Here is a 57243-nt window from a genome sequence, read left to right as displayed (position 1 = left end):
GGTATCCGGTGGTGATGCGCCAGCAGATCAAACGCATGCTCAAAGAGCTGGAGGCGACCAGCATCCGCCGTATCCTGCAAATCGAGCTGGCGGTGAAGCCCGACAGCGATCAACGCGGGATGACGGCTTCAGGCATGATCGTGATTAACCCACCTTGGAAGCTGGAACAGCAGATGAACACCGTGCTGCCGTGGCTACACAAGGTACTGGTGCCGTCCGGTATCGGTCACCACCTGGTGAACTGGGTCGTACCAGAATAAGATCGATGATGGTCGCCTGCCTGGGCGGCCATCCGCTTTTCCCTTCGCTATCCCACCCTGCTTGCTCCTTATTTTACCTCGATCTTTTGCCGATCCTCATCACAACCGCAAAATAACTGTTTGCTTATTTTAACTTTCGATTAGATGATAACCATCGAAAGATAACGTAACCAAAGAAAACAGGAGGCAGGCGGTGTACATCATTTCGACCAACAATATGCTGCAGAAGGCACAACAACAGGGCTATGCCGTACCAGCCTTCAACATTCATAACCTGGAAACCATGCAGGTGGTGGCTGAAACCGCCGCACACATGCGCTCACCGGTGATCCTGGCCGGTACGCCCGGCACCTATCTCTATGCGGGAACGGCTAACGTGGTCGCCATTGTCAAACAGTTGGCCGCCGAATACCGCATCCCGCTGGCGGTGCATCTGGATCACCATGAGGCCCTGCAAGATATTCAAACCAAAGTACATGCAGGGATCCGCTCGGCCATGATTGATGGCTCGCACCTGCCCTTCGCGGAAAATATCGCGCTGGTGCGGCAGGTGACCGAGTTTTGCCATCGTTATGATGTCAGCGTTGAGGCAGAGCTGGGGCGGCTTGGCGGCGTTGAGGATGGCATCAGCGTCGATGCCAAGGATGCCCGCTATACCTCGCCGCAGCAGGCCGAGGAGTTTGTGCGTTCCACCGGCATCGATTCACTGGCGGTGGCGATTGGTACGGCGCATGGACTTTACCAGGGCAAGCCAGAGCTGGATTTCATCCGCCTTGGGCAGATCCGCGACAGGGTCAGCGTGCCATTGGTGCTGCATGGTGCGTCGGGTTTGCCAGACGCTGATATTCAGCAGGCGATTCGGCTGGGGGTCTGCAAGGTGAACGTGGCGACGGAGCTTAAGATCGCCTTTTCCGATGCGCTGAAACAGCATCTGGCGGAGCATCCGCAGGCCAACGACCCGCGCCACTATATGCAGCCCGCCAAGCTGGCCATGCAGCAGGTGGTGCAAAAGGTGATTCAGGTTTGTGGCTGTGAAGGCAGGCTGTGACCTGCGCCAACACAGTGATTGCCCCTCACCCTCTCCCACAGGGGGAGGGGACCGATCGAGTTTAATGAGATGACCTCTTTACTTCCAAAAGAGCACGGGCTAACAGCCCCCTCTCACTAAAGGAGAAGGTTGGGGTGAGGGGCATCCTCTCGTCACAATAACCGCTTTCACTTTATTGCGTATGCCGATCCCTTTTCTTACCAGATATTTATAATTAACTGATTTTAAATAACTAAATCCCCCCTATCCGTTAACTTACTCCCTCACACTGAAAGCACCAGCACGGAAAAATAGCGGTAAAGTTTTCGATCTTGATCACGAATAATAGAAAAGTGCATTGCTAACCTTTCGAAACATTACGATTATATTCGTAAGAAAACGGAGGGTAGGATGAAAAATATAATCGCACGACATAAAGCAGGGGAGCCGATCGGGATCTGCTCTGTCTGTTCGGCACACCCATTAGTCATTGAAGCCGCATTACGCCTGGATCTGCACAGCGATCGCCAGGTGCTGATCGAGGCCACATCCAACCAGGTTAATCAGTTTGGCGGTTACACCGGCATGAAACCGGCGGATTTCCGGCAGTTTGTCTGCGATATTGCGGCAACCGTCGGCTTTCCGCTCTCCCGGCTGCTGTTAGGGGGCGACCATCTAGGCCCGAACTGTTGGCAAAATGAACCCGCCGCCAGCGCAATGGCGAAAGCGGAAGTGTTGATCGCCGACTACGTCACCGCCGGATTCAGCAAGATCCATCTGGATGCGTCCATGTCCTGCGCCGACGATCCGATCCCGTTAGATCCCCACGTGGTGGCAGAACGCGCCGCCCGCCTGTGTCAGGTCGCCGAACGGGTCGCTACCCCAGAGCAAAAACAGCAGCTGACCTATGTGATTGGGACCGAGGTGCCAGTTCCTGGAGGAGAATCTTCCGCCATTGGCAACGTACATATCACTCACGCGACGGATGCCGCCGCCACGCTGGAAACTCACTATCAGGCGTTCCGCCAGGCCGGGTTGGCAGCGGCGATCCCGAGGATCATCGCCGTGGTAGTGCAGCCAGGGGTGGAGTTCGACCATTCACAGGTGATCGCTTACCAACCACAGCTAGCCCGCGAGCTCTCCCAGTTTATTACCACCACGCCGCTGGTTTATGAGGCGCACTCTACCGATTACCAAACGCGTGAAGCCTATCAGCAGCTGGTGCGCGATCACTTCGCCATTCTCAAAGTTGGCCCGGCCCTGACGTTCGCCCTGCGCGAAGCGGTGTTTGCTCTGGCCAATATCGAACAGGCCCTGATTGCCCCGGAAAAACGTAGCCAGATCCTGGCGGTGATTGACGCCGTCATGCTCGACGAACCGGATTACTGGAAAAAGTATTATCACCCGACGTTCAGCCGCTCGCTGATCGACCTGCATTTCAGCCTGTCGGACCGTATCCGCTACTACTGGCCCCACCCGCGTATCGCCCAAAGTATGACGACGCTGCTCAATAACCTCGACCAGCAAGAGATCCCCGCAGGCCTACTGAGCCAATACTTCCCGCTGCAGTATCAGCGAGTGATGGAACGCAAGCTGGCGAAACAGCCCCACGCACTGATGATCGACAAAATTCAGGATGTGCTGCGCGCTTATCGCTTCGGCTGTGCCCCCGCAGAGCAAGCCAAAAATGCCGAGGAGATAGCCCATGTATAACAGCCAACTGTTCGTTCGCACTGGCATCAGCTTTGCCGACGCACAGCAGGCGCTGGAGCACATTGGCGTCACCATGCTCAACGCCGGGGTCGTTCACAACAGCTACCCGCAGGCATTGCTGGTACGTGAGAGCGCTTATCCCACTGGCATCGCCCTTGAGCAGCACGCGGTCGCCATCCCCCATTGTGAAGCGGAGCATGCACGTGCCCCGGCTATTTATCTGATCCGCCCTGACCAGGCCGTACCCTTCGCTCAGGCGGATGATGACGGCACGATCGACGTTGCCCTGATTATCGCGCTGATCGTCACCGACCCGGCGGCGCAGTTGGTTTTACTGCGCACGCTGTTTGGCCAGTTGCAGCACCCCGAGTTTATCGCTGCACTTCTGACCGCCCCCGAGGACCAATTGGGCGAAATTTTTGCCCAGCGGGTTTTCACTTCGCCCTCCCGACCACAACAAAAAACAGAATATGAAGGAGCCACACTGTGAAACGTAAAATTATTGTTGCCTGCGGCGGTGCCGTTGCCACCTCGACCATGGCCGCAGAAGAGATCAAAGAGCTTTGCGCGGAGCACAACATCGAGCTGGACTTGGTGCAGTGCCGCGTGACCGAGATTGAAACCTATATGGACGATGCCGATCTGATCTGTACCACCGCCCGCGTCGACCGGCAGTTTGGCGATATACCGTTGGTGCACGGCATGCCGTTTATTTCCGGTGTCGGCATCGATGCGCTGAAACAAAAAATACTGACCATTCTGACGGAGTAGCCCATGTTTACCGACATCATGCGTTATATCCTCGATCTCGGCCCTACGGTGATGCTGCCTATCGTGATCATCATCTTCTCGCTGATTTTAGGGATGAAATTAGGGGATTCATTTAAATCCGGCATTCATATCGGCATCGGCTTTGTCGGTATCGGGCTGGTTATCGGCCTGATGCTGGACTCGATCGGCCCAGCGGCAAAATCGATGGCCGAGCAGTTCCAGATCAACCTGCACGTGGTGGATATCGGTTGGCCAGGCTCATCACCGATGACCTGGGCCTCGCAGATTGCCCTGATCGCCATCCCGGTAGCGATTGCGGTCAACATCGTGATGTTGCTGACGCGTATGACCCGAGTGGTTAACGTGGATATCTGGAACATCTGGCACATGACCTTTACCGGGGCCATGGTGCATCTGGCCACCGGTTCATACTGGCTGGGTATGCTGGGCGTGGTGGTGCATGCCGCCTTCGTTTACAAGCTGGGGGACTGGTTCGCCAAAGACACCCGCGACTTCTTCGGGCTGGAAGGGATTGCCATTCCGCACGGCACCTCCGCCTATATGGGGCCGATTGCCGTGCTGGTGGACACCATTATCGAGAAGATCCCCGGCCTGAACCGTATTCACTTCAGCGCAGACGACGTACAGAAACGCTTTGGCCCGTTCGGCGAGCCGGTGACCGTCGGCTTTGTGATGGGGCTGATTATCGGTGCGCTGGCCGGTTATGACCTGAAGGGCATTCTACAACTGGCGGTGAAAACCGCTGCCGTGATGCTGCTGATGCCACGGGTGATCAAACCGATCATGGATGGCCTGACGCCCATCGCCAAGCATGCCCGTAAACGCCTGCAAGCACGCTTTGGTGGCCAGGAGTTCCTTATCGGCCTCGACCCGGCGCTGCTGCTGGGCCATACCGCCGTGGTCTCCGCCAGCCTGATCTTTATCCCGCTGACCATTCTGATCGCCGTGATCGTCCCAGGTAACCAGGTGCTGCCGTTTGGCGATCTGGCAACCATCGGCTTCTTTGTGGCCCTCGCCGTGGCGGTGCATCAGGGCAACCTGTTCCGCACGCTGATCTCGGGTTTTATCATCATGAGCATCACGCTGTGGATCGCCACCCAAACCATCGGGCTGCATACCCAATTGGCTGCCAATGCTGGTGCGCTGAAAGCGGGCGGCGTGGTGGCCTCGATGGACCAAGGCGGCTCACCGATCACCTACCTGCTGATCCAACTGCTCACCTGGCAAAACGTGGTGGGTCTGGTCGTTATCGGCGTCATTTACGCCATTGGGGTGTTCCTCACCTGGCGCCGTGCCCGTCAATTTGCCCAGGCTGAAGCCACCGCCAAGCAACAGGCCAGCCAAAGCCTCAACGCCATGTCCTAATCCTTCGGGGGAGCCCGCCTCCCCCAATCTATTCTCTACGGAGTTCAAGCTATGCAATCAGTCGTGATCCACACGGAGGGAGAAGTGCGCGTTGAAGAACGCCCCGCTCCTGCTATTGAGGCCGCCGATGAGGTGTTGGTTCGGGTGGCGTATTCCGGGCTATGCGGTTCGGATATCCCCCGCATCTTCGCCAAAGGCGCGCATTTCTACCCGATTACCCTGGGGCATGAGTTCAGTGGCCGGGTCGTGGCCTGTGGCGAGCGGGTTACCGATCTGCAACAGCATGATGCCGTGGCCTGCGTCCCTTTGTTACCGTGCTTTAACTGCCCGGAATGCCAGCGCCATTACTATTCGCTGTGCAAGCATTACCAGTTCGTCGGTTCACGCAGCCACGGTGGCAACGCCGAGTTTATCGTAGTCAAACGCGCCAATCTGGTGAAATTGCCTGCCAACGTCAGTTTATTGCAGGGGGCATTTATTGAGCCCATCACCGTCGGCCTGCATGCCATTCAGTTGGCTGGGGGCTGCCAAGGCAAAGAGGTGATCATCATTGGTGCCGGCACCATCGGCCAACTGGCGATCCAATGTGCCCGCGCGATGGGCGCACGCAGCGTCACGGCGATCGATATCAATGACGACCGGCTCAAGCTGGCACGGCAGATCGGTGCAGAAAACGCGTTTAACAGCGCGGAGCTTAGCCCCTCCGAGATAGCCGAACGCTTACAGGAAAGGCGCTTTGATCAGTTGATTCTGGAAACCGCTGGCACGCCACAAACGGTCGGACTGGCGCTGGATATCGCCGGGCCACGGGCACAAATCGCGCTGGTGGGGACGCTCCATAAGGACCTGCACCTGTCTTACAGCACCTTCAGCCAGATCCTGCGCAAGGAACTGACGCTGCTGGGCAGTTGGATGAACTATTCGGCCCCGTGGCCAGGGGAAGAATGGCAACAGGCCATGAAGCTGTTCCAATCGGCGGATCTGGCTCTGGAGCCGTTGATTGCCAGCATCGATCGCCCGCAGCAATACGCCGCCAGCGTTGCAGCCCTGGCCGGTAAGCCGATGCAGGGGAAAATCATGCTCAAGCTTGGCGAAGGGTGATATTTAGCCAATGGCTGCACGGGTGCAGCCATTATTTTGCCTCAAATCCCATCACCTTGATCTTTATGCTCCCCTTTCATATCCCTTTCGCATAAAATAAAAGCAAAACATTTCGATAGGTCAGGATGATGAACTCTTTTGAAAGACGAAATAAAATTGTCGACCTGGTTCAGCAGAACGGCAGCATCTTGGTTAGCGATCTTTCGAATTCCTTCGGAATTTCTGAGGTTACCATCCGCGCTGACCTGCGCCTGCTGGAAGAAAAAGGCCTGCTGATCCGCTTCCACGGCGGTGCAGCCAGGCCGGGCAGCCAGTTGGAGCAGGAGGCCGAGGTGCCGAAAACCACCGGTGAGGTCATCCTGGAGGAACGCTACCAGCTGGCTAAAGACCCGAAAAAGCGCATTGCCTTAAAGGCAGCAGCGATGGTCAACCCCGGCGATACGGTGATCCTCGACAGCGGCAGCACCACCATGCTGATCGCCGAAGAGCTGGTGAAGATGGGCAATATCACGGTGATCACCAATAACCTGCCCGCCGCCTTTGCGCTTTCCGACAATAAAGACATCACGCTGGTGCTGTGTGGCGGCACGCTGCGCCACAAAACGCGCTCCATGCACGGCTCCATCGCGGAGCTCTCCCTACAGGGCATTGCCGGTGACGTGATGTTCGTCGGGGCCGACGGGTTGGATGCCACCAACGGCATCACCACCTTTAATGAAGGCTACTCGATCAGCGGCGTGATGGCTCAGGCAGCCAAGCGCGTGGTCGCGGTGGTCGATTCCACCAAGTTCGGCCGCAGGGGTTTCAACCTGGTGCTGTCGATGAGCCAGATTGACATGATCATTACCGATACCGGCATCAGCAGTGCCGATCGCCAAGCGCTCGATCGGGCAAAACCCGAACTGGTTATCGTGTAAAATCAACCGGGCAGAGGATCAAGCCTCTGCCTATTACAGCCATCGACGCAATCTTTGCGACAACCCCCAGTCAGGCGTTAAACTCTTACCCTTCTCGAATCACACAACTCATGGAAAACCCAGATGACGAAACATTACGATTATCTAGCAATTGGCGGCGGTAGCGGCGGTATCGCATCGATCAACCGGGCAGCCATGTATGGCCAGAAATGCGCACTGATTGAAGCCAAAGAACTTGGCGGCACCTGCGTTAACGTGGGTTGTGTCCCGAAAAAAGTCATGTGGCATGCGGCGCAAATCGCCGAGGCCATCCACCAATACGGCCCGGATTACGGCTTCGATACCACCGTCAACGCCTTTGACTGGAAACGCCTGATCGCCAACCGTACTGCCTACATCGATCGTATTCATACTTCCTACGACAACGTGCTGGGCAAAAACAAGGTCGACGTGATCAAAGGTTTTGCCCGTTTTATTGACGCGCATACCGTAGAAGTCAACGGCGAGAAAATCACCGCAGACCATATTCTGATCGCTACCGGTGGCCGCCCGAGCCATCCGTCGATCCCTGGTGCCGAATACGGCATCGACTCCGACGGCTTCTTTGAGCTGGATGCCATGCCAAAACGCGTGGCAGTGGTGGGTGCTGGCTACATCGCGGTAGAAATTGCCGGCGTAATGAACGCGCTGGGAGCGGAAACGCATCTGTTCGTGCGTAAACACGCCCCGCTGCGTACCTTCGATCCGATGATTGTAGAAACCCTGGTTGAGGTGATGAACACCGAAGGGCCAACCCTGCACACCGAATCCATTCCAAAATCCATCGTTAAAAACGCCGACGGCAGCCTGACGCTGGCGTTGGAAAACGGCAAAGAGTTCACCGTGGACAGCCTGGTCTGGGCCATCGGCCGCGAACCAGCGACCGATAATCTGAACCTGGCGGTCACCGGCGTGAAAACCAATGCCAAAGGTTACATCGAGGTCGACAAATTCCAGAACACCAACGTGAAAGGCATCTACGCGGTAGGTGACAACACCGGTGCGGTTGAGCTGACCCCGGTTGCCGTTGCCGCTGGCCGCCGCCTGTCCGAGCGCCTGTTCAACAACAAGCCGGACGAACATCTGGACTACAGCAACATCGCCACCGTGGTGTTCAGCCACCCGCCAATTGGCACCATTGGCCTGACCGAACCGCAGGCGAAAGAGCAGTTTGGCGAGGATAAGGTGAAGGTTTATAAATCCTCCTTCACCGCCATGTACAGCGCCGTGACTCAGCATCGCCAGCCGTGCCGCATGAAGCTGGTATGTGTGGGTGAAGAAGAGAAGATCGTTGGCCTGCACGGGATTGGCTTTGGCATGGATGAAATCCTGCAGGGCTTCGCCGTGGCAATCAAGATGGGCGCGACCAAGAAAGACTTCGACAACACCGTGGCGATCCACCCAACCGCCGCGGAAGAGTTCGTGACTATGCGGTAATGGTGCATTCCTAACTGTAAAACCGACTGTAAAAGGTCGGTTTTTGCTTTTATTCAGCTTATAAATGCTGATTTAGGCAAATGAATATCCCCGCATTAGTGTTTATATCACTGCAAAATTAACGTTCATTAAGATAATTCTTTCGTTTAAATATAACTTCTTAAATATCACCTCAACGAGGTGCCGATTTTCGAGCACTATCGCTCCCTGCACGCCTATAATCACCGCGTAGTTATATGCAGTATCTCGTTTGGCGAGGCTCCTATACAAACACAGGTTACTGATCTGACGACATCGAGAGATGCCCAAGGTTAAGACAGGCTTTATCGGATTAAGGTTCAGCCCAAGGTAACTTCTGAAATTTTTCAGATACGTTGTATAGTGCTAAAACCTGGACGCGGAGATAGGCTTTCTGCACTCCCCTCTTTGGTTTACTCCCCTATGCGATGCACTGTTGAAGTTTAAACAGCAATAGGGTCAATGACTTCCAGACTCCTCAGCAATGACCGCTACCGCGCCAGCAGCACAGGCGGGCCAGCCATTGCTAACTCTTTGAACGCTGACTTTTTCACCGCCGCAGATACCCTGACGGTGAATGAAGCCAGAGACTACGTTGCACACTTACTTTTAACCACAGAGGTCGTTATCGATTACAGTTAACCGAGGATAAAATTATGGGAAATATGATGTTTTTTATGGGATTTTTGTTTTTCATCAGCTCAATGGGACTGATCGCAGCCTATCTGAGCACCAAATGGGATGACTAATGAACGAAAAAGATCCGCCTAGCATCATCCTCCCCGTAGCCTCATCAATCATTGCGGGGAGGATGAATAACCGCAATAAACTGACGGTATTTACCGCGCGTGATAATGATGATGATTTTTATTCTTGGGTTGCTGTACGCTATTTTTATGATCTCGGCAGGTATTAATGAGATTTATCTGCACTCCACCGGTCAAACTGCATTTCTTTCCTGTTTATTGCTGACAGCTACCGCAAGCTTACTGCTCGTCGCTTTTGTCTGGCAATGTTCCGTAAAAACCAAACGCTGATTTTTTTAATTCAACTATGAGCTGTGCTATGCAAAATAAAAAACAGGCCGTCGCCAGAAACTCGATGATTATCAGTGGATTGTTGGCGTTAGGTAAGTTTATCGCAGGTATATTTACCGGCAGTATTGGCCTGATATCCGAAGGTATCCATTCATTTACCGACTTTATTGCCACCAGCATCACCTGGTGGGCGGTGAGAGTCAGCGATAAACCTGCTGATGATGACCATCACTTCGGTCATGGCAAAGTCGAGAATCTGGCTGCACTGTTTGAGGTACTCCTTTTGTTGGCGGCCGGGGGTTGGATCATCTTTGAAGCAGTGCGCAGCTTGATAGGTGAGGCAAACCAGATTGTGGCTGCACCGGTAGTGATTGCGGTACTGCTGGTGTCCATTGTGGTTGACTTCTTCCGTGTCCGGGCCTTAAACCGCGTGGCCAAGGCCACCAACAGCGCGGCTCTGGAAGCCGATGCTCTGCATTTTTTCTCCGATATGCTGTCTTCTGGTGTGGTGCTGTTGGGCATGGTTTTTGTGCTATTTGGTTTTGCCCGTGCGGATGCGCTGGCAGCACTGATCGTCGCCTGCTTTATCCTGACTGCCGCCTTGAAACTAGGGAAACGCTCCTTTGATTCCCTGATTGATACTGCACCGGCTGGTACGCGGGAAGATATCGCTACCCTGCTCAACGATTTCCCAGCGGTGTTGTCTACGGAGAATATTCGCCTGCGCAGTGGCGGAGCCACGCTGTTTATCGAGGTGAGTGTTGGGGTATGCCGCACGCTACCGCTTGAGCGGATCAAGGAGTTGAAGCAGACCGTTACCGCCAAACTTGAACAGCAATATGCCAACTCGGAAGTGAGGGTGATTGCCATCCCTCAAGCCAGAAGTGATGAAGATCTGGCAACCCGTATTCGCATGCTGGCCGCCAACCATGGGGCAGTCGTACAGAGTCTTTCACTACAACAATTGGCAGACCGTGTGGCGATCGGTATGGATCTGTTGGTTCCGGCCAATGCCAGCGTAGAGCAGGCGCATGATATTGCCAGCGAGGTGGAGGAGGCTTTACGCCAGACGTTGGGCGAAAATACGGAGATCGAAACCCACCTGGAGCCCCAGATGCTGGATTGGCTGGCTAGCCAGGATGTGGAACACGGCGAACTGGCGAAGATTGAACAAGCATTGACGGTTTCAGCGAAAAACAGCGGATTGGTGCAAGACATCCATGATATCCGGGCGCGAGAAACGCCACAGGGCGTGATTGTGAATTTTCACTGTCGGGCCCTTCCGGCCTTGTCGATTTCTGCGGTGCACGATGCGGTGGACCATATTGAACGGCAATTGAGAATGCAATTCCCGCTGGTATCGCGGGTGGTTGGGCATGTTGAACCGCTGTGATCCCTCACAGCGGAATGATTTGTCAAAACGCGGAAAGGGCTAATTCAATTAGCCCTTTCTTTGCCTTATAAGAAAACTCACTTAGCCACCAGCTGGTTTTTTACTATCTGGCCGTCTTTCATAATGACAGTCAGGTTTTTGCCAGGATTGGCCAGCAGGCCGATATCAGCTATCGGATCGCCGTTGACCAGTAATAAGTCGGCTAAAGCGCCGACTTCGATAACGCCCAGTTTTCCTGGATAGGGGTTGCGGCGATCTGATAGTGCCAACAATTTTGCATTATCAGCCGTCGCCATTTTGAGCACTTCGGCTGGGGTGTACCACCGCGTCATGGTAGAAAGCTGAGAGCCTTGCCTGGCTGCCAAATTGGCATCAAATAACACGTCCGTGCCAAATGCGACTTTCACACCGTATTTTTTTGCCAAGCGATAGGCATTATCCGTTCCGGCAAACACTTGTGCTGCCCTGGCTTGTCCGGCTGCATCGGGCAGTTGATTGGCGTTTTCATCAGCCAAAAAAGGTTGCAGACTCCACCATGTTCCCGTATCTGCCATCAGCTTTGCCGTTGCATCATCGACTAGTTGACCATGTTCAATCACTTTTGCACCAGCCTGAATGGCATTACGAATGGCTTCGGGGGTATATGCATGGACTGTCACATAGGTCCCCCAATTCGCCGCTGCCTCAACTGCGGCGTGAATTTCATCGACGCTAAGCTGTACCGTATCTATCGGGCCATAGGGAGAAGATACGCCCCCGCCCCCGGTCAGCTTTATCTGGCTGGCTCCTTGCAATAATTGCTCTCTGGTACGCTTGCGAACCTCATCGGGTGAATCCGCTATCGCTGATATGCCAACTCGCTCTGGATAGCTCAATTGATCAGGGGTAGACGGTATCTCTGAAAGCATACGAAAATCACCATGCCCCCCCGTTTGTGAAATCATTGCCCCCGATGGCCAGATGCGTGGTCCTTTGATGACGCCATTATCAATAGCGAGTTTTAAGCCAAACGCTGGACCACCCAAATCGCGAACGCTGGTAAATCCACGCATAAGTGTTGACTCTGCTTCAGCACCGGCCAGCAAAGTAATAAAAGTTAACGGAGCCATTGATGCCTGTGCCATGGTAGGGCGCACCATAAAGGTATGCCAGTGAGCATCGATAAGGCCAGGCATCAATGTTTGACCATTACCAGCGATATGCACTGCATCAGTGGGTGAACTAATCGCTTGAGAAGAAATTTGAGTAATTTTATTGCCTTCAACGGCCACATTCATCTTGGCAGTTAAACTTGTGCCGTCAAAGATCCGCACATCCTCGAAGATGGTCATTGTCGATTGAGCAACGGATAATGAGGGTTGGAGCAGGAGGCCGGTCAAACATGTGGCCAAGAATGTTCTTTTGATTGAATCTAACATCAGTAATGCCCTCTCGGATCCCTGTACCAGATAGTGTTTATTATTCATAACCGATAGATTCTTCCTCTGAGATCCAAAAAGAGCACGGGAAGACTTTAGTCTCGATAGAGTTTAGAACTTTTTTATCTGATGAGTGAAAAACCCCCCATTAAAATGCAATGTATTAATTCTTTTCAGACAAAACTAATCGCTTTCTAGGGAGAGGAAAATAGCTGGCAGCGATAGAATACTGGAAGTGATAATCAGAGCCGAGAAGGTTGTTGCAACCGCTCCACCCAGCTCACAGACAACACTCACCATTTTCTATACTCTCAGCTATCCGACTCCAGACCAGACGTTGAGATGCCTTGGTGAACAGTTTTGACCTGTCATTGTTGAAATATATTCAGGAACACAGCCCGGTGTTAATCGAGGATGTCACCTCCAGGTTTGGTAAAACCACGTCGACGCTGAAGCGCTCCATGAAGGAGATCAACGAGTTCCTGGAACCAGATTGCCACCTGCATATCGATGGGCAGTGGATTGTCACGGCAATCGGCTACCGGGAATATATCGCCTTTCTGGAACAGATCCCGTTTAACCGCTACATCACCACCGCCGATGAACGCATTAAAGATCTCAGCGTGGCGCTCTGCCTACAGGACGTAGTAAACAAAAGCGAGTATTACCGCAAGTTTAACGTCAGCCCAACCACGCTCAAAAACGATAACCAGGCGCTGTCGGCATTTTTACAGGCCAATCATCTCTCCATCACCGCCATTCCCAAACAGGGTTCGCGGATGGATGGTGACGAGATCCTGCTACGCATCGCTATTTGCCTGACGATCCTGAAAACCATTGAGATCGGCGAAGATCACCTGCTGGTGCCGCACAAAGCCAACGAGCCGATTAACCGCTCCATTGCCACGCAGTTCTTAAAGGTGTGCCAACAGGAAATCAGCGCCGCCGCCGAACTGTACCAACGGCGGCTGAGCCAGCGGATCACGCTGGGCTATAACAGCAAAAAATACTTTCTGGTGTATATGAGCATTGCGCTACATCGCATGCGGCGCGGGCATTTCATCACCCACAGCGATAACCTGAGCTTTATTCAATCCTCTGACTTTGGGTTGCTGGATGGCGAGCACGAAAACCGCTTTCTTGATCTGCTGATTTCATCGCTGACCTACACCTGGCGGCCATTCGATATCTATGATCCCACGCTGATTACGCTCGTTGGCCACCTTTGTGAAACCCTGACCCCGTTGCTGCGGGCAGAAATCCACAACCGTTCGCCCTTCTTCGCCGAGATCTACCAGTTCGTCTATTCGACCATCGTACAAAACAAGTTCAATCTCTATTTTGACGATAAAAAGCTGCATCAGGTGCAGACCCGGCACGCCCTGCTCTATCAGGGCGTCACCCAGGCTACCGCGCCCATCGCGCAACACTATCAAACCACCTTTTCGCCGGTGCATCTGTCCACGCTGGTGTTGATCCTGAAGAAATACGAGCTGCAAAACCGAGTCCACAGCGAGGAGAAAAAACGCGTCATTATCGTGACCAACTCTTCGGAAAGTAAGGTGGGCTATTTCAAGGAGGTGTTGAAGTCGCACTTCCATATTGAGATTGTCGGCTACATGAATATCAATGAGTTGCACACGCTCGAACGGATCCCGTTTGATTTGCTGATCACCTTTACCAATAAAATCTCGAGCTATCTGAGGTATTATCAGTTGGATTACATCAAGGTGAATTTCTATCTCAGCCGCGATGATATCTCGCTGCTCAGCCAGCACGGGCTTTCCCGGGCGAAGAAGAAGATCCCGGCACAGGGGTTTATTCAGGAGATTGAGGGATTGGATCGTCAACAGCTGCGTGCCTTGTTGGAACGGCAATATCCAGATTATTTCATCTGATAAGGTGGCAATAAATGGGCGCAGTATGCAGCGCCCATCGTGCCTAAGCGTTTAGCTGGGTTTGACGCAGTCCTCGGCAGTAGACTTCTACCAACTCCAGCCCTTCATTCAGCACCAGAATATCGGCATCTTTCCCCGGGCAAAGTGACCCTTTCCGGCTCTGCGCACCCGCCAGAAACGCCGGGTTTTCGCAAGCAATACTGGCGACGGACACCAGGCCATTATCCAGACGATCGATGATATTCTTCACCGAGTCGAGAAAGTTCATCTCCAGTCGCTGCACCGCATCATAGTCGCAAGGGCAAACGTGGCGCGTATCGCCACCGTCTGAGGTAATCTCTAACTGCCCCTGTTTGATACGGAAGGTCTCTTTGCGCAGGTAATGGTGAAACTCATAGCCTTCCGGGAAATCGACATAGCCCATACAGTCACTCATCAGCACCATGCGCCGATCGCGTTTCAGGCGATAAAGCAGGTCAAATGCCTCCGGCTTGATGGTGATGCCGCTCTGTTTCGCAACTTCCGCATAGGTATCCTGATAGTACATCAGCGCACCAACCACCCCGAGCTCACGGTGATGGAAGCCACGCATCCCGCTATAAGCGTGGGTGAAGTGATTTAATCCCGCCTCTATCGCTGCCGTAACCTCAGCAAAGGTGGCATCGGTATGCCCTGCCGACGCGGTGATCCCCTGCGCCCGCAGATGGCGAATCAAATCCAACGCCCCTTCCAGCTCTGGCGCTAACGTCATCAGGCGGATGTTACGGCCCGCCAGATGGTTAAAACGCTCGAATCCCTCAACGTTTGGCCGTTGCAGGCAGTCGGCTCGCTGCATACCGAGATGTTTTTCACTGATGTAAGGGCCTTCCATATGGATACCGATGGCTTCGGCTCCGTTCGCTGGCGTTGCCGTGGCAATATAGTTGGCTGCCTCCATTAACGACGTCTCAAGGAAATCATTTGGCATCGTGCCGGAGGTGGGCAGGTAAGAAGTGACACCAGCCTTGATCAAATCGTGGCTCATCCACTTCAGCGACGCCTTATTGCCCTTGTAGCCGAACGAACCCCGCCCCCAACCGTGCACATGGATATCGACAAAGCCGGGCATGATGATCCGCTCGCTATGGTCGATGCAGCTACCGGAAAAGTGGCTGACAAACCCGCTGATTTGCCCTTGCTGCACCAATAGATAACCGGCCTTGATACCGTCGGGGAACACGATCCGGTTGGATTTGATAACTCCGGAGCGCTGGTCATCCATGGCTTCTCTCCAAGACCCTGTCTGCCAGTTCATCGGCCAAGACGGCGCAAAGGCCAGTATAAGCACCGGGATCCAGCAGCTCCGCAATCTCCTGCGCCGTGAAGTTTTCGGCCATGACCGGATCCTGGCTTAGTATTTCACCGTATTCGAGGTGTTCATGGGTGCTACGCATCGCCATGGTGTAAACCAGCTCATGGGCCGGATCCTTACCCAGCTTATCCACCAGCTTCATCATGATTTTCTCGCTGTTGATCAGCCCGTGCGTCAGCATCACGTTTTCATGCATCCGCTCAGGGTTAATCACCAGCGTGCGCGTCAGCTCCTCCGCACGCAGGATAATCTCGGCCATCAGCTCAATGCTTTCCTGTAGGCTGGCATCAAAGATAAAATAAGCCGAGCTGTCCGCCTCAAACGGCCTTGGACAGACGTAGAGCACCGCCGTCATCACCGAATACAGCTTCTGGGCGTTGGCAATGATACCCTTTGCCAGCTTGGGATTAACCTTCTGCGGCATGGTGCTGCTACCCACGGTGCCTTTGGTGAACGCCTCGGAGACTTCGCCAAACTCCTCGCTGGACGTCTGATAGACCTCTTCAGCAATTTTATGCAGGGTGGTTGCCAGCAAACACAGGTTGCTGATGTACTCGGCGCGGAACACTCTGGCATTACGCGAAGGCACCAGCATCGAATGCATCCCGAGCTGTTCGGCGACCAGATCCTGCACCGTTCTGCCCGCTTCCCCCGTGGCGTGAAAGGCTCCCACGGCCCCGCCCATCATCACGGTGAAGACACGCTTTTCCGCCTCCTGCATGCGTTCCACCGCTGCCAGCAGCTCATAAATCCACACGGAAACCTTATAACCATAGGTGATAGGCAAGGCATGTTTGCCGTGGGTGCGCCCCGCCATCAGGGTATTTTTATGTGCCTTTGCCAGGCGAGCCAGATTGACCAACGTGTCATCGACAAACTTCATCAGATGACGGTGGAATTTCTGCACGATCAACAGATGGGCCGTCTGTTGAATGTTTTGGGTCGTCACGCCGTAGTGCACGTACTTGCCGCTTTCTGCATCGCAAGCCTTGACCAACACCTTGATCACCGGCACAAACCCGTGGCCAATCTGGCGCATCAAACGGTCGATCTCCGCCAGATCGATCCGCTCCAACTGGCAGTTGGCGGCGATATTTTCTGCCGCAGCAACAGGGATCATACCGACCTTAGCCTGCGCCATCGCCAGAGCCCCTTCCACATCGAGCCACGACTGTACTCTGGCCTCGTGGGTGAACAGGTCCTTCATGCCCTGATGATCGATGGTTTTACTTTTGGAATCATAAAGTGCGCGCATGCTGTGTTCCTCTTAACGTTGCTGGATGCCAGCAAGATTGTCGTCTACCGCGTTACGGACAAACTCGACGTGTGGCCCGAAGACGACGTGAATATGATTGCTGGAGGGAATAAAGGTCCCCAATGAACCCGCCTCTTTCAGCAACTCCATGTTCATTAGCTTTTGGTCGCCAAGGTCGATACGCAGCCGTGACACACAGTTTTCTACCCGCTTGATATTCTGCCTGCCGCCCAGTCCCTCTACGACCAGCTCTGCTACCTTGTCGTACTCTTTGTTATTAAGCAGCGCGCTGTCCGCCATCTCTTTCTCGCGCCCTGGCGTTTTGATATCAAACTTGCCAATGGCATAGCGGAACACGCCATAGAACACCACAAAGTTAATCGCGCCCAGCAGCAGCAGGTTCGGCCAGTGGGTGTTTTCGTACATCAGGCCGAAGATGCCGAAGTCAAAGATCGTGCCGCGAATATAGCCAATCGAGACGTCCAACATTTGCAGAGGAATGGTTAGCAGGCCGCACAAGATCGCGTAGACAACAAAGAGCTGCGGTGCAATAAACAGGAAGGAGAACTCGAGCGGCTCGGTGATATTGCCGAGGAATGCCGTCAGCACCACGGTCAGGATCATCCCTTTGGCGAATTTCTTGTTTTTGAAATAGGCCATGTGATACATCGCCAAGCCGATCGCCGGAACGCGGAACAACGTGGTCAGCATCTGCGACGACGCCAGGTAACTGGACAGCGTTGGCATGAACTCATTCCATGCCGGATGGTTGGGCCCCAATTCAAACAGGATCTTGTTCATGGCGGGTAAAATGCCAACGTAGGTTTGCCCATCAATCAGATAGGTGCCGCCCGCTTCGGTAAAGCGTACCGTCGAACTCAGGACATGGTGCAAACCAAACGGGATCAGCAAACGGTTCAGGGTCATGTAGATCCCGGCACCGATGTTCGGTGCCATCATCACGGTCGAGATGCTCCGCATCCCATAGGTAAACACATCCCACACGAATGGGATCAGCAGGCCGACCGGGATGGTGAAGGCAATCGATAGAATGGCGACCGATTTCTTCCCGCTGAAGAAGGCAAAGGCCAACGGCAGTTGCAGCCGATAGAACCGGTCTGTCACCTTGGCGGCAAGCAAACCGGCAATGATCCCTCCCAGCGCCTCTATTTTCAACGTATGAATGCCAAGCACCATGCCCTGCCCGACCAGCGCCATATTCTCCGTCACCAATTGGTCCATCACTTTTAAATGCACGTGCATGGAGATCAGTAAGGTTAGATAGGCGATGACCGAAGCGAAGACCGCAATACCCTTTTCCTTCTTCGACATGCCATAAGCGACCCCCATGGCGAACAGCAATGGGATATTCTGGAACACCACGCTGCTGATTAATCCCACAGAAGAGAGGATCGCCTTGCAGTAGGCATTTCCCAGAAACGGCAGTTTATCGATCATATACGCCTGGCCCAGCGCGCTACAGATCCCCATTAACATCCCCACCGGGGCTAACACGGCGATAGGCAATAATAGGGAACGCCCAAACGTCTGTATTTCGTTTTTAAAGTTGGATTTCATTATCTGGCCCCTGGTTTACTTTACCTCTCTATCAAACAATGCCAGCGCTCCCGCCATCAAGGCCAAATACTGGCTGATTCAAGGCTCATTTTTTGCCCGTCAAAAATCAGGGCTAGGGGCCAATTAACCGGTACGGCAAATCGCCGCCCGGTCATTTTCAGACAGGCGGTTAGCAATAAGGCTTAAACTCCAGTCTTTTTAATGCTATTTCGCTTATTCTCACCTGCAAACCGCGGCGTTTTCTGCCATTCTTTTGCCTATTCCTCCTAGCCTTAGCCGCACCTTCGTAGACAGGACAAATAATGGAAGTGTTAACAAAGGATGAAGTGTTATATCACCGGGGAAGTTTGCTGACAGCAGACGGCGTCATGGTCGCATCATGGGATCTTGAGCAGCAGGAGAGTTTTTCCGGTGATTATTTTAGCCTGGCTGGCTACCGCGGTATCCGCAACGCCGCTGCGGCCCCTTTCAGCGTGGATTATTGTAACGAATCTACCGTGCACATCATTAATGGCATGGGCGTAACGCTGGGCGACTCCATTATTGGCCTGACTGCGATAGAGGCGCTGCGCGAGTTTAATCCCAACCTGCGCACGATTATCTATCGGCCAGGGCGCGCGCCCCACTATGTCGATCAGCTTTATCATCTGGCGGCAGGCGTGGTGGCGGATTTACGTTGGCTGCCGTGGAAGGCGGAGCATGTTCCTGAGCAAGAGCTGTGTATCGATGCCGGTAATCAGCTGTTCTGGCCAGCCTTCACCACGTTGCCGATGATTGATTTCTTCCTGCAGGCGCTGGGCGTTGAACCTGCCGCTATTCCTGCCCGGGCGAAAGCTAACCGCTGGATGCAAAAACTGTGTCTGCCGCCATTACCTGAGCGCTGGCAGAATAAGCCCTACGTGCTGTTTTGCCCCACCGCCAGTACGCCGTTACGCAGCATCCCGGCCAGTGCTCATGTGCCACTGGTGAATGCCCTGTGGGAGAAGTTTGCCTGCCCGGTGCTGGGGTTCGGCGCGGTAGATCATCCGCATTATGTGGATATTCAACCGCTTTCCACCGCTACCGCTGATTTCCTGGCCTGGGTGAAGCATGCCCGCTATGTTCTGACATCGGATACCGCTGCGGTGCATATTGCCGCTGGCTACGATGTACCAACTACCGCCTTCTTTACCTCAATCGCTCCCGAATTGCGGGTGCGAGACTATCCTTTATGTCAGCCTGTCTATTTTGCCATCCCCGAGCTGAACAACGTGCAGGCCAGCGCCAGAAAGCATGACCTGGAGCAGGTCGAACTAGCCTTTACGACCCTGATGCTAAACGAATTGCCGTGGGCCTGATCCCCGGTCTGGAGAACTACCGATGCTGTTGACCGCAATAAGAAATACCGCGTTTGCCCTGCTGGCTTTGGTCATTACCCAAACCAGCGCTCTCAGTTTCACCCTGGAAGTCGGCGGCAAGATTAAAAATACCACCGACGCCGAGAACAAAACCTATGTCTTTACCGATAAAGAGCTGTTTGCCATGCCGGTTCACAGCATCACGACCACCACTTCGTGGACGCCCAGAGTGAAATTCGATGGCGTATTGCTGGCAGATATTTTGGCTAAAGTGGGTGCCGAAGGCACCATGATGACGCTCTACGCACTGAACGATTATTATATTGATGTGCCCATCTCGGACGTGGCTAAATACAACATGATCCTGGCCTACAAAATGGGTGGGGAAATGTTAAAGGTGCGCGATTTCGGGCCGCTGTTTCTGATTTATCCCCGCGATGCCGGGGGCGCGGAGCTCAACTCTCCGCTTTATAACTCGCGCTTTATCTGGCAGATCAACAGGATAGTAATTAAATGAAGTTAGTCCGCTTCAAAGACAGCGGCAGGTTGGCTATTCCGGCCATTTTTGCCGCCTTATTCCTGCTCGCCTCGACGGTGACACTGTATTACTACAGTGCCACCCTGTCCAAAAAAGGGCTGTATGCCGTTGCCGGTACTCAGGAAAACTACTCTTGGTCGATCGCCAAGTTCGCCATCAAGCTGGCGGAATTTGAAACCCTGGTGGAACAGCAAAAAAGCACCCATCAGGTGGATATCGATAACCTGAGGCTAAGGTTCGATATTCTCTATTCTCGCTATTCGGTGCTCGCCCGCCCGTCAGAATCGACCCTGCCGCTGTACCACGAACCTGGCTATCCCGAGCTCGTTGAACGGATGCGCGAAGAAATAACTCGGCTGGATCAGTTGGTCAACAGCCCTCAGGTAGATCTGGGGCTGATTTCGCAGGCCATGCAACAGATCAAACCCTCCGCGATTATGATGGCCAACCTGGCCGACCACGCTGAAGTGAAGCAGCGTACCGGGGCTTACGAAGATTTTATCGAGAAACGGCACATCATCTTTTATGGCCTGGTGATCATTATGTTCTCGGTGATCGCGCTGATTGCCATCACGCTGATCGTGATCCGTCAGCAGCGCCAAACCATCAGCCAACAGTCGAAGGCCATTCGCGTAGAGCAAAAGGCTATCCGCACCAAAAACGCCTTCCTCGGGGCCATCGGACATGAACTGCGTACCTCGCTGCAAAGCATCATGTCCGCTATCGATGTGCTGACCCATACCCGCGTATCCTATGAGCACAAAGATACCTTCCACCGGTTGGAAACCGCCGCCGAGCAGATAGAAAGCCAGATGAAGGATCTCACTGATTATGCACGCCTGGACAGCGGTATGATGGAGCTGCGCATTGTTCCCTTTAATGCCCAGCAGGTGATCGACGAAACGACGGATGAAATCGCCATGCTGACCCATAAACCTGGGGTCAAACTGGTACGTGAAGTGGAGTTCACCCATGCGCAGGTCTATTCCGACCCGCAGCGCCTTCGGCAAATCGTGGTTAACCTGCTGACCAACGCCTTTAAATATACTGAAAGCGGTACCATCACGCTGCACAGTTGCCTGCGTAGCCAACCGGCGGGGAGTTCGTTGCTCATTGAGGTTACGGATACTGGCATCGGTATCGACAATGCCCAGCTACCGCAGATTTTTGAGCCCTTTACCCAGCTCGATCAGTCAAATACTCGCCAATACAGCGGGGTTGGTATGGGATTGGCGATCGTCCACGGCCTGGTCGAATTGCTCGACGGCACGATCACGGTGTACAGCGAAGTGGGAGAAGGCAGCACCTTTATCGTCAGCATTCCCGTTGAGATCAGTGAAGAACAGTTGCCAGAGCAAAGCCCACGTCCTGCAGCAACGCTGTTGAAAAAAGAGCAGCAAATCCTGGTGGTAGACGACAATCCTGCCGCAGGCATGGCCTTTATCGCTCTACTCGACAAGTTGGGCTATCAATATGAGCTGTGTGACTCATCGGAACGTGCGCTGCAAAAGCTGTTGCGGCGGCCTTACGATGCCTTGCTGCTCGATCTGCAAATGCCAGGCATCGATGGTGTGGCAGTGGCGCAACGGCTGCGTGACCAGCGTGGCCCGAACCGTAATATCCCGATTATCGGTATCAGCGCCTATACACTGGAGCTGCTCCCTAGCGAGCAACGCGCCATGTTTGACGATTATCTGATGAAACCGGTACGCATGGAGGCGCTATCCACCTCTCTCACGTCGCTGTTTGTCGCTACAGATTAAAGCACCGTTGCAGTGCGGCTTCGATCACATGGAGCCGCACCGGCTTTTCATACGGGCCTAGCACGTCATAATCACGCATTGCTCTGGCAATCTCTGACTCACGCAAATCAGTGCCCAACTGGCCGGTCAGCACCAGGATCGGCGCATCCGCATGATCGGAAGTGCGAATGGTTTCGATGCATCTCTGCGCCGTCTCATGGCCTATCAACCAATCCACCACGTAGCCATCAAACGGGCTTTTGGCCAGCGCCTGGCAGAAACTGCTGACGTCATAGAAAGCCACGGCGTTGAATCCTTGGCTATTGAGATACTTGGTTAGCTCGTCAGCGGCCTGATGTGCATCATCCAATACCGCAATGCTCAGGCGATCGTCTTCGCTATGGCCGGGGCGGATCTCGATCAATTCGACAGCAAAACTCTTGCCCTGTGGGGCTTCGCTGGCTCGATAAACGATCCACTGCCCTTCCTGCTGCAAGCCAACAAACTCGGCCTGCCTGCTGCCCAATAGTTCGCTGCTAATGTGCGCCACACAAGGTAACGCCACCCCGGCCACAGAAAAGATGGCATCCTGTGCCACAGTGGACCCAACAGGCTCGCTTTCGGGGAGAATGTCGACGATGGACGCCGGCATTTCTCCCAGGGCCAGTGCCACGCTGTTGATTTGTTCCAGCGTCCATGGGCTCTGGCCTTTCAGCTTGCGGTGAGCATGGGAAAAACTCAGATCCAAAATGCGGCTGAGCTCCTTGGCATGTTGTCGCTTGCCGATCCCATGCTGCAAAAAGAGTTCCCTGACCTTGCCTGCAATCGACTGCGAATCGAATTTTTGATGATTGTTAAACATTTTATCCTTCGATATATCTCGCTGATTTTTCAGTCGCTTTGACACCCATACGTACAAAAACGTTATCGAAATCTCGCATACTATACAATCTTAGCCTAATAGCTTGCTTGACATACCATCTTTTATGGTCAAACATGGTATCAGAAGTGATGTATTATAAAAACGATAGTAGAACGATAAGTCAGTAATAACCATACCGACACCAGGGAAATTATAAGCCGGCCACAACACCTGTTTAAAGTATCGACAGGGAGTTGCAAGCTGAGCAAGTTTAACCGCAGAGTTAATTGCTTCACCCCTCGTTAAGCCGGGGCCCGCAAGGGTTCCGGTTTTTTATTTGCCCAAAACCCAATGAAAAGGCCGGAGAACACTCCCCGGCCCGTCAGCATGGCCAACCTCGATCGGCAGATTACCCTCCAGCGTTGGCATCTTCTTCAGCCTGGCGAATGATGGCTTTAGCCATCCACTGGGTCACATCCTGAATATCATCGAGCTCTAAACCCCAAATGTCCTTCAGCACCAGGAACACCTCGGAACCATAAATCAGCGAAAAGGCATGGATCACGCGTTGCAGAGCGTCAGCAGGGAGTTTGTTCTGCAAGGGCTCCACCGCCAGCTTCAACAGCCGCTTGCGATTGCCACGCACAAACTTTTCGCCCGGCGTCGCGTTAGCCCATTGCTGGAGCGAAAGCTGTAACGCCGCACGTAGCGCGCCTTCATGCTGCTCCATCTGCGGATAGGCAAACGCCAACAGTTGATGAATGCGCTTGAGCGCATCGTTATCCTGCGGTTGCCATTCAAGGATCGGCCCCAGGCTTTTCGCCACAACAGCGGAGATCAGGGCACTTTGGGTGGGGAAATAGCGATAAGCGGTGGCACGGGAGACCTGCGCATGCGCCGCTAGCTCTGTAATCGAAGGGAAGACACCACCATCGTAGAGCTCCATCGCACAGGCCAGCAGCAAGCTGCGGGTTTTGGCACGAGTATGTGTCAAAGATTCATCCCGCGGAGCGGGAAATGCGGATATTGGCACGTTTTCCTCGAACTTCCTCGTATCTTCCAACCTTGGAGTCAATACGATAGACAGCCTCACCGACAGATCCTGGCCCATCGGCAGCGTAAAAAATCATAGCTAAGATAGCCAAAAACGGGACACAAGTCTCACTTTAAACAAATTAATGCTTGCAAAAATGATACGGCAGTCTCATTATGACCAACAAATAAACGATAGTACCTTATTGTCCGACACCAGGGTTCACAACCTACAATAAAAAATAGCATTAAAATCAATTTGTTCAGACTTTTGTCTGAACCTTTTTCAGGAACAGATGATGAGCAGCACCCCAGGTTTTGTCTATATTGCTACCACAGCAGATACTAAAGGACAAGAACTGGAATATGTCCGTCATCTGATCGCCAATCTCGATTTACCCGTCATCACCCTCGATCTCTCCACTTCCGGTAAGCCTTCTCTGTATCACGCGGACGTTTCTGCACATGAGATCGCGGGTTACCATCCGGAAGGTGAACAAGCCGTTTTTTGTGCTAATCGCGGGCAGGCGATTGCGGCCATGGCTGTCGCGTTTGAGCGCTTCATACTCTCACGTCGTGATGTTGCTGCGCTGCTCGGTTTGGGCGGGTCTGGTGGCACCGCGATCATCACGCCCGCTATGCAACAGTTGCCCATCGGCCTGCCAAAGCTGATGGTATCGAGTATGGCTGCGGGTGATGTCGCTGGCTATGTCGGCTCCAGCGATATTGCCATGCTGTATTCCGTCACCGATATCGCCGGGCTAAATCGCATTTCACGCAAGGTATTGAGCAATGCCGCCAACCAGATAGCCGGGGCCATCCGCTTTCATATCGATGATGATGCCGACAGCAAACCCGCCACCGGCCTGACCATGTTTGGTGTCACTACGCCTTGTATCAAGGCCGTGACCAGCGCCATTGAGCACGACTGGGATTGCCTGGTGTTTCACGCTACCGGCAGTGGTGGCCAGGCAATGGAAAAGCTGATCGACAGCCGCTTGCTCAACGCCGTATTGGATCTGACCACCACCGAGGTGTGCGACTATCTGTTTGATGGCGTGTTGGCCTGCAACGAAGATCGCTTTGGGGCCATCGCCCGCACTGAGATCCCTGGTGTGATGTCATGCGGAGGGCTGGATATGATCAACTTCGGTCACCCGAAAACCATTCCGGCCCGCTACGCCAATCGTCAATTTTATTGCCACAACAGCCAGGTAACGCTGATGCGCACCACGGCGCAGGAGAATACCCAGTTGGGGCGATGGATTGGCAGCAAGCTGAACGCCTGTGCCGGGGAGGTATGCTTTGTAGTACCGCTGGGGGGCTTTTCAACCTTGGATGCGCCAGGGCAGCCCTTCTGGGATCCACAAGCGCTAGCCGCTTTTGTTCACTCTCTGGAACGGACACTGGTACAGACCGCAAAACGCCGGTTGCTCAAAGTGCCGTACCATATCAACGATCCCCTGTTCGCCGCGATTATTATCGAACAATTTAATGCCATTGCTGCTACGTCTAAATAATCCTGACAGAGAATAAAATAAAAAAAGCCGGGCAAATAACCCGGCATTTTTATTTTGACAGCAATGTTAATTATTCAGCGGCAGGGACATGATCGCGCATTTTTTTCATATGCTCCATCATCTTCTGCTCACGTTTCTGATAATTCTCATTGTATTGTTTTTTCTGCTCTGGCGTTAGCAGGTTATACATTTTGTTTTCCGCTTTGGCGCGTTCCAGCATGTGCTCAGATTGCGCTTTACCGATCGCATCGATCTGGGCTTTTGCCTTGGCTTCGTCGAAGCTTTCCGAAGCGATCATGCTGTGCAGTGCCTGGCGCTCGTCTTTAGCACCCGGGCCGCGTTTTTGATGCGACTCTTTCATGATATCGCGCATCTGCTGGCGCTGCTCGTTGGTCAGGTTCAAGCCAGCAAAAGGACTGTCTCTTTTTGCGTCTTTATAGTGCATCATTTTCACCGGGGCGGCGGTTGTGGCCGATGCGGTTGCCGGGGCGGTAGTTGTGTCGGCTGCGAAGGCGGCAGAAGCAGAACCCAGGGCTAACGTTGAAGCGACAAATAAAGCAGTCAGTTTACGCATAATTATTTCCTTAAAAGTTATTCTTCATCAGGAGCGCCGTACGTTAACAGGCTCACTATCTCGTCGTCGAAAATAATAGTATGCGCATGAATATATAGTAATGCGATGGAGTGTAAATTTTTTAAAATCAAAAATGGTAATATTCGTCAATTATGAATAAATTATGGAGAAGGCGTCTGTTATTTGGAAGATTACATTGCCCAAGCGTAATTATTAGTGTGGCTTTTGTCCACCTCCAGCCAGAGATTAATTTAGCATCCCTAGCCACAACCCTGGCTCAACGAAGCCAAAAACTGATTTTCGCACACTGCGCGGTTCTCTTTTACACTCTATACAGACGTCGTTCACGCGATCCCCATCGTCTTTCAGGTTGCAGCGTAGGGTCCGGCGGTCCCTTTTTGAGGAATGAACATGTTCGCAGACCAAGGCCCGATACTCCTTAACACCCATTTTGGCACCAGCAGCCCTTACTGGCATCTGGCGTTTGACAGTAATGCCCTGCAGTTGACGGCAATCAAAGGCAAAACACACCTTGCCGTGGCCCTCGACGAAATGCAGGCAGCGAAAATCCGCCGTCTGAGCGGGGTCACCGCCAGCCTGGATCTGACCATTCTGCTCAGCGGCCAACCCATCCACCTGCATTTGGTCGGCCGCCGGGTCAATAAATTAGAGTGGGCGGGCACCGCCTCTGCCTATACCGATACCGAGGCCGTGGCACGTGATTTGGTGCACGGCCTATCGTTTGCCGAACAGGTGGTGTCAGAGGCTAATTCCGTCATTGTCATCGTTGACCAACACGGCCGCGTCCAGCGCTTTAACCGCCTGAGCGAAGAGTATACCGGCCTGCAGGAACAGGATGTGATCGGCAAAAACGTCTTCAAGATGTTTATGAGCCCCGAAGAAGCCACAGCATCACGGCGCAATATTGCCACCTTCTTTCGCAACGGGGCCTCCTATGAGGTGGAGCGCTGGATCAAAACGGTCAAAGGCGAGCGGTTATTCCTGTTCCGCAACAAGTTCGTCCACAGCGGCAGCGGCAAAAAAGAGGTGTTCCTGATCTGTTCCGGCACGGATATCACCGAAGAACGCCGCGCCCAGGAACGCCTGCGGCTATTGGCCAATACCGATACCATCACCGGCCTGCCAAACCGCAACGCCATTCAGGATGATATTAACCGGGCGATTAGCGAACGCGGTGACAGCCACATTGGGCTGGTCTATCTCGATCTGGATAACTTCAAAAAAGTGAACGACGCCTATGGGCATATGTTTGGCGATCGCTTGCTGATCGAGGTGTCCCACGCCATTCTCAGTTGCCTGGATCATGGAGAAAAACTTGCCCGTCTGGGAGGCGATGAATTTCTGGTGCTGGTCACCCAGGCCGACCGGATCATGCTGCAAGAGCTGGCACAGCGCATTATCGAACGCTTGCAAATGCCCTTCCGCATCGGCCTGATCGAGGTCTACACCGGCTGTTCGATTGGCATTGCCCTGTGCCCGCAACATGGCCACGATCTGGACAGCCTGATCCGCAGCGCCGATACCGCCATGTACGTTGCCAAGGAACACGGCAAACGCACCTTTATCGTCTTCTCGCCGGAAATGAACCGCCGCGTTGCCGAATACATGTGGCTGGATACCAACCTGCGTAAGGGGCTGGAACAGGAGCAACTGGTGGTGTATTACCAACCCAAGGTCGCAACGCTCAACGGCGCCGTGCATAGCGTAGAGGCGCTGGTCCGCTGGGATTCGCCGGAGCGCGGGCTGATCCCACCATTACAGTTTATCTCCTACGCCGAAGAGTCCGGGCTGATTGCCCCACTTGGCCGCTGGGTGCTGCAAACCGCCGCGAAACAGGCAGCCATTTGGCAACAGCAAGGGTTGAATCTGCGCATCGCGGTTAACCTTTCCGCCAGGCAGTTAGTGGATGACAGCGTGGTAAACGATCTGGTTGAGGTACTGCGAGAAAACCAGCTTTCTCCCTGCACGCTGGACTTTGAGCTGACCGAAAGCAGCCTGATAGAAGATGAAAACCGGGCGCGTGAGGTGATCGCCCGGCTACGGGCCTTGGGTGCACAGGTGCATCTGGATGATTTTGGCACCGGCTACTCCTCTCTGGCCCAGTTGGCACGTATCCCGCTGGACGCCATCAAGCTGGATCAAAGCTTTGTTCGCGGCGTCAATCTGGCCCCGGTATCACAATCATTGATACGCGCCATCGTCGCGGTCGCCGCAGCGCTACAGTTCAAGGTGATTGCCGAAGGGGTTGAGACAGACAGTGAAAATCGCTTCCTGGACTGCGTAGGAGTCGATGAAAAACAAGGATTCCTGTTCGCCCGGCCGATGCTGCCCGAGCAATTGGAACAGTGGCTGAAAACCTATAGCCCGCAATCACCAAAGTGATGCGGGCGTGAATTAACGCTTAGCCAGCGTGACGCTGATTAAGCGTGTGCCGATCCTGCAAGATCACCAACCGCTCAATGTACAGGCGATCCTTCTCCTCGATGGTAAAGGCCGAATGCACCCAATCTTCGGTAATATCCATCAGCTCGGAGCGGGATAACTGCAATACCCGCTGACGCGCGCGCAACATGGCACGCATACCGTTCAGCTTGGGCCTGATGGTGTCGATAAAGGTACGAGTCGCCATATAGGCATCCCCCGGTTGAAACAGCTTATCCACCAGCCCATAGCTTTCGAACCATTCGGCAGTATGAGATTCCCCGCTCCAGATCAGTTCTTCTGCCAGGCGCATGCCTGCCTTGCGGGCTACCAGTGAATAACCACCCATACCGGGAAACAGATTGAAGGCGATTTCTGGGAACCCCATCCGCACATTGTTCTGTGCCAAAACAAAATGGTGCGCCAATGCCGCCTCAAAACCGCCTCCTAGCGCGCTGCCCTCCACCATGGCGATGCTAATGGCCCCAGTATCAAAACCTCGTGCTGCGGCATGCACACAGTCGATACAGGCCCGGGCATACGCCATCATCGCCTCACGCTTGCGGTTTTTGATCGCTTCGGCAAAAAAGCTCAGATCCCCGCCGACGTTAAACATGTTTTGCACCAGCGAGCCGGTGACCCAAAAGTCGAACTGCAACGTCGACTCTTTCGCCGCCTGCGCCAGCGTCATGATGTCTTCTATCAGCGCCTGATTGAAGCAAGGGCGCGGCTCTGCACGCATTAGCATCCACATAATGTGGCGATCTTCCTCGTAATAAGCGGAAAGTTGCGACAGGTTGCCCGCTTCGGTAAATGGGCGACAAGTGGGATGATTGAATAATTTCATAAGACCTTCCATTTTATCTATTGGTTCAGGAGATAACCGTTCCAGCCCCTACGGCTGCAGTAGGCGCATGCCAGATGAAAAAGCGCGCGCCATAAGATGAGTAAAAGCCTTCCTGGCGCTGAGATAGATAAAATTGCAGGGATCCGGCAGAAAATCAGACGTGTGGTGAATAGGACAAAATCGAACAATCTCGCTTGCAGCTGTAGGTAGAGGCCATTATCAGAATTAACCCAATCTCGCTCATAACGGCCAAATCGAGGGCATATTTGGCTATAATCAAGCACATGCCCATTGATTTACCTGAAGGATACCGTGACGTAATGCAGAATAAAGCCGCTCCAGAGCAGCCTGAGGCCATTGAGAAACCGACGATCGCCATCAAAACCGGCAACCAAAAACTGGATAAAGGCCTTTCGGGGTTCGCTCGCCTGATAGAGCGCGTTAAAGCCTGGCCCACCATCGCTCACCTACTGCGAGCCACAGAACGCTTCAACGACCGTCTTGGCAGCCAGTTTGGCGCCGCCATTACTTACTTCTCGTTTCTCTCTCTGATCCCGATCCTGATGGTGTCGTTTGCCGCCGTGGGCTTTGTGCTGGCATCTAACCCGGATTTGCTGGCCGAATTGATCAACAAGATCGTCAATAGCATCAGCGATCCCACCCTGGCCAGTACCTTGAAGAACACGGTAAACACCGCCATTCAGCAACGTACTACCGTCGGCCTGACCGGCCTGGCGCTGGCGCTGTACTCCGGCATCAGTTGGATGGGCAACCTGCGTGAGGCGATCCGCGCCCAATCCCGCGACGTCTGGGAACGCAATCCGCAGGATCAGGAGAAAATCTATTTTCGCTACACCCGCGATTTTATTTCATTAACCGGCCTGGTGGTGGCGCTGATCGTCACGCTGTCGTTAACCTCGATTGCGGGTTCTGCCCAAGCAGCCATCGTGCATGCGTTGGGGCTCGATGGCATTGAATGGCTGCGGCCGGCGATGACATTGATCGCACTGTCGATCTCCATCTTTGCCAACTACCTGCTGTTTCTGTGGATCTTCTGGATGCTGCCGCGCCATAAGCCGAAGAAAAAAGCGCTACTGCGCGGCACGTTAATCGCCGCAATTGGCTTTGAGGCGATCAAGTTTGTGATGACCATGACGCTACCGCAGGTCGCCAAATCGCCTTCCGGTGCCGCCTTTGGCTCGGTGATCGGGCTGATGGCGTTCTTCTACTTTTTTGCCCGCCTGACGCTGTTTTGCGCCGCCTGGATTGCCACGGCAGAGTATAAAGAGGACAAAACCCTGCCGCAGGGCAAGTGAATATCCACCATCAGCATTGCATTCATGCCAGTCGCAAGGTTGTGACTGGTTTTTTATTTCGATAATCAAACCAAAAAGCAGTCAATAGCTCTAAAACAAGACTAACCAACCGGCCAAAACCAGCATAACAAACTACCCTATAACTTTTCTTTTCGCCTTTTCCAGTCATTCTCTCTGCTTATAGCCCACTTCACCACGTTAACGACCATAGAATATCAACTCGTTAAAACATTAGTCTTTTTAACAGTTTATTTGCCAGATAGTACAAAATCTCCCCGTTGAAAAGCCATTTTGCTATGACTAAGATGAATTTTTCCCTAGTCAAAATATAAGAAATAACTATGCAAGCCACCATCGCAACCCCCTTGGACGCCGATACCGCGTCCACACCGGTTAACTCCCGGGGAAAAGTCATCGTCGCCTCTCTGGTCGGTACCGCCATCGAGTTCTTTGATTTCTATATTTATGCCACCGCTGCGGTGATCGTGTTCCCGCATATCTTCTTCCCACAGGGCGATCCTGCCGCCGCCACGCTGCAATCGCTGGCCACCTTCGCCATCGCCTTTGTGGCGCGGCCAATCGGTTCTGCCCTGTTCGGCCACTTCGGCGATCGCGTCGGGCGGAAGGTAACTTTGGTGGCTTCACTGCTGACCATGGGGATTTCCACCGTGCTGATCGGCCTGCTGCCAAGCTATGCAACCATTGGCATCTTTGCACCGATCCTGCTGGCGTTGGCACGCTTTGGCCAAGGCCTGGGTCTGGGTGGCGAATGGGGCGGAGCCGCGTTGCTGGCCACCGAGAATGCGCCTGCCAACAAGCGGGCGCTGTACGGCTCGTTCCCACAGTTGGGGGCACCGATAGGCTTCTTCTTCGCCAACGGCACCTTCCTGCTACTCTCCTGGTTGCTGACCGATGAACAGTTCATGACCTGGGGCTGGCGCGTACCATTTATCCTCTCTGCCGCGCTGGTGCTGGTTGGCCTGTATGTGCGTATTTCGCTGCACGAGACTCCGGTTTTTGCCAAGGTGGCCAAAGCAGGCAAACAGGTGAAGGTCCCGCTCGGGACACTGCTGAGCAAGCACAAAAAGGCTACCATCCTGGGTACCTTCATCATGCTGGCGACCTATACGCTGTTCTACCTGATGACCGTTTACTCCATGACCTACGGCACGGCCGCAGAGCCACTGGGGCTGGGCTATTCGCGTAACAGCTTCCTGTGGATGCTGATGGTGGCGGTGATTGGTTTTGGCGTGATGGTGCCTATCGCCGGTTTGCTGGCCGATGCCTTTGGCCGCCGCAAGACCATGATTGTCATCACTCTGTTGATGATCGGCTTTGCCTTCCTGTTCCCGAGCATGCTGGGTTCCGGCAATCAGCTGTTGGTGATGGCTTTCCTGCTGCTTGGGCTGAGCATTATGGGCCTGACCTTTGGCCCGATGGGCGCGCTGCTGCCTGAACTGTTCCCAACCGAAGTGCGCTACACCGGGGCCTCGTTCTCGTATAACGTGGCCTCGATCCTGGGGGCTTCGGTAGCGCCTTATATTGCGACCTGGTTGGCTAACAACTACGGGCTGTTCTACGTTGGTATGTACCTGGCGGCCATGGCTAGCCTGACGCTGATCGCGCTGCTGCTGATGAAAGAAACCCGCCACACATCTCTGTAATCCTCTCCCGGCCCCCTACCTATGGGGGCCTGTTTGTCTGTTGTCACAAATCCCGGCTATGCTATCCCCCCATTTGCTGAGGAAACCCGCCCATGTCGTTGCGCCGTTGGCTCTGTTTGTCTGTTGCGTTGCTGATTATTATCGCCATTGCCGCCTATTTTTGGCTGAAACCGGCCCACCCGGATGCACTGTGGCATATCGTCAGCCAGCAATGCCTGCCAAATCAGCAGCAAAACCATAATCCGGCCCCCTGCGCACAGGTAGATGAGCAGGCCGGGTTCGTGGTGCTGAAAGACCGCAATGGGCCTTTGCAATACCTGTTGATGCCAACGGCCAAAATCACCGGCATTGAAAGCCCGCAGGTATTACAGTCCGACACCGCCAACTTCTTCGCCTTAGCCTGGCAGGCCCGGCATTTTATGGCGGATAAACTCGGTAAACCGATCGACGATGCCGTCATCTCACTGGCGATCAACTCTGAATATGGCCGTACGCAAAATCAGCTGCATATTCATATTTCCTGCCTGCAACCGGCGGTAAAAACCCGGCTGGCGCAGCTGCAAGGGGATTTCAGCGAAAGCTGGCAGCCGCTACCCGGTGGATTGCTGGGGCATGATTATTTGGCTCGCCGCGCCAGCGCTGCTGAACTCAAGCAGCTTGGGGCATTCCGTTTGCTGGCTCAGGGCGTTGAGGGCTCTAGTGATAATATGGGGAGCTATGGCATGGCGATGACGGCCTTACCGGGAGGGGATTTCCTCCTGCTGGCTGTGAAACGTAATTTGTGGCAGCTGAATCTGGCCTCAGCCGAAGAGATCCAGGATCACAGCTGCCAGGTACTACAGTAATCTTGGATCACTTCTTGTTCTTCATCTGCTGCAGGATCTTGCCACACTGGTTTTCTTCGCCACCGTCACTCGGTGAAACCAGGGCCAGCAATGCCGCTGCCGGAGCAACGACAACGCCCAACGCCACAGCAGCCACCCCGCGGGCAATCAATGGCCCGGCCTTCACGCCCGCGTCCGGTTTTTTGAACGTTCCTTTAACATACAGCGGCGAACGCAGGGTCAGCACCCGCATCCCTTTGCTTTCTGGGTCGATGGACAGATCCAGCCGCTCGGTGGCGAAATTGATATTGCCGCTGATGTTGATGATGGCGTTTTCCGTATCAAACACGAACAGCCGTGGCGTCGCCAACCCGCTGCGAATGCCGACATCCGCCGCCGCACAGTTGATCCCCACCTCGTCATCGCCAAACAGTTGAGCTACCAGGTAGTTGCCTACGTTCAGGCCCAGAATTTCCATCAGGCTGCGGCTGATCACGCCGTCATTGATCAGCAGGCGCAGGTCGCCGCTGCTGGTTGCCAGCAAGTCGGCTACCGAGTTGCCGCTGCCTGTCAATTTGGCATCGCCGTTCAATTCTCCCAGGCTGCGCTTCATCGACTCCACGTTCGGCAGCAGCTGTTTCAGCTGGAACTTACGCGCATGCATATCCACCCGGCCCTGCATCGGGCTCTTGCTACCATCAAGACGGACGGTGGCATTCAGGTTCCCCCCGGCCACGCCGAAGCGCAGCGGGTCCATCAGGATCACCGCGTTATCCAGCTTAAGGTGGGTATTCAGATCGCTCAGCGGCAGCGAACTGCCATGCTCAATGCGTTTGGCGGTAAATTTGACGTCGGCATCCATTACCCCCCAGCTTTTGGTGTCGAACTTCTCAACCGGCAGCACTTTGTCGCTCGGCTGGCGGATCTTCTCGCCGCGATTGGCTTTCTGCTGATTGGAGTCCGCACCGATCAATGGCGCAAGATCGGCAAAACGCAGCTGTTTGGAAAGCACCTCTCCACTCAACTTGGGCCGAGGGTGGCTCGCAACGTACTTCAAATCCCCATGGATATCGCTGTCACCGATCTTGCCGTCAAAGCCCTGATACTGGAATACCGCACCGCCCGGTTGATGCAACTGGGCGATCAGATGACCATCGGTAGCATAAGGAGGGGTATTCGGTAACAACACGCCGGTCAGCGCATACAGGTTTCCCAGGCTGTCACCGGAGAATTTCAGCCGTAGATCCAGACCGCCAAGGTTCAGCGGATCGGACAGCGTTCCCACGACCTGCACTCTGGTATTGCCAGAACGGACATCGACCTGCAGTGGGAACGGTATATCAGCGCTTTGCAGTGACAGCATGCCCCCCATCTTGCCACTGCCTGACAGCGCTTCACCGTGGTATTTTCCTTTAACCTTCCAGCCGAAAACATAATCCGGCGTCGTCGCTTTATCCCCCGGCTGTTTACCCGCAACTTCACTAAAGGGCAGAGGCTTGCCAAGTGGGTCGATCAGCGCCTGGAAATCGGCCTTGAGGGTGGCGTCTTTAAAATCAATCTGGCCGCGATCGAACACGATATCGTGAATGCTGACCGACCAGTCTGACTGTGGTTGGTTGGGGTCTTTATCGGCGCTGTTGGCCAGGTTGAAGGTCCAGTTATTGTCACCGTTCGCCAGGCGCTGTAGCGAGGCATTTGGCTGCTTCAACCAGATACGCGGGATCAGTACCTCTTTGCCCAGCAGCGCCAATGGCGCGATCGAGGCATCGACACGTTGCAGTGTGACCATCTCGTCGCCCGGTATTTTGGCCGGGTTGCCCAGCATAATATCTTCGGCGTGGATATGAGGCCACGGAACCCAGGCACGCCAGCCCCCCTCATCCTGGTGACGTTCCCAGTTAACGCCCAGATCGCCACGAATAGCAAACGGGCGCTGCAGCTCGGCAGAGACTTTGCTATTGATGGTGGGTTTGAGACGGTTCCAATCGAAGGTGGCAATGAAGACCACCAAAACCACGATGATCAGCAGCACGATGCCGCCAATCCAGCTAAAAGTTTTGCCCATTCTTGTCATAACAGCTCCCTCGAGGCGATAGCAGACTGCTCAAATTGATAAGCAGCCTTACTGAAAGCCTAGTAGAGGATAGGCCTAAGTTCACGCTTTGGGAACTAATGGGTCAGGGGGTGGGGGCAATAAACCGCGTAGGCAGGGTTTTAAGCTGGTCAAAATGTGCAGGGCGGCTAAGGTAATACCCTTGGGCGGCAAACGCACCAGAACGCTGTACCAGCCGCCATTCCTGCTCTGTTTCTACCCCTTCGACAATCACCCCGTCGCTGTGCTGGCTCATCAGGCGCACCAGAGTAAAAAACAGCTGGATGCCCTCATCGCTCTGCTTGAGCAACATAAACAGCTCGCGCGCCACCTTGATATACTGATAACGCCAGCTGCTGACCGCGGAGAAATTCGCCAGCCCGCTACCGAAATCATCCAGCCACAGGCGCTCTGCTCCGGGGATATGCTGCAGCGGTCCATTCAACGCCCTGTCTGCCTGCTCCACCAGCTCAAAACGCAGGTAAGGCATGACGCTGATTTGTCGCTGCATCGCCGGGTGCCGCTGTAGGGCCTGCAATGCCTTACCGTCGATATTGATGGAGACCATTAGCGCATGACGGGTAAACAGGGGCTGCCATTGCTGCAGTAAATCGAGCTGTTCCTGAATGACCGCCAGGCGCTGGCGTAGCCCCAGCGCAGCAAAGTAATGTTCTGGGGATACCGGCTTGCCCGGTGACGCCGGATGATGTACCGCCGTGAGCAACTCCACCGCCAGCAGTTTGCCGCAGGTGCGGTAAATAGGTTGAAAAGTATACAAACGCCGACACTGCCGCCAGTAATGGAAGACCTTGGCACGCTGCCAGGCGGCAAACAATGGCGTCAGTAAACCAGAGATCATGTTGGTTATCATCGGTACTATCGCCATTAGGGAATGGGAACGATAACGTTGCCGGAAATTTGTCGATCTTGTTATCGGCAACGCACAATAAAACTTTAAGCTTGGGTAAAAGGTCCCTACATTAAGCCATTACCTACATGCAACGTTTCGATAACAAGAGGAAATTTTAATGCCCTACGTAAATATCAAAATTACCCGCGAGGGTGCAACCGCGGAGCAGAAAAAACAGCTAATCGCAGGCGTAACCCAACTGTTGGTCGATACGCTCGGCAAAAACCCCGCCACTACCGTGGTGGTGATCGATGAAGTGGAGACCGATAACTGGGGGATTGGTGGTCAATGCGTCACCGATCTGCGCGCGGCAGCCAAGTAGTTTTTCTTCCTCAACAGCGGGATACTTCGCGTTTCCCGATCGCGATCATAAACTAATTAAAACGCTGTTTTATTCCTATTGACTCGCTTCGCCCTTGCGTTGAGACTGGACGTATTCGCAGCAACCAGACTCATTATCAAGCCAGGGATTATCATGAACAGCAAAAACCTCGCCGTGATCGGCGAATGCATGATCGAACTGTCGCAGAAAGGCGCCGATCTCAGCCGTGGATTCGGTGGCGACACTCTCAACACTGCCGTCTATATCGCCCGCCAGGTGCCGCAACAGGCACTGAACGTGCATTATGTCACCGCGCTGGGCACCGACAGCTTCAGCCGGGAAATGCTGCAAACCTGGCAGCAGGAGCAGGTGAAAACCGATCTGATCCAGCAATTGGACAACAAGCTGCCGGGGCTGTACGTGATCGAAACCGACGATACCGGCGAGCGCACCTTCTATTATTGGCGTAACGATGCTGCCGCCCGCTACTGGCTGGATGGCCCCCAGGCAGAGAGCCTGTGCGCGCAGCTGGCGCAGTTTGATTACCTGTATCTGAGCGGAATCAGCGTGGCGATCCTCAACCCTGCCAGCCGGGCCAAATTGCTGACCCTGCTGCGCCAATGCCGGGCCAACGGCGGCAAAGTGATCTTCGATAACAACTATCGGCCACGGCTGTGGCAAAGCCAGCAAGAGACTCAGCAGGCCTATCGCGAGATCCTGGCCTGTACAGACATCGCCTTCCTGACGCTGGATGATGAAGATTTACTGTGGGGTAAACAGCCGGTTGAGCAGGTGGTGAGCCGTACCCGCGACTTTGGCGTAAGTGAGATTGTGATTAAGCGTGGCGCAGATTCCTGCCTGGTCTTCTGTGCCGATGGGGAAACTCACGACGTACCAGCGGTCAAACTGCCAAAAGAGAAAGTGATTGATACCACCGCCGCCGGGGATTCCTTCAGCGCGGGCTATCTGGCTGTACGCCTGACCGGCGGTGATGCCGTTAGCGCGGCCAAACGTGGCCACCTGACCGCCAGCACGGTGATCCAGTATCGCGGGGCCATTATCCCACGCGAGGCGATGCCGCAGTAATTCCCGTCGTCTAGATAGACGAAAGGCCAGCAACGATGCTGGCCTTTTTAGTTGGCCCGATAAATCGGGCCGCTACAATCTTGGTGCTTAACCAGCTACTGCGATACGTTTCATATCGGTCATATAGCCACGCAGTTTGCGGCCAACGGATTCGATCGGGTGGTTGCGAACCGCTTCGTTCACGTCACGCAGCTGCGCGTTGTCAACGGTGGTACCAGCAACAGATTTACCCAAATCGCCCGCCTGCAGAGTGGTCATGAACTCTTTCAGCAACGGTACCGCCGCATAAGAGAACAGGTAGTTACCGTATTCTGCAGTATCGGAGATCACCACGTTCATTTCATACAGACGCTTACGCGCGATGGTGTTAGCGATCAGCGGCAACTCGTGCAGTGATTCGTAGTAAGCAGACTCTTCGATGATGCCTGAATCCACCATGGTTTCGAAGGCCAGCTCAACGCCCGCTTTCACCATTGCTACCATCAGTACGCCGTTGTCGAAGTATTCCTGCTCGCTGATTTTGCCTTCAAACTGCGGCGCGGTTTCGAAAGCGGTTTTGCCGGTCTCTTCACGCCAGGTCAGCAGTTTCACATCGTCTGCGGCCCAGTCTGCCATCATACCGCTGGAGAATTCGCCAGAGATGATGTCGTCCATGTGCTTCTGGAACAGCGGAGCCATGATGCCTTTCAGTTGCTCAGACAGCGCATAGGCACGCAGTTTCGCCGGGTTGGACAGGCGGTCCATCATCAGGGTAATACCGCCCTGCTTCAGCGCTTCGGTGATGGTTTCCCAGCCGAACTGGATCAGTTTTTCTGCGTACGCCGGGTCGGTACCTTCAGACACCAGCTTGTCGAAGCACAGCAGAGAACCCGCTTGCAGCATACCGCACAGGATGGTCTGCTCGCCCATCAGGTCAGATTTCACTTCTGCCACGAAGGAAGATTCCAGCACGCCTGCACGATGGCCGCCGGTGGCTGCCGCCCATGCCTTGGCAATCGCCATGCCTTCGCCTTTTGGATCGTTTTCCGGGTGAACCGCGATCAACGTTGGTACACCGAAACCACGTTTGTATTCTTCACGCACTTCGGTACCTGGGCACTTAGGTGCAACCATCACTACGGTGATGTCTTTACGAACCTGCTCGCCCACTTCAACGATGTTGAAGCCGTGGGAGTAGCCCAGCGCAGCACCGTCTTTCATCAGCGGCTGTACGGCACGAACTACTGAGGTGTGCTGCTTGTCTGGCGTCAGGTTAACTACCAGATCGGCCTGCGGGATCAGATCTTCGTAGGTGCCAACCTTGAAGCCGTTCTCGGTGGCTTTGCGCCATGAGGCACGCTTCTCGGCAATCGCTTCTTTACGCAGCGCATAAGCCACGTCCAGGCCGGAATCACGCATGTTCAGACCCTGGTTCAGACCCTGAGCACCACAGCCGACAATCACCACTTTTTTCCCTTTCAGGTAACCGGCTTCATCCGCAAATTCGTCACGCGCCATGAAACGGCACTTACCCAATTGCGCCAACTGCTGACGCAGGTTCAATGTGTTGAAATAGTTAGCCATGGTGATGCTCCAGTTAATGTTGTGTCGTGCAATATTATTCTCATCCCCGCCCTGTCGGTACGGGATCCGTTGAAACCAATGTATAACAGGAATTGCGTTGCTTAAATTGATATATTACGAACGTGACGTTGCAATTTCTGCAACACCCCGCTGCGAGCGTACTGATTATGGACTTACGTGATCTCAAGCTGTTCCTGCACCTGGCGGAAAGCCATCACTTTGGCCGTACCGCCAAGGCGATGCACGTCAGCCCCTCCACGCTTTCCCGCCAGATCCAACGGCTGGAAGAAACGCTTGGACAACCGCTGTTTCTGCGTGATAACCGCACCGTAGAGCTGACCGATGCGGGTGAACAGCTGAAAGTGTTCGCACAACAAACGCTGCTGCAGTATCAGCAGTTGAAACATTCGCTTGGCCAGCACGGCCCATCGCTGAGCGGCGAACTGCGTTTGTTCTGCTCGGTCACCGCCGCTTACAGCCATCTGCCGCCGATCCTCGATCGCTTCCGTGCTCAGCATCCCCTGGTTGAAATCAAATTGACCACCGGTGATGCCGCCGATGCGGTGGACAAAGTGCAGTCCAACGAGGCCGACCTTGGTATCGCCGGGCGGCCTGAAACCCTCCCCACCAGCGTCGCCTTCACCCAAATCGGTGAGATCCCGCTGGTGCTGATTGCTCCCGCTCTGCCGTGCGCGGTTCGAACGCAGGCTTTTGCCGAGCAGCCGGACTGGGCCAATATGCCGTTTATCCTGCCGGAGCATGGCCCATCACGAAAACGCATCGAGCTGTGGTTCCGCCGCCAGCACATCACCAATCCGCTGATTTACGCCACCGTCGGTGGGCATGAGGCGATTGTTTCGATGGTGGCATTAGGCTGCGGTATCGCGCTGATCCCCAGCGTGGTGGTAGACAATAGCCCAGAGCCAGTTCGCAACCGCATTTCTCAGTTGGAGAATATCTCGATGGTCGAACCGTTCGAACTGGGGGTCTGCGTGCCGAAAAAACGCCTCAACGAACCGCTGATTGAGGCGTTCTGGCAACTTTTGTGAATAGCAGTGCGATCCCCACTCAAAACTCAATGAGGTTGTTTATCACAACTTAATAATACCCTATGGATTTCAAGTCACAGTTAGGCGGCCAGCTCGCTCATCCCCAGGAGCTTACTTTTGGGTGAGTGAGTGCAGCCAACAACGCTGTGGCTTGAAAGACGACGGGTATTCATAGGTCTTGGGGATCGACCTGCTTCATCGCTTCTACCTGCATCAGCCACTGGTACAGCGGCTCCAACTGCTGGAAACCCTGGGTCAAGGTAGCGACCAGATCGGCGCTGAACAGCTTTTCCACCTGATTATCTGTGGCCATCACCGCAAAGGACTTACGGTTGTACCAAGTGGCAATCTCCGGTGCCTGCTCCAACACTCGCGGGCGCTTATAGCTTTCCCCCACCAGCTCGAACGGCGCGCGGCAGCACTCGGCCACCTCCAAAAACGGCTGTGGCCTGCGCAGCAAGGTATGGCGAAACAGATCCATGGTGGCTTTGTCGGCGCTGTAATAGCCCAGGCCATAACGCAGCATGTCCGGCCCCAGCTCAAAGAAATACACCGGTGCCAGCTTCCAGTCTTTGCTTGGCCGCTTGAAGGTCAGCCACATACGGCTACGATAGCGGGATTTATCATGGGAAAAACGCGTGTCGCGATGAATGCGCGACAGCGTTTTGCCAATGGCCGGACGGGTTTCAAACTGCGGGTCAATCATCAGCATCGCAGGACTCAGTGCATCCACCAGCGAACGAAACGGTGTTAACAGCTCACGGTCATACACGCCCCGATTGGCATCAAACCACTCCTTGTCGTTCTCGATCCGCACCTGTTGCAGGAAGTCCAGCCCTTGTTGGCTGAACCCGGTGAACTCATTGGTCATACGCAATCCTTGTCGCCGAGGTTAGCCCTGTAGGAAGAACCGGAAGGCCGGGTTGTCGGTCTCATCATGGCAGTCGTAACCCAACGCCTGCAGGTGCTGCTCAAACTCTGGCTCGGTCTGCGAAAGTTCAAACCCTGCCAACACGCGACCAAAATCGGTGCCGTGGCTGCGGTAGTGGAACAGCGAAATATTCCAGTGCGTGCCCAGCGTTTGCAAGAACTTGAGCAGAGCGCCCGGTGACTCTGGGAACTCAAAGCTGTACAGACGCTCACGCAGCGGTTTCGAAGGCCGCCCGCCAACCATGTAACGCACGTGCAGTTTCGCCATCTCATCGTCGGACAGATCCACTACCTGATAGCCATCACGGTTCAGCTCATCGATGATTTCCAGCCGCTCGGTATGGCCTCGGGTCAGGCGGACACCGACAAAAATGCAGGCGTTGTCGGCATCGGCATAGCGGTAGTTAAACTCGGTAACCGCACGGCCGCCTAACAGCTGGCAGAACTTCAGGAAGCTGCCCTTCTGTTCTGGAATGGTCACTGCCAGCAGCGCTTCGCGTTGTTCGCCCAGTTCGCAGCGTTCGGAAACGTAGCGCAGGCCGTGGAAATTCACGTTGGCACCGGAAAGCACGTGGGCCAGCCGCTCACCCTGAATATTGTGCTGCTGCACGTATTTTTTCAGCCCTGCCAACGCCAGCGCGCCAGAAGGTTCGGCGATGGCCCGCACGTCTTCGAACAGGTCTTTCACCGCTGCACAGATCGCATCGCTGTCGACGGTGATCACGTCATCCAGGTATTCACGGCACAAACGGAAGGTTTCATCACCGATGCGCTTTACCGCCACGCCTTCGGCAAACAGCCCTACTCGCGCCAGATCGACCGGCTGCCCGGCATCCAGCGCCGCACGCAGGCAGGCCGAATCCTCGGCTTCCACGCCAATCACTTTGATTTGTGGCATCAACTGCTTGATCAGCACCGCCACACCGGCCGCCAGGCCACCACCGCCAACCGGGACAAACACCCGGTCCAGGTGCGCGTCCTGCTGCAACAGCTCCATCGCCAAAGTGCCCTGCCCGGCAATCACTGCCGGGTGATCGAACGGTGGCACGAAGGTCATGCCCTGCTGCTGCGAGAGCTCAATCGCCTTGACCTTGGCTTCGTCGAAGTTGGCACCGTGCAGTAACACTTCACCGCCGAAGCCGCGCACCGCATCAACCTTGATATCCGCCGTCGACACCGGCATCACGATCAGGGTTTTGATCCCCAAACGGTTGCCGGAAAAGGCGACGCCCTGTGCATGGTTGCCCGCAGAGGCCGTGACCACGCCACGTGCCCTCTGCTCTTCATCCAGGCTGGCGATCATCGCGTAAGCCCCGCGCAGCTTAAAGCTGTGCACCGGCTGGCGATCTTCGCGCTTCACCAGAATGGTATTGCCGAGGCGCGAAGAGATTTTGCCCATTGTCTGTAACGGGGTGACCTGAGCCACCTCGTAAACTGGCGAGCGGAGTACCGCTCGCAAATATTCCGCGCCGCAGGGGGCGTCGGGTAGGGGTTGTGATACCGCCATGGTGGTTAGCCTCCCAGCTTGCTCTTGTCCCGCACTGCGCCTTTGTCTGCACTGGTAGCCAGCGTAGCGTAAGCACGTAACGCATAAGATACCTGGCGCTCACGCGCTTTCGGTGTCCAGGCCGCATCACCTCGTGCCAGTTCCGCCTCACGGCGTGCGGCCAGTACGCTCTCCGGCACATCCAGCACCATGCTGCGTTTCGGGATATCGATATCGATCATGTCCCCTTCTTCCACCAGCGCAATCAGGCCACCGCTGGCCGCTTCCGGCGAAACGTGACCAATAGATAAACCGGAAGTGCCGCCAGAGAAGCGACCATCGGTGATCAACGCACAGGCCTTGCCCAGCCCCATCGATTTCAGATAGGTGGTTGGGTAGAGCATTTCCTGCATGCCTGGCCCGCCTTTTGGCCCTTCGTAGCGGATCACTACCACGTCGCCTGCCACCACTTTACCGCCCAGGATCGCCTCAACGGCCGTATCCTGGCTCTCATAAACCTTGGCTGGCCCACGGAAGGTCAGGTTGTCTTTATCCACACCGGCGGTTTTAACGATGCTGCCGTCTTCGGCCATGTTGCCATACAGCACCGCCAGACCACCCTCCAGGCTGAAGGCGTTTTCCAATGAGCGGATACAGCCATCGGCACGATCGTTGTCCAGCGTGTCCCAACGGCAGTCTTGAGAGAATGCCTGGGTGGTACGAATACCTGCCGGGCCTGCGCGGAACATTTTCTTCACCGACTCATCCTGGGTCAGCATGATGTCGTACTTTTCCAGGGTCTCTGGCAGCTTCATCCCCAAGATGTTATCCACATCGCGGTTCATCAGCCCGGCGCGATCCAGCTCGCCAAGAATGGCCAGCACGCCACCGGCACGGTGTACGTCTTCCATATGGTATTTCTGAGTGCTTGGCGCCACTTTACACAGGTGTGGCACTTTGCGGGATAGACGATCGATATCTGCCATGGCGAAGTCGATCTCGCCTTCCTGCGCGGCTGCCAACAGGTGCAGCACGGTATTGGTGGAGCCACCCATCGCAATGTCCAGCGTCATGGCGTTTTCGAACGCGGCCTTGTTGGCGATGCTGCGTGGCAGTGCGCTCTCATCGTCCTGCTCGTAGTAACGCTTGGTCAGTTCAACGATGCGCTTACCGGCGTTCAGAAACAGGTCTTTACGATCGGCGTGGGTCGCCAACAGCGAGCCGTTGCCTGGTTGGGACAAGCCCAACGCTTCGGTGAGGCAGTTCATGGAGTTGGCGGTAAACATCCCGGAGCACGAGCCGCAGGTTGGGCAAGCGGAACGCTCGATTTGTGCGCTGTCGGCGTCGCTGACGTTCGGGTTAGCCCCCTGGATCATCGCATCGATCAGGTCCAGCTTGATGATTTTGTCGGAAAGCTTGGTTTTACCGGCTTCCATCGGGCCGCCGGAAACGAAGATCACCGGAATATTCAGGCGCAGTGACGCCATCAGCATCCCTGGGGTGATCTTGTCGCAGTTGGAGATACACACCATCGCATCGGCGCAGTGGGCATTCACCATATACTCCACCGAGTCGGCGATCAGTTCGCGCGACGGCAGAGAATAGAGCATGCCGCCGTGGCCCATGGCGATCCCATCATCCACCGCAATGGTGTTGAACTCTTTGGCAACGCCGCCGGAGGCTTCGATCTGTTCTGCAACCAACTTGCCCAAGTCGCGCAGGTGCACATGGCCCGGCACAAACTGGGTGAAGGAGTTGACCACCGCAATAATCGGTTTGCCGAAATCGTCGTCGGTCATCCCGGTCGCGCGCCATAATGCGCGGGCACCCGCCATGTTGCGGCCGTGGGTGGTGGTGGCGGAACGGTACTTAGGCATGCTCTTCACTCCAAAAATAGTCATTTTACGGATGGCGAACGAACCATCCGTTTAGTGTTGTCTGTCGTTATTGGTTTACCGGATCCAACCAGCCGTACTTGTCTTCGGTTTTGCCGCTGAACAGGCCAAAGAATGCCTGCTGGATCTGCTTGGTAATTGGGCCGCACTTGCCGATCCCCACCTGAATGCCATCCACGCTGCGCACCGGCGTGATTTCCGCCGCGGTGCCGGACATAAACACTTCGTCCGCCAGATACAGAGACTCACGGGAAAGCACTTGCTCGCGCACTTCAAAGCCCATGTCTTTTGCCAGCTTGATGATCGCGTCACGCGTGATACCAGGCAGAGCGGAAGAGGTAAACGGTGGAGTAAACAGCACGCCGTCTTTCACTTCAAACAGGTTCTCGCCTGCGCCTTCAGAGATATAGCCATGAACATCCAGCGCGATACCTTCCTGATAGCCGTGGCGGCGTGCTTCGCTACCCACCAGCAGTGAGGAAAGGTAGTTGCCCCCGGCTTTCGCCGCGGTAGGAATGGTGTTCGGTGCCACACGGTGCCAGGAAGAGACCATCGCATCGATACCTTGATCCAGCGCTTCTTCACCCAGATACGCGCCCCAAGGAAACGCCGCGATAATCACGTCGGTTTTATAGCCTGCCGGTGGGTTAACGCCCATACCAACATCACCAACAAACACCAAAGGACGAATATAAGCGCTGACCAGATTGTTTTTACGCAACGTAGCACGGCAGGCTTCCATCAGCTCATCGACGCTTTGCGTTACCGGCATGCGGTAAATTTTAGCCGAGTCATGCAGACGCTGCATATGTTCACGGTGGCGGAATACCACCGGGCCTTTATGGGAGTCGTAGCAGCGAACCCCTTCAAATACCGACGTCCCGTAGTGTAGCGCATGTGACATTACGTGAACTTTGGCATCGGCCCACGGAACCATCTCACCATTGAACCAGATATAATCAGCTTTCTTCGTCATTGTTCTGTTCCTTTTGCGCAATCAGGCGCGTATTTGTTGTGATGATTGTTGCTGGATCTCAACGCTGGAGACATCCATCAGTTTGCTTAGCTGAGATGACAGTAAATCCACAGGGCGCTGGCTGGCAACGGTCAATTCAATATTTATATCGTCGCTATTGCTGCCCGAAGCCATATTCATAGCACAGACCTGGAAGCCACGGTGACGGACAACGCGCAATACGCGCTCTAACATTTCAGGGCGGAAGCGGGCCTGGATCGAGAGTTGATGCTGCATCATGATACTTTCTCCAACATGGTTTCGTTGCCTGCGCCCGGCGGCACCAGCGGCCAGACGTTCTCGAGTTCATCAATGGAAACCTGCAGCAGATAAGGCCCTTCGCTGTTAAGCAAGGTATCGAGCGCGTCTGCGACCTGGTCTTTGCGGGTAATACGTTGGCCGGGGATGCCGAAGGCGCTGGCCAATATCAGGAAATCGGGGTTATCGGAGAGGTTGGTTTCGCTGTAACGGCCATCAAAGAACAGTTGCTGCCACTGGCGAACCATCCCTAAACGCTGGTTATCCAGTAACACGATTTTCAGCGGTAACTGTTTGCGTTTGATGGTGCCCAACTCCTGCACGTTCATCATGAAGGAACCATCCCCGGACACGCAGATCACCATGTCCTCCGGGCGCGCCATCTGCGCACCTACCGCTGCGGGGATACCGAAGCCCATCGTCCCCAACCCGCTGGAGGTGATGAAGTTCTCTGGACGTTCAAAACTCATGTGCTGCGCGGTCCACATCTGGTGCTGGCCCACGTCGGTGGTCACCACGGTATTGGCCGGTTTGCGTTCGGACAGTTGCTTGAGCAGCAACGGAGCATAAATCGGTTGGCCCGGGTGGTCGTAACGCCAAGGGTGGGTTTCTTTCAGTTCGGCCACTCGTTGCAGCCAGGGAGCGATCTGCATCGGCTGTTGCAGCGCTGGCAGCAAGGTTCTCAGATCCCCTTGCAGGGCCACATGCGCTTGACGCAGCTTGCTCATTTCCGCCGGATCGATATCCATGTGGATCACCTTGGCCTGCGGCGCAAAGGCGTTCAGCTTGCCGGTCACCCGGTCGTCAAAACGCGCCCCCACGGCTATCAATAAATCACACTCTTGCACGGCGAAGTTGGCAGCTTTAGTACCATGCATACCCAACATGCCGAGATAATACGGATGGTTGGCATCCGGTGCGCCCAGGCCTTTCAAGGTCGCCACGGTTGGGATCTGCGTCAGCTCGACAAATTCCCGTAATGCCGGGACGGCCTGCGCCATCCCCACGCCACCGCCCACATACAGCATCGGCTTCTTCGCCTGTGCCAGCAGTTGCGTGGCCATGGCCAACTCTGCTGCGGGATGTTCGAACGGATCTTCTACCGGCATCAGATGAGGAGGCAAATCACCCTGCGCCAGTTGGATGTCTTTCGGGATGTCGATCAGTACCGGGCCTGGGCGGCCGCTGGTGGCAATGGCAAACGCCTCTGCCATGATCCCCGGCAGCGCTTCCAGCGACTCCACCAGGAAACTGTGTTTGGTACAGGCCAGAGACAGGCCAAGAACATCGATCTCCTGAAAAGCATCGGTACCGATAAGCGCAGAACCGACCTGACCGGTGATCGCAACCACTGGCACCGAGTCCAGCAGCGCATCCGCCAACCCGGTGATCAGGTTGGTCGCGCCGGGGCCAGAGGTGGCGATACAGACGCCAACTTTGCCGCTGGAACGGGCATAACCAATGGCCGCAATCGCCGCACCTTGCTCATGACGACACAGCAGATGTTCAACCCCGCCGTCATACAACGCATCGTAGACCGGCATGATCGCACCACCGGGATAGCCGAATACCTTGTCTACCCCCTGCGCACGCAACGCTTGAACCACCCACTGAGCACCATTCATGGTTATTTCCCCGCCTTGTTGCGGGAAGTGCAGGATTTTATTCTGTTGGTCATTCTCTGCTCCTTGTTGACATTTTCTTGGCATAAAAAAACCCCCGGACCTTTTGGGTGCGGGGGTTATCTTGCGATTCCGGCTTGTTTTCTAAGCCTTTCTTCGTCCAAGTGCAGCCCCGCACGGTGGGATAATAATCACCACCACGCTAATCACGACTAGGCTAATCACTTGGGCTAGGGCTTTCATAATTGGGTTGTTCACTGTGCTCGTTTCGAACTAATGCCTACAGAGTTACCATAGCAGCCGGTAACCTGACAACACTTTTTTTGCGTTATTATTCGGCGCTGTCGGGTCAAAGCTGCAACAAAGCGCATGAAATTCAAACGCTAACACCAGCACCAGGCGCTTTACTTTCTACCGCAATCGGTTTGCCGCGCGTATCCTTGCCAAAATACACCAGCACCGCGATCACGATAGCCACCGTCCCGGCGATTATCGCCATCGCCAGGCCGTAGTTTTGCCCATGATGTTCCGCAATCGCGGCCTGCAAGGTGGCATTCACCGAAGCAATCAGGTTACCCAATTGGTAAACAAACCCTGGCAATACCGCGCGAGTATTCGCTGGCACCAGTTCGTTGAGGTAGGTTGGGATCACCCCCCATGCCCCCTGAACCATGAATTGCATCATGAACGCCCCCACCCCCAGCATCAGCGAACCACTCGCGAATGCCCACAGCGGGATCACCGGTAACGCCAGCAGGGCAGCAATAATTATGGCTTTCTTGCGGCCAATTTTTTCCGACAGGGTACCAAAGAAAATACCGCCGATAATGGACGCGATGTTGTAGCTAATGGCGATGATACTGACGGTTTTAGGATCGAAACCGTGCTGAATTTTCAGGAAGGCCGGATACATATCCTGCGTGCCGTGGGAGAAGAAATTAAACGCTGCCATCAGCAGCACCAGATAGAGACACAGCTTCCAATGGCTCTTCAGAACGGGCAGCAAAGCGGTGCTTTCTTTACGTGCCCGTGCCGCCAGCCACACCGGCGACTCTTCCACGCAGAAGTAGATAAACGGCAGCAACAGGATCGGCGCGGCCCCGATCACGAACATGCCACGCCAGCCGACCACTTCAAACAGCAGGCCATAGGCCACCGCCGCCAACAGATAGCCAAACGGATACCCCGCCTGGAAGATACCGGACATCAGGCCACGCGAACGGTCTGGGATGCTTTCCATCGCCAGCGAAGAGGCCACGCCCCAGATGCCGCCCATCGCCACGCCGTAAAGCACTCGCAGCAACAGGAAGACGGTCAAAGAAGGAGCGGCCGCCGACAACAGCTCAAATACCGAGAAAAACACGATATTCAACATCAGGATCGGTTTACGGCCATACTTTTCCGCCGCACGGCCAAAAATAAGTGCGCCAATCGGGCGCACCGCCAACGTCAGCAGGATCGCCAGGGTGACTTCTTCCATCCCTACCTGAAAAGCCTGAGCTATATCGCTGAGCAGGAAGACCAGCACAAAGAAATCGAAAGCATCGAGCGTCCAGCTTGAAAAGCTGGCAATTGCCGCATTGCGCTGCAGCGGAGTCCAACCAAACATAGTGTTATCCCTACCGTAGAGTACGAAGTCATCAGGTTTAGCGGCGGCCGCAGCGGGTGCGGTAGCGGTCGGGGCTTTGTTAATGAAGTGATTTTTTATTTTAAACAATTGTTAAATACACCCATTAGCCTTGCTGTTGCAACTTGGTTAGCTTGCTAATGTGTTTCAGCTTTCCCGTAATTGTTAATGGGTATTACAACGAAATGCGCGGCAGCTCGAAAAATAGAACTAACACGATGAAATTAATTACTTTTAGTTTTGTTGCACTACGCAATTTGATGATGACTGGCGCGCGGCCATCTAGCTGTTCCCGCATTATGTTGCCTTCAGCGAGGAGAGCAATATGTCACTGGCGGTAATCTATACCCGTGCCACGATCGGCGTGCAGGCGCCTTCGGTCATGGTTGAAGTCCATATCAGCAACGGATTACCCGGCCTGACACTGGTCGGCCTGCCGGAAACCACGGTGAAAGAAGCCCGTGACCGGGTGCGCAGCGCACTGATCAACAACGGCTTCACCTTTCCGGCCAAACGCATCACCGTCAATCTGGCACCGGCCGATTTGCCTAAGGAAGGGGGGCGCTATGATTTACCCATTGCGCTGGCCATTCTGGCGGCCTCAGAGCAGCTGCCAGCAGATAAGTTGGCGCACTATGAGTTCCTGGGTGAATTAGCGCTTTCTGGCGCATTGAGGGCGGTGCACGGCGCCATTCCGGCGGCAATAGCGGCAGCCGAGGCCAAGCGGGAGTTGATCCTGGCTGCGGCCAACGGCAAAGAGGCGGGGTTGCTTCCCAACAGCACGACCCGAGTCGCAGAACATTTACTGGAGGTGTGCGCTTTTTTGCAGGGTAAGGGGGATCTGCCAATCGCCGTAGCGCCTCCTGCGGCTGCCACGTCAACGGAAACTGCCGACTTGCAGGAAGTCATTGGCCAGGAACAGGCAAAGCGAGCGTTGGAAATTGCCGCGGCCGGGGGCCACAACCTGTTGCTGCTTGGCCCTCCGGGCACCGGCAAAACCATGCTGGCCAGCCGCCTCAATGGCTTGCTGCCGCCGTTAAGCGATCGGGAGGCGCTGGAAAGCGTCGCCGTTGCTAGCTTACTGCATCATCCAGATGAAACCCTGCCATGGCGCCAGCGGCCGTTTCGCGCCCCACACCACAGCGCCTCGATGGCGGCCCTGGTTGGGGGAGGCTCCTTGCCACGGCCAGGGGAAATCTCCATGGCGCACAACGGCGTACTGTTTCTGGATGAGTTACCCGAATTTGAACGGCGAGTATTGGATGCGCTGCGTGAGCCGCTGGAATCCGGTGAAATCGTCATCTCACGCGCCAGCGCCAAGGTACGCTTCCCTGCCCGAGTGCAGCTGATTGCGGCGATGAACCCCAGCCCAACCGGGCACTATCAGGGCATACACAACCGCACACCACCGCAGCAGATTTTGCGCTACCTCGGCAGGCTCTCTGGCCCCTTCCTCGATCGATTTGATTTGTCGATTGAGGTGCCGCTGCTGCCACCGGGCGTACTGGCCAAGCAGCACCATGCGGGGGAAAGCAGCCAACAGGTACGTCAACGGGTGCTAGCGGCGCGCGAGCAGCAGCTGGCACGGGCAGGTAAAGTGAATGCGCTGTTGAGTAACCGCGAGGTGGATCGGGATTGCCATTTGCCTGCGGCTGAAGCGGAGTTTTTAGAGAAAACGCTGAGCCAACTGGGATTATCGGTTCGAGCCTGGCATCGCATCCTGAAAGTGGCACGTACGCTGGCCGATTTGGCAGGGGAACAACAGATTGATAAACGCCATCTCAGCGAAGCGCTCAGCTATCGCAGTATGGATCGCCTGCTGCTGCAGCTACACCGCAGCCTGGAATAAAAAATGGGGCCGAATGGCCCCATGATGATCAATCGTCGCTTTCAGTGTAGTCTTCTACCGCATCAGCCTGCGGCTTGCCACCTGACAGCGTATGGAATTTTTTCGGGCGGCGGGTGCGCGCCAGATATTTAGACCATACTTTTTCTTGCTCGGTTACCGGTTCACGCTCACCGCGACACACTGCAACGAACAACTGTTCTTCTTCAGTGGCTGGCTGGCGTTTGCCGGCATCCAACTCGTTGAATGCATACCCGAAACGCTCTAGCAATTGCGCTTCTTTAATGGTGAAATCGCCGTGACGGGAGAACCCGCGAGGATAGTTTTTATTATCAAAAAAACGACTGTTGGTGGTGAAGCTATCCGCCATCTGACACGCTCCTAATTCTCTCATGGCCGTGCTGTTTATGGCGCGGAGTATTAGATAGGCTTGACATCGTGTAAAACAAAACATTTAAATCTTAACGATAAAAAACTTTGGAGATTGGTGTGGACACCGAATTACTGAAAACCTTTTTGGAGGTCAGTAGAACGCGACACTTTGGCCGCGCAGCGGAATCCCTGTACTTAACGCAGTCTGCGGTGAGTTTCCGTATCCGTCAGCTTGAAACTCAATTAGGGGCGAATTTATTCACTCGCCACCGCAACAACATCCGCCTGACACCTGCAGGAGAGCGGCTGTTGCCCTATGCCGAGAGCCTGATGAACACGTGGCAGTTGGCAAAGAAAGAGGTGATACGATCGCTACAGCACAGCGAACTTTCGATCGGTGCCACCGCGTCGCTATGGGAAGCTTACCTCACGCCCTGGCTGCAATCGCTCTACCAGCAGCGGGAGGCCTTGCAGCTCGAAGCCAGGGTAGCCCTGCGCCATTCGTTGGTGAAGCAGCTACATGAAAGACAGCTCGATTTGCTAATCACCACCGAACCGCCAAAGATGGATGAGCTGGCCAGCCAGCTGTTGGGTAACTTCTCGCTACGCCTGTTTTCCTCGTCGCTACGCGATAACCCCGCCCCCATGCCTTACATCAAACTGGAATGGGGTGCCGATTTTCACCAACAGGAAGCCCGCATGCTTGAGGGCGACAGCATGCCCGTGCTGACCACCACTTCAGCGCATCTGACGCGCCAATTGCTGGAGACAACCGGTGGCTGTGCATTTCTCCCCAGCCAGTGGGAAAAAGACTACCCTCAACTGGTCGCTGTTGCTGACGCCCAGCCGATCGTTCGTCCGCTTTATGCCGTCTGGCTGCAAAACAGCGACCAGCAGCCGTTAATCCGCCAACTGCTGAAAATACCTTTAAATACCGCAACCTGAGCGGCTATGACGGCTTCAGGCGTGGATGGCGGGGTTTTGCCCGTCTGGTCTGCCAAAAGGCGCTCATCGCCTTCTGGAGGCCGATAAAGCAGAACAGCAGGATGCCGATGACGATTTTGGTCCACCAGGAGCTGAGGGAGCCATCAAAAGTGATGTAACTTTGGATTAAGCCTTGGATCAGCACGCCAAACAAGGTGCCCAAAATGGTACCGACGCCGCCAGTCAGCAATGTTCCCCCAATGACGACCGCCGCAATGGCATCCAGTTCGACACCGCTGGCAGCCAGCGCATAACCAGCGGAAGTGTATAGCGAGAAAATTATGCCGGAGAGGGCCGCCAGCGTGCTGGAAAGCATGTAAATCTGAATAGTGGTACGCCGTACCGGCACCCCCATCAGCCCAGCGGAGACCGGATTCCCCCCGATGGCATAGACGTTATGACCAAAACGGGTGCGATGCGCCAGGATCATGCCAATCGCCACGACCAGCAGCATCACCAACGCCAATAAGGTAAATCGGCCACCACCGGGGACTTTCCAGGCATAGTTTGCCAGCGTGGCATACAGCGGGTGATCGATCGGCAAAGACTCTTCTGACACGATAAAACTCATGCCGCGCACAAAGAACATCCCCGCGAGCGTGATGATAAATGCAGGTAATTTCAGCGCGTCGATGATCCACCCCATCAGCGCACCAAATGAGGCCCCCATCAACAAGGCAATGACAAATGCATAACCTGGAGCAATACCATAAGTGCCAATCAGCTTGGCCAGCAGTACGCCGGTAAAGGCGATCACCGAGCCCACCGAAAGATCGATGCCGCCAGAAAGGATCACAAAGGTCATGCCCACGGCCACAATACCGAGAAAAGCGTTGTCGGTCAGCAGATCGCACCAGACGCGGGTGGAAGCGAAGCTGGGGAATTGACTAAGGCAAAAGGCGTAGCCCAGCAGAAAAACCACAATAGTGATCAATAGGGGAAGGTTACGCTTCATCATGATTTACGTCTCCGCCACAACCGCTGTAATGACACACTTGGGGATTGCACCAGCAACACGGCTAATACCACCACCGCTTTCAGCACCAGGTTAAACTCCGGTTTATAACCCGAAAGCAGAATTCCGGTATTCATACCCTGAATGATTAACGCCCCCACCACCGAGAGCAGCAGATTAAAACGCCCGCCCAGCAGTGACCCACCGCCAATCACCACGGCCAGGATCGCATCCAGTTCGAGCCACAGGCCCGCATTGTTGGCATCCGCACCGCGAATATCCGCCGTGACGATAATCCCTGCCACCGCCGCGCACAGGCCGCAAATGATATATACCGCAATAATCACCCAGCGAGTACTGACGCCAGCATTACGTGCTGAGCGCAGATTGATACCGACCGCTTCAATAAACAGCCCCAAAGCGGTTTTGCGTGTCAGTAACCAAATCAGCAGCAGCATGAGGGTAGCAATGATCACTGGCATCGGCAGGTACATCAGCGAACCACTGCCAAGCTTGGCTAACCCTTGACTTTCAAAGGTGACGATTTGTCCTTCGGTAATCAACTGCGCGATACCGCGCCCGGCCACCATCAACATCAAGGTAGCGACGATCGGCTGGATTTGCAGCACCGCAACCAAGAAGCCGTTCCACAGGCCACACAGTGCCCCAACCGCTAATGCGGCCCCCAGGATGTATGCTAATGGGTAACCAGCGCTGGTCATGGTGGCTGCGGTCGCTCCGGCAATCGCCATCACCGCACCGACGGAGAGATCGATCCCACCGGTGGCGATCACTAGCGTCATACCCAAAGCAAGCAGCGCGACAGGGGCGCCACGGTTAAAAATATCAATCACGCTGCCGAACAGGCGGCCATCCTGGATATGAATTGAAAAGAAATGGGGAGCGACCAGGCTATCGATAAGTAAAATCACCGCCAGCGCCCCCAGCTGCGTCGCTCCGGCGGGCATTACCCACCTTACTTTGCGCGGTCCACCGGTCATGGGAAAACTCCTGTGGTTCATGCTGCCCCCTGTTGCACGGCAATGGCCTGCATAATGGCGGGAACCGTAATGGCATCATGGTCAAGTTGCGCCACATGTTTTCTATCGCGTAATACCACGATGCGATCGGCATAGCCTGCGAGCTCCTCCAGTTCGGAGGAAATAACCAGCAGTGCCAACCCTTCATCACAGAGCCGTTCAATCAGGCGGATAATTTCCGCATGGGCCCCCACGTCAATGCCACGCGTTGGCTCATCCAAGATCAGGAAACGGGGTTTGGTCGCCAGCCAGCGGGAAAGCAGTACCTTCTGCTGGTTACCGCCGGAAAGGTACTGGATTTGCTGCTCCGGCCCCGGCGTGCGGATCCCCAGCAGTTTAATGAAATCTTCCGCAATTCGGGTTTGCTCACGCAGCGGGATAGGCCGTAACCAACCACGCTGCGCCTGCAATGCCAGAATGATGTTTTCCCTTACCGTGGCCGCGCCGACAATACCGTCGGTCTTACGATCTTCTGGGCAATAGCCAAATCCCAGACTGGCCGCTTTACGGGGCGTTGGGATCGCCACCGTTTTGCCCTCAACTTTCGCAATACCTTTATCCCGAGCCTTAATGCCGAAGATCAGTTGTGCCGTCTCAGTACGCCCCGATCCCAGTAAACCAGCCAGGCCGACGATTTCCCCAGGCCTCAACGCCAGATCAAAGGGCTCAACCATGCCGCGTCGGCCATAGCCGCTAAACTCCACTAACGGCGGAGCCTGCACGGCCTGATGTTCGCTGCGTTTGAGCAGCGTCTCATCAAAACTATGGCCAAGCATCATCTGCACCAACTCGAGCCGTGGCAGCTCGGCGGTGACACGAGTCCCGACCAGCTTGCCGTTACGCAACACCGTAATACGATCGCTGATGCGGTAAACCTGTTCGAGAAAATGGGTGACGAAGATCATCCCCATTCCCTGAGATCGCAGTTGGCTAAGAATATCCAGCAGCAGGGTGACTTCCTTGGCATCCAGGCTGGCGGTGGGTTCATCCAGGATCAGTACCTTGGCGGAGAGATCGACGGCGCGAGCAATCGCGACAATTTGCTGAATGGCGATCGAGTAGTTGCCCAGCGGCTGGCTGACATCCAGCGGTAATCCATAGCCTTCCAGCAGCTGACGGGCATTACGCAACATGGTTTTTTGATCGATCAGGCCAAAACGGGTAGGTTCGCGGCCGATAAACAGATTGGCGGCCACCGAGATATTAGGCAGCAGGTTAACTTCCTGATAGACGGTACCAATCCCCAACGATTGCGCCTGGGCCGTATTCTGTGGCGCAATCGCGGTGCCTTCTAGCCAGATCTCACCGGCGGAGCGTTGGTAAACACCGGTCAATGCCTTAATCAGCGTGGACTTGCCCGCGCCGTTTTCCCCAAGAAGCGCCACCACCTCACCGCGTTGTAGTGTGAAATCAACCTGCTCCAGCGCTTTTACACCTGGAAACTCCACGGATAATCCGCTTATTGCCAATAATGCTGCCTGAGGTGTAGCCATTATCTGCTCCGCCTGTTAACGATCAATATCCCATGCTTTTCTTCATATCGTATTCCTGTCTGGCAGTTTCAGGCTGCAGCAGTTTCGACTCGGTCTGGATAAATTTCTGTGGCTGTGTGCCGTCTTTTTTCAATGCAATTAAGGCATCAAACGCAGGGCCTGCCATATTTGGCGTCAGTTCAACCGTGGCGTTGGCTTCCCCTTCCATCATCGCTTTGAAGATATCCGGCACGCCGTCGATGGAAACAACCTTGATCTGTGAGCCCGGTTTGAGGCCGGCTTCTTTGATCGCCTGGATGGCACCAATCGCCATATCGTCGTTATGTGCATAGACGGCGCAGATGTTTTTGCCGTTCTGTTCAGCCTTGATAAAGCTTTCCATCACCTCTTTACCCTTGCTGCGAGTAAAGTCGCCGGACTGCGAACGGATGATTTTGACGTTGTCGGCAGAGGCAATACCGTCCGCAAAGCCTTTCTTGCGGTTAATGGCCACGCTGGCCCCAACGGTGCCTTGCAGTTCCACCACGTTACAGGGCTTGCCCGCAACGGCTTTCACTAGCCATTCGCCTGCGACTTTCCCTTCATGGACGCTGTCAGAAGCGACGGCAGCGGTATACAGCGAGGGATCGTTCACTTCGATCATGCGATCCAACAGGAAGACCGGAATTTTGGCCTCTTTCGCTTCCTGTAATACCGGGGTCCAACCGGTGGCCACTACCGGCGCAATGAAGATGGCGTCAACGCCTTGAGCAATAAAGGATCTCACCGCCTTGATCTGGTTTTCCTGCTTTTGCTGTGCATCGGCGATTTTCAGCGTAATACCCCGTTTTTCCGCCTCCTGTTTCGCCACTTTGGTTTCTGCCGAACGCCATCCTGATTCAGAACCAATCTGAGAAAAGCCGACAACCAAGGGGGCAGCCTGCGCCGCTCCCATCAACACACCGCTTACGGCGGCCGCTAACAGTAAACGCTTAACCATGTTTTTCTCCTCGCTCTACCTGACTCGGTCAGACAGAGATGGTTGTAGGTGTATTCGCTTTCATCGAGTGTGCCCAAAAAACTCGTGGGGCTTATAAGGTGTAGTTGAAATACAGGGAGGAATGATGAGCGATATCACAGCGCGGGATTACAACCATTTTGTGCATAGATACAGCTAGAAATGTCTAAATTGGGAACGATTTCGGCGGGAATTTTGTACGCGTTAGCGGGAGGACGGGCAATTCTAGGCGAGTAGAAAGCAAAAAAAACCCTTCGCTTTCGCAAAGGGTTTCTAATATGGCAGGGGCGGAGAGACTCGAACTCGCGACACCCGGTTTTGGAGACCGGTGCTCTACCAACTGAGCTACGCCCCTAAATTACGCTTAACATTATGCCTGCTAACAGTAGCAGGCATAATTTAAA

52 protein-coding genes, 1 tRNA gene and 1 riboswitch (1 of these 54 only partly in view) are annotated in these 57243 nt (G+C 54.7%); of the genes, 27 read left to right on the top strand and 26 right to left on the bottom strand.

What is annotated here, in order from left to right:
- From ACKWMY_RS10575 to ACKWMY_RS10515, 13 genes are all read left to right on the top strand, one after another.
- A protein-coding gene (locus ACKWMY_RS10575; RefSeq protein WP_409486273.1) for a 23S rRNA (adenine(2030)-N(6))-methyltransferase RlmJ crosses the window boundary here: on the top strand, positions 1-260 show its final stretch. It extends 583 nt beyond the left edge of the window; 260 of the gene's 843 nt are visible here — the last part of the coding sequence; its start codon lies beyond the left edge, outside the window; it ends in the stop codon at positions 258-260.
- Between the two features lie 193 nt (positions 261-453).
- Positions 454-1308, top strand: coding sequence for a tagatose bisphosphate family class II aldolase (locus ACKWMY_RS10570; RefSeq protein ID WP_024527637.1), 855 nt, complete (start codon positions 454-456; stop codon positions 1306-1308).
- 390 nt (positions 1309-1698) lie between these two features.
- Positions 1699-3000, top strand: a complete 1302-nt coding sequence (gatZ, locus tag ACKWMY_RS10565; protein WP_211135273.1) for a tagatose-bisphosphate aldolase subunit GatZ — start codon at positions 1699-1701, stop codon at positions 2998-3000.
- Positions 2993-3490, top strand: a complete 498-nt coding sequence (gatA, locus tag ACKWMY_RS10560) for a PTS galactitol transporter subunit IIA (RefSeq protein WP_211135275.1) — start codon at positions 2993-2995, stop codon at positions 3488-3490. Before gatZ ends, gatA begins: the two co-directional genes overlap by 8 nt.
- On the top strand, positions 3487-3771 hold the full coding sequence (gatB, locus tag ACKWMY_RS10555) for a PTS galactitol transporter subunit IIB (protein ID WP_021181786.1): 285 nt from the start codon (positions 3487-3489) through the stop codon (positions 3769-3771). Before gatA ends, gatB begins: the two co-directional genes overlap by 4 nt.
- Positions 3772-3774: 3 nt before the next feature.
- Positions 3775-5157, top strand: a complete 1383-nt coding sequence (locus ACKWMY_RS10550; RefSeq protein ID WP_024527641.1) for a galactitol-specific PTS transporter subunit IIC — start codon at positions 3775-3777, stop codon at positions 5155-5157.
- Positions 5158-5208: 51 nt separating this feature from the next.
- A complete protein-coding gene (gene gatD / locus ACKWMY_RS10545) occupies positions 5209-6258 on the top strand; it encodes a galactitol-1-phosphate 5-dehydrogenase (protein WP_074030224.1) in 1050 nt (349 codons plus the stop codon).
- Positions 6259-6386: 128 nt separating this feature from the next.
- Positions 6387-7175, top strand: a complete 789-nt coding sequence (locus tag ACKWMY_RS10540; protein ID WP_024527643.1) for a DeoR/GlpR family DNA-binding transcription regulator — start codon at positions 6387-6389, stop codon at positions 7173-7175.
- Between the two features lie 123 nt (positions 7176-7298).
- On the top strand, positions 7299-8651 hold the full coding sequence (gorA, locus tag ACKWMY_RS10535; protein ID WP_021181790.1) for a glutathione-disulfide reductase: 1353 nt from the start codon (positions 7299-7301) through the stop codon (positions 8649-8651).
- A gap of 238 nt (positions 8652-8889) precedes the next feature.
- Positions 8890-9061, top strand: a riboswitch (M-box (ykoK) riboswitch).
- A 70-nt stretch (positions 9062-9131) separates the two neighbouring features.
- The gene (locus ACKWMY_RS10530) at positions 9132-9311 is read left to right on the top strand and encodes a hypothetical protein (protein ID WP_161738622.1); all 180 of its coding nucleotides are present in this window, start codon (positions 9132-9134) and stop codon (positions 9309-9311) included.
- 14 nt (positions 9312-9325) lie between these two features.
- Positions 9326-9418 (top strand): protein MgtS, encoded by a 93-nt coding sequence (gene mgtS, locus ACKWMY_RS10525; protein ID WP_138106290.1) that lies wholly within the window; start codon positions 9326-9328, stop codon positions 9416-9418.
- Positions 9418-9585, top strand: a complete 168-nt coding sequence (locus ACKWMY_RS10520) for a hypothetical protein (protein ID WP_158006201.1) — start codon at positions 9418-9420, stop codon at positions 9583-9585. The genes mgtS and ACKWMY_RS10520 overlap by 1 nt, the downstream gene beginning before the upstream one ends.
- Before the next feature lie 149 nt (positions 9586-9734).
- Positions 9735-11099, top strand: a complete 1365-nt coding sequence (locus ACKWMY_RS10515) for a cation-efflux pump (protein WP_409486272.1) — start codon at positions 9735-9737, stop codon at positions 11097-11099.
- 77 nt (positions 11100-11176) lie between these two features.
- Here ACKWMY_RS10515 and ACKWMY_RS10510 read toward each other — a convergent pair whose 3' ends face one another.
- A complete protein-coding gene (locus ACKWMY_RS10510; RefSeq protein WP_409486271.1) occupies positions 11177-12517 on the bottom strand; it encodes an amidohydrolase family protein in 1341 nt (446 codons plus the stop codon).
- Positions 12518-12867: 350 nt separating this feature from the next.
- Here ACKWMY_RS10510 and ACKWMY_RS10505 point away from each other — a divergent pair, with 350 nt between their 5' ends.
- On the top strand, positions 12868-14415 hold the full coding sequence (locus tag ACKWMY_RS10505; protein WP_074030211.1) for a hypothetical protein: 1548 nt from the start codon (positions 12868-12870) through the stop codon (positions 14413-14415).
- A gap of 43 nt (positions 14416-14458) precedes the next feature.
- On the opposite strand, the gene ACKWMY_RS10500 is transcribed toward ACKWMY_RS10505, so the two are convergent.
- Genes ACKWMY_RS10500 through ACKWMY_RS10490 form a run of 3 tightly spaced genes read right to left on the bottom strand, consistent with a single transcriptional unit; the run spans position 14459 to position 18599 of the window.
- On the bottom strand, positions 14459-15676 hold the full coding sequence (locus ACKWMY_RS10500; protein ID WP_409486270.1) for an N-acetylglucosamine-6-phosphate deacetylase: 1218 nt from the start codon (positions 15674-15676) through the stop codon (positions 14459-14461).
- Positions 15669-17021: an adenylosuccinate lyase family protein gene (locus ACKWMY_RS10495; protein WP_024527647.1), complete on the bottom strand. Its 1353-nt coding sequence runs from the start codon at positions 17019-17021 to the stop codon at positions 15669-15671. Before ACKWMY_RS10495 ends, ACKWMY_RS10500 begins: the two co-directional genes overlap by 8 nt.
- Positions 17022-17033: 12 nt before the next feature.
- Entirely contained in the window at positions 17034-18599 is a 1566-nt protein-coding gene (locus tag ACKWMY_RS10490; RefSeq protein WP_024527648.1) for a PTS transporter subunit EIIC, read from the bottom strand.
- A gap of 302 nt (positions 18600-18901) precedes the next feature.
- Here ACKWMY_RS10490 and ACKWMY_RS10485 point away from each other — a divergent pair, with 302 nt between their 5' ends.
- Genes ACKWMY_RS10485 through ACKWMY_RS10475 form a run of 3 tightly spaced genes read left to right on the top strand, consistent with a single transcriptional unit; the run spans position 18902 to position 22237 of the window.
- Positions 18902-19936 (top strand): glycosyltransferase family 9 protein, encoded by a 1035-nt coding sequence (locus tag ACKWMY_RS10485; RefSeq protein ID WP_074030208.1) that lies wholly within the window; start codon positions 18902-18904, stop codon positions 19934-19936.
- Positions 19937-19958: 22 nt separating this feature from the next.
- Complete coding sequence (locus ACKWMY_RS10480; RefSeq protein WP_024527650.1) at positions 19959-20453, top strand: molybdopterin-dependent oxidoreductase; 495 nt, start codon at positions 19959-19961, stop codon at positions 20451-20453.
- Positions 20450-22237, top strand: coding sequence for a hybrid sensor histidine kinase/response regulator (locus tag ACKWMY_RS10475; protein WP_409486269.1), 1788 nt, complete (start codon positions 20450-20452; stop codon positions 22235-22237). The genes ACKWMY_RS10480 and ACKWMY_RS10475 overlap by 4 nt, the downstream gene beginning before the upstream one ends.
- On the opposite strand, the gene ACKWMY_RS10470 is transcribed toward ACKWMY_RS10475, so the two are convergent.
- Both ACKWMY_RS10470 and ACKWMY_RS10465 read right to left on the bottom strand, forming a co-directional pair.
- The gene (locus ACKWMY_RS10470) at positions 22227-23078 is read right to left on the bottom strand and encodes a helix-turn-helix domain-containing protein (RefSeq protein ID WP_409486268.1); all 852 of its coding nucleotides are present in this window, start codon (positions 23076-23078) and stop codon (positions 22227-22229) included. The two genes, ACKWMY_RS10475 and ACKWMY_RS10470, sit on opposite strands and share 11 nt — an antisense overlap.
- A gap of 409 nt (positions 23079-23487) precedes the next feature.
- On the bottom strand, positions 23488-24024 hold the full coding sequence (locus ACKWMY_RS10465; protein WP_233169560.1) for a TetR/AcrR family transcriptional regulator: 537 nt from the start codon (positions 24022-24024) through the stop codon (positions 23488-23490).
- A 385-nt stretch (positions 24025-24409) separates the two neighbouring features.
- Between ACKWMY_RS10465 and ACKWMY_RS10460 the strand changes: the two genes are divergently transcribed.
- Positions 24410-25630: a Tm-1-like ATP-binding domain-containing protein gene (locus tag ACKWMY_RS10460; RefSeq protein ID WP_409486311.1), complete on the top strand. Its 1221-nt coding sequence runs from the start codon at positions 24410-24412 to the stop codon at positions 25628-25630.
- 70 nt (positions 25631-25700) lie between these two features.
- Here ACKWMY_RS10460 and spy read toward each other — a convergent pair whose 3' ends face one another.
- A complete protein-coding gene (spy, locus tag ACKWMY_RS10455) occupies positions 25701-26204 on the bottom strand; it encodes an ATP-independent periplasmic protein-refolding chaperone Spy (protein WP_024527655.1) in 504 nt (167 codons plus the stop codon).
- 411 nt (positions 26205-26615) lie between these two features.
- Between spy and pdeR the strand changes: the two genes are divergently transcribed.
- Positions 26616-28607 (top strand): cyclic di-GMP phosphodiesterase, encoded by a 1992-nt coding sequence (gene pdeR, locus ACKWMY_RS10450; protein WP_261161056.1) that lies wholly within the window; start codon positions 26616-26618, stop codon positions 28605-28607.
- Between the two features lie 19 nt (positions 28608-28626).
- On the opposite strand, the gene ACKWMY_RS10445 is transcribed toward pdeR, so the two are convergent.
- Positions 28627-29493: a crotonase/enoyl-CoA hydratase family protein gene (locus tag ACKWMY_RS10445; RefSeq protein ID WP_024527657.1), complete on the bottom strand. Its 867-nt coding sequence runs from the start codon at positions 29491-29493 to the stop codon at positions 28627-28629.
- 320 nt (positions 29494-29813) lie between these two features.
- On the opposite strand from ACKWMY_RS10445, the gene yhjD reads away from it, so the two are divergent.
- Positions 29814-30809 carry an inner membrane protein YhjD gene (gene yhjD / locus ACKWMY_RS10440; RefSeq protein ID WP_024527658.1) on the top strand — a complete coding sequence of 332 codons (996 nt, stop codon included), beginning with the start codon at positions 29814-29816 and terminating at the stop codon, positions 30807-30809.
- A gap of 22 nt (positions 30810-30831) precedes the next feature.
- Here the strand turns inward: yhjD and ACKWMY_RS10435 are convergent, their stop codons facing one another.
- Complete coding sequence (locus ACKWMY_RS10435) at positions 30832-30978, bottom strand: hypothetical protein (RefSeq protein WP_409486267.1); 147 nt, start codon at positions 30976-30978, stop codon at positions 30832-30834.
- 172 nt (positions 30979-31150) lie between these two features.
- Here ACKWMY_RS10435 and ACKWMY_RS10430 point away from each other — a divergent pair, with 172 nt between their 5' ends.
- Positions 31151-32473 carry an MFS transporter gene (locus ACKWMY_RS10430; protein WP_199063047.1) on the top strand — a complete coding sequence of 441 codons (1323 nt, stop codon included), beginning with the start codon at positions 31151-31153 and terminating at the stop codon, positions 32471-32473.
- Between the two features lie 92 nt (positions 32474-32565).
- Positions 32566-33318: a CDP-diacylglycerol diphosphatase gene (locus ACKWMY_RS10425; RefSeq protein WP_024527659.1), complete on the top strand. Its 753-nt coding sequence runs from the start codon at positions 32566-32568 to the stop codon at positions 33316-33318.
- Positions 33319-33325: 7 nt separating this feature from the next.
- Here the strand turns inward: ACKWMY_RS10425 and ACKWMY_RS10420 are convergent, their stop codons facing one another.
- Positions 33326-35371, bottom strand: a complete 2046-nt coding sequence (locus tag ACKWMY_RS10420; RefSeq protein WP_409486266.1) for an AsmA family protein — start codon at positions 35369-35371, stop codon at positions 33326-33328.
- A 103-nt stretch (positions 35372-35474) separates the two neighbouring features.
- On the bottom strand, positions 35475-36260 hold the full coding sequence (pdeH, locus tag ACKWMY_RS10415; protein WP_409486265.1) for a cyclic-guanylate-specific phosphodiesterase: 786 nt from the start codon (positions 36258-36260) through the stop codon (positions 35475-35477).
- A gap of 157 nt (positions 36261-36417) precedes the next feature.
- Here pdeH and ACKWMY_RS10410 point away from each other — a divergent pair, with 157 nt between their 5' ends.
- Positions 36418-36621, top strand: coding sequence for a 2-hydroxymuconate tautomerase family protein (locus tag ACKWMY_RS10410; RefSeq protein ID WP_021181815.1), 204 nt, complete (start codon positions 36418-36420; stop codon positions 36619-36621).
- Between the two features lie 153 nt (positions 36622-36774).
- Positions 36775-37707 carry a sugar kinase gene (locus tag ACKWMY_RS10405; protein WP_065683947.1) on the top strand — a complete coding sequence of 311 codons (933 nt, stop codon included), beginning with the start codon at positions 36775-36777 and terminating at the stop codon, positions 37705-37707.
- Positions 37708-37794: 87 nt separating this feature from the next.
- On the opposite strand, the gene ilvC is transcribed toward ACKWMY_RS10405, so the two are convergent.
- Positions 37795-39270 (bottom strand): ketol-acid reductoisomerase, encoded by a 1476-nt coding sequence (ilvC, locus tag ACKWMY_RS10400; protein ID WP_021181818.1) that lies wholly within the window; start codon positions 39268-39270, stop codon positions 37795-37797.
- Between the two features lie 167 nt (positions 39271-39437).
- Between ilvC and ilvY the strand changes: the two genes are divergently transcribed.
- Positions 39438-40319, top strand: a complete 882-nt coding sequence (gene ilvY / locus ACKWMY_RS10395; protein WP_024527663.1) for an HTH-type transcriptional activator IlvY — start codon at positions 39438-39440, stop codon at positions 40317-40319.
- Between the two features lie 169 nt (positions 40320-40488).
- Here ilvY and ACKWMY_RS10390 read toward each other — a convergent pair whose 3' ends face one another.
- The 8 genes from ACKWMY_RS10390 to ACKWMY_RS10355 all read right to left on the bottom strand — a co-directional run bounded on the left by ACKWMY_RS10390 (position 40489) and on the right by ACKWMY_RS10355 (position 49134).
- On the bottom strand, positions 40489-41190 hold the full coding sequence (locus tag ACKWMY_RS10390; protein ID WP_074030189.1) for a DUF2461 domain-containing protein: 702 nt from the start codon (positions 41188-41190) through the stop codon (positions 40489-40491).
- A 21-nt stretch (positions 41191-41211) separates the two neighbouring features.
- Positions 41212-42756, bottom strand: a complete 1545-nt coding sequence (ilvA, locus tag ACKWMY_RS10385) for a threonine ammonia-lyase, biosynthetic (RefSeq protein ID WP_024527665.1) — start codon at positions 42754-42756, stop codon at positions 41212-41214.
- Between the two features lie 5 nt (positions 42757-42761).
- Positions 42762-44612 (bottom strand): dihydroxy-acid dehydratase, encoded by a 1851-nt coding sequence (gene ilvD, locus ACKWMY_RS10380; protein WP_074030186.1) that lies wholly within the window; start codon positions 44610-44612, stop codon positions 42762-42764.
- A gap of 67 nt (positions 44613-44679) precedes the next feature.
- Complete coding sequence (gene ilvE / locus ACKWMY_RS10375; RefSeq protein WP_021181823.1) at positions 44680-45606, bottom strand: branched-chain-amino-acid transaminase; 927 nt, start codon at positions 45604-45606, stop codon at positions 44680-44682.
- 21 nt (positions 45607-45627) lie between these two features.
- Positions 45628-45885, bottom strand: coding sequence for an acetolactate synthase 2 small subunit (gene ilvM, locus ACKWMY_RS10370; protein WP_021181824.1), 258 nt, complete (start codon positions 45883-45885; stop codon positions 45628-45630).
- Positions 45882-47528 carry an acetolactate synthase 2 catalytic subunit gene (gene ilvG, locus ACKWMY_RS10365; protein ID WP_024527666.1) on the bottom strand — a complete coding sequence of 549 codons (1647 nt, stop codon included), beginning with the start codon at positions 47526-47528 and terminating at the stop codon, positions 45882-45884. The genes ilvM and ilvG overlap by 4 nt, the downstream gene beginning before the upstream one ends.
- Before the next feature lie 141 nt (positions 47529-47669).
- On the bottom strand, positions 47670-47768 hold the full coding sequence (gene ilvL, locus ACKWMY_RS10360) for an ilv operon leader peptide (RefSeq protein ID WP_071681478.1): 99 nt from the start codon (positions 47766-47768) through the stop codon (positions 47670-47672).
- A 133-nt stretch (positions 47769-47901) separates the two neighbouring features.
- Complete coding sequence (locus ACKWMY_RS10355) at positions 47902-49134, bottom strand: MFS transporter (protein ID WP_024527667.1); 1233 nt, start codon at positions 49132-49134, stop codon at positions 47902-47904.
- 343 nt (positions 49135-49477) lie between these two features.
- Here ACKWMY_RS10355 and ACKWMY_RS10350 point away from each other — a divergent pair, with 343 nt between their 5' ends.
- Complete coding sequence (locus ACKWMY_RS10350; RefSeq protein ID WP_409486264.1) at positions 49478-51001, top strand: YifB family Mg chelatase-like AAA ATPase; 1524 nt, start codon at positions 49478-49480, stop codon at positions 50999-51001.
- Positions 51002-51029: 28 nt separating this feature from the next.
- On the opposite strand, the gene ACKWMY_RS10345 is transcribed toward ACKWMY_RS10350, so the two are convergent.
- Positions 51030-51368 (bottom strand): DUF413 domain-containing protein, encoded by a 339-nt coding sequence (locus ACKWMY_RS10345; protein ID WP_021181829.1) that lies wholly within the window; start codon positions 51366-51368, stop codon positions 51030-51032.
- A 119-nt stretch (positions 51369-51487) separates the two neighbouring features.
- Between ACKWMY_RS10345 and hdfR the strand changes: the two genes are divergently transcribed.
- Positions 51488-52315 carry an HTH-type transcriptional regulator HdfR gene (gene hdfR / locus ACKWMY_RS10340; protein ID WP_024527669.1) on the top strand — a complete coding sequence of 276 codons (828 nt, stop codon included), beginning with the start codon at positions 51488-51490 and terminating at the stop codon, positions 52313-52315.
- A 4-nt stretch (positions 52316-52319) separates the two neighbouring features.
- On the opposite strand, the gene yjfF is transcribed toward hdfR, so the two are convergent.
- From yjfF to ACKWMY_RS10315, 5 genes are all read right to left on the bottom strand, one after another.
- Positions 52320-53312, bottom strand: coding sequence for a galactofuranose ABC transporter, permease protein YjfF (yjfF, locus tag ACKWMY_RS10335; protein ID WP_024527670.1), 993 nt, complete (start codon positions 53310-53312; stop codon positions 52320-52322).
- Positions 53309-54331, bottom strand: a complete 1023-nt coding sequence (gene ytfT, locus ACKWMY_RS10330) for a galactofuranose ABC transporter, ATP-binding protein YtfT (RefSeq protein ID WP_143182245.1) — start codon at positions 54329-54331, stop codon at positions 53309-53311. Before ytfT ends, yjfF begins: the two co-directional genes overlap by 4 nt.
- Positions 54328-55842 (bottom strand): galactofuranose ABC transporter, ATP-binding protein YtfR, encoded by a 1515-nt coding sequence (gene ytfR, locus ACKWMY_RS10325; RefSeq protein ID WP_309048738.1) that lies wholly within the window; start codon positions 55840-55842, stop codon positions 54328-54330. Before ytfR ends, ytfT begins: the two co-directional genes overlap by 4 nt.
- Positions 55843-55864: 22 nt before the next feature.
- Complete coding sequence (gene ytfQ, locus ACKWMY_RS10320) at positions 55865-56821, bottom strand: galactofuranose ABC transporter, galactofuranose-binding protein YtfQ (protein ID WP_021807362.1); 957 nt, start codon at positions 56819-56821, stop codon at positions 55865-55867.
- A gap of 297 nt (positions 56822-57118) precedes the next feature.
- Positions 57119-57194: transfer RNA gene (locus ACKWMY_RS10315), tRNA-Trp, on the bottom strand.
- Positions 57195-57243: the final 49 nt, after the last annotated feature.

The organism is Serratia sp. J2, from assembly GCF_046269175.1.
Taxonomy (GTDB): domain Bacteria; phylum Pseudomonadota; class Gammaproteobacteria; order Enterobacterales; family Enterobacteriaceae; genus Chania; species Chania fonticola_C.
This window is presented reverse-complemented; position numbering and strand designations above follow the sequence as displayed.

What these genes read in the sequence shown, in the direction of transcription:
- gatZ (WP_211135273.1), top strand. Translation starts at nt 1,699, where the DNA reads ATGAAAAATATAATCGCACGACATAAAGCAGGGGAGCCGATCGGGATC.
- gatA (WP_211135275.1), top strand. Translation starts at nt 2,993, where the DNA reads ATGTATAACAGCCAACTGTTCGTTCGCACTGGCATCAGCTTTGCCGAC.
- ACKWMY_RS10550 (WP_024527641.1), top strand. Translation starts at nt 3,775, where the DNA reads ATGTTTACCGACATCATGCGTTATATCCTCGATCTCGGCCCTACGGTG.
- gatD (WP_074030224.1), top strand. Translation starts at nt 5,209, where the DNA reads ATGCAATCAGTCGTGATCCACACGGAGGGAGAAGTGCGCGTTGAAGAA.
- ACKWMY_RS10540 (WP_024527643.1), top strand. Translation starts at nt 6,387, where the DNA reads ATGAACTCTTTTGAAAGACGAAATAAAATTGTCGACCTGGTTCAGCAG.
- gorA (WP_021181790.1), top strand. Translation starts at nt 7,299, where the DNA reads ATGACGAAACATTACGATTATCTAGCAATTGGCGGCGGTAGCGGCGGT.
- ACKWMY_RS10530 (WP_161738622.1), top strand. Translation starts at nt 9,132, where the DNA reads ATGACTTCCAGACTCCTCAGCAATGACCGCTACCGCGCCAGCAGCACA.
- mgtS (WP_138106290.1), top strand. Translation starts at nt 9,326, where the DNA reads ATGGGAAATATGATGTTTTTTATGGGATTTTTGTTTTTCATCAGCTCA.
- ACKWMY_RS10520 (WP_158006201.1), top strand. Translation starts at nt 9,418, where the DNA reads ATGAACGAAAAAGATCCGCCTAGCATCATCCTCCCCGTAGCCTCATCA.
- ACKWMY_RS10515 (WP_409486272.1), top strand. Translation starts at nt 9,735, where the DNA reads ATGCAAAATAAAAAACAGGCCGTCGCCAGAAACTCGATGATTATCAGT.
- ACKWMY_RS10510 (WP_409486271.1), bottom strand. Translation starts at nt 12,517, where the DNA reads ATGTTAGATTCAATCAAAAGAACATTCTTGGCCACATGTTTGACCGGC.
- ACKWMY_RS10500 (WP_409486270.1), bottom strand. Translation starts at nt 15,676, where the DNA reads ATGGATGACCAGCGCTCCGGAGTTATCAAATCCAACCGGATCGTGTTC.
- ACKWMY_RS10495 (WP_024527647.1), bottom strand. Translation starts at nt 17,021, where the DNA reads ATGCGCGCACTTTATGATTCCAAAAGTAAAACCATCGATCATCAGGGC.
- ACKWMY_RS10490 (WP_024527648.1), bottom strand. Translation starts at nt 18,599, where the DNA reads ATGAAATCCAACTTTAAAAACGAAATACAGACGTTTGGGCGTTCCCTA.
- ACKWMY_RS10485 (WP_074030208.1), top strand. Translation starts at nt 18,902, where the DNA reads ATGGAAGTGTTAACAAAGGATGAAGTGTTATATCACCGGGGAAGTTTG.
- ACKWMY_RS10480 (WP_024527650.1), top strand. Translation starts at nt 19,959, where the DNA reads ATGCTGTTGACCGCAATAAGAAATACCGCGTTTGCCCTGCTGGCTTTG.
- ACKWMY_RS10475 (WP_409486269.1), top strand. Translation starts at nt 20,450, where the DNA reads ATGAAGTTAGTCCGCTTCAAAGACAGCGGCAGGTTGGCTATTCCGGCC.
- ACKWMY_RS10470 (WP_409486268.1), bottom strand. Translation starts at nt 23,078, where the DNA reads ATGTTTAACAATCATCAAAAATTCGATTCGCAGTCGATTGCAGGCAAG.
- ACKWMY_RS10465 (WP_233169560.1), bottom strand. Translation starts at nt 24,024, where the DNA reads ATGGAGCTCTACGATGGTGGTGTCTTCCCTTCGATTACAGAGCTAGCG.
- ACKWMY_RS10460 (WP_409486311.1), top strand. Translation starts at nt 24,410, where the DNA reads ATGAGCAGCACCCCAGGTTTTGTCTATATTGCTACCACAGCAGATACT.
- spy (WP_024527655.1), bottom strand. Translation starts at nt 26,204, where the DNA reads ATGCGTAAACTGACTGCTTTATTTGTCGCTTCAACGTTAGCCCTGGGT.
- pdeR (WP_261161056.1), top strand. Translation starts at nt 26,616, where the DNA reads ATGTTCGCAGACCAAGGCCCGATACTCCTTAACACCCATTTTGGCACC.
- ACKWMY_RS10445 (WP_024527657.1), bottom strand. Translation starts at nt 29,493, where the DNA reads ATGAAATTATTCAATCATCCCACTTGTCGCCCATTTACCGAAGCGGGC.
- yhjD (WP_024527658.1), top strand. Translation starts at nt 29,814, where the DNA reads ATGCAGAATAAAGCCGCTCCAGAGCAGCCTGAGGCCATTGAGAAACCG.
- ACKWMY_RS10435 (WP_409486267.1), bottom strand. Translation starts at nt 30,978, where the DNA reads ATGACTGGAAAAGGCGAAAAGAAAAGTTATAGGGTAGTTTGTTATGCT.
- ACKWMY_RS10430 (WP_199063047.1), top strand. Translation starts at nt 31,151, where the DNA reads ATGCAAGCCACCATCGCAACCCCCTTGGACGCCGATACCGCGTCCACA.
- ACKWMY_RS10425 (WP_024527659.1), top strand. Translation starts at nt 32,566, where the DNA reads ATGTCGTTGCGCCGTTGGCTCTGTTTGTCTGTTGCGTTGCTGATTATT.
- ACKWMY_RS10420 (WP_409486266.1), bottom strand. Translation starts at nt 35,371, where the DNA reads ATGACAAGAATGGGCAAAACTTTTAGCTGGATTGGCGGCATCGTGCTG.
- pdeH (WP_409486265.1), bottom strand. Translation starts at nt 36,260, where the DNA reads ATGATAACCAACATGATCTCTGGTTTACTGACGCCATTGTTTGCCGCC.
- ACKWMY_RS10410 (WP_021181815.1), top strand. Translation starts at nt 36,418, where the DNA reads ATGCCCTACGTAAATATCAAAATTACCCGCGAGGGTGCAACCGCGGAG.
- ACKWMY_RS10405 (WP_065683947.1), top strand. Translation starts at nt 36,775, where the DNA reads ATGAACAGCAAAAACCTCGCCGTGATCGGCGAATGCATGATCGAACTG.
- ilvC (WP_021181818.1), bottom strand. Translation starts at nt 39,270, where the DNA reads ATGGCTAACTATTTCAACACATTGAACCTGCGTCAGCAGTTGGCGCAA.
- ilvY (WP_024527663.1), top strand. Translation starts at nt 39,438, where the DNA reads ATGGACTTACGTGATCTCAAGCTGTTCCTGCACCTGGCGGAAAGCCAT.
- ACKWMY_RS10390 (WP_074030189.1), bottom strand. Translation starts at nt 41,190, where the DNA reads ATGACCAATGAGTTCACCGGGTTCAGCCAACAAGGGCTGGACTTCCTG.
- ilvA (WP_024527665.1), bottom strand. Translation starts at nt 42,756, where the DNA reads ATGGCGGTATCACAACCCCTACCCGACGCCCCCTGCGGCGCGGAATAT.
- ilvD (WP_074030186.1), bottom strand. Translation starts at nt 44,612, where the DNA reads ATGCCTAAGTACCGTTCCGCCACCACCACCCACGGCCGCAACATGGCG.
- ilvE (WP_021181823.1), bottom strand. Translation starts at nt 45,606, where the DNA reads ATGACGAAGAAAGCTGATTATATCTGGTTCAATGGTGAGATGGTTCCG.
- ilvM (WP_021181824.1), bottom strand. Translation starts at nt 45,885, where the DNA reads ATGATGCAGCATCAACTCTCGATCCAGGCCCGCTTCCGCCCTGAAATG.
- ilvG (WP_024527666.1), bottom strand. Translation starts at nt 47,528, where the DNA reads ATGAATGGTGCTCAGTGGGTGGTTCAAGCGTTGCGTGCGCAGGGGGTA.
- ilvL (WP_071681478.1), bottom strand. Translation starts at nt 47,768, where the DNA reads ATGAAAGCCCTAGCCCAAGTGATTAGCCTAGTCGTGATTAGCGTGGTG.
- ACKWMY_RS10355 (WP_024527667.1), bottom strand. Translation starts at nt 49,134, where the DNA reads ATGTTTGGTTGGACTCCGCTGCAGCGCAATGCGGCAATTGCCAGCTTT.
- ACKWMY_RS10350 (WP_409486264.1), top strand. Translation starts at nt 49,478, where the DNA reads ATGTCACTGGCGGTAATCTATACCCGTGCCACGATCGGCGTGCAGGCG.
- ACKWMY_RS10345 (WP_021181829.1), bottom strand. Translation starts at nt 51,368, where the DNA reads ATGGCGGATAGCTTCACCACCAACAGTCGTTTTTTTGATAATAAAAAC.
- yjfF (WP_024527670.1), bottom strand. Translation starts at nt 53,312, where the DNA reads ATGATGAAGCGTAACCTTCCCCTATTGATCACTATTGTGGTTTTTCTG.
- ytfT (WP_143182245.1), bottom strand. Translation starts at nt 54,331, where the DNA reads ATGAACCACAGGAGTTTTCCCATGACCGGTGGACCGCGCAAAGTAAGG.
- ytfR (WP_309048738.1), bottom strand. Translation starts at nt 55,842, where the DNA reads ATGGCTACACCTCAGGCAGCATTATTGGCAATAAGCGGATTATCCGTG.
- ytfQ (WP_021807362.1), bottom strand. Translation starts at nt 56,821, where the DNA reads ATGGTTAAGCGTTTACTGTTAGCGGCCGCCGTAAGCGGTGTGTTGATG.